Consider the following 57,671-nt stretch of genomic DNA (forward strand, 5'->3'; position numbering starts at 1 on the left):
ACAAGCTGACATTACGGCGATGCTTCAATGAATCGGGGCAATAATCCCGATAAAGCTGATGACAAATTTTGGATAATTGCTTCATATTCCATTGTAAATGATGGGATTTAGCGGTATACTGTAAGTGTCTCATTGGGACAACCTCCTGTTAGTATAGTTCAAATGGGCTTTTTATAGTGTTTTGAGTTTAACTAGCACCACGGGTGGTATATATTTTAACCTAGCTAATACAAACCTATATAAAAATGTATTAGAACACGAATAATAACTTTTTCATTGCTTCATATAGACAGTTTGATTTGTAACAATAAATAGCAATCTCTTAGTGATATGATTAATTACGTCTGTGAAATGATGTACTGGAAACGTAAAAGATGAGATGATTAGAAAGTAGGAATATATGACTTATTTAAAGAAACTACAACTATGGATTTTAGGTGGCTTAATAGGAACCTTGCTTTTAGACTATTGGTCACACGATTTAAAGCAGCTTTATGCTATTGTTGCGACTTATGTGATGAGTTCAGTCTATACATTTATCTGCATAAAAATATTGAAGTTTAATGAGAGGCTCACATTGCTGTCGGCTGTTATGTTGTCGGTTGTAGTGATGATTGTTTGCTTATATTTTTTACCTCAATTTATCCTATAAAAATGGAAGACTTTTATTAAGGTAAGAATAAATCAAAAAGTGGAGAATACCATGAAAGCAATATATAAAAATCAAGTAGCTGATGTTTGGAAAATTGGCAAAGAAACTGAACAGCCTGATTGGGTGAAAGAAGCTTTTGCTAAAAATTATTTATATTGGTTGGATGATCATCTTCGGATTTTAATGGCAGGACTAAATCCTTCTACGCTAGAAAATTTAAAAATTGGCGCACTTGGAACAGTAGGCGGTGGATTTGCTGGTTATGGCATGTATGTGCTAGGGTATATTGATGATTATTTGGATGTAACCAATCACCGAGTCGTCTCTCAAAAAACATTTGAAAAAGAGTATCATGTTCAAGAAAATTTTAAAATAAATTGATTTTTTATCACTTTTTAGCAGACTAGCTGAGATAGTTTTACCATTCAAGGGATCAGAGCTATCATTTAGGATTTTTTTAAATGAACTAGAATTATTAGTTTATACTGTATATATACAATAAAGGAAGTTGAAAATAGTTAATGATTCTGTTTATCATATCTTGTTATTTTTTTATTCTTCCTATATAATGAGGTATATAAGTTAGGAGAAGTGCGTGAGTAAAAAGACAATAATTCTTTGTTTGATTGGTTGCTTTATGATATGTGGTGTGTTGGTGTTAAGTGCTGTGCACTTTGGGCAAGCTAGAAAGCCACATCATACGAAGGTAGCTAAAAGTTACACAGTTAGTCAAGAAAAGAAAAAAAGTCCGTCAAAAGAGTCGAAACCAGCAACTACTCGTGTTCCAACAAAAAGTATGGAAGAAAAGCAGAAAGTCATGGAAGTTGATTTGCCGGTAATGGGAGCTTATGGTTTGTATTATGATTATGCCAATCTAAATTTGGTTCAAGTCGTACAGGCGTATCTAGATGAGATGGGAATTGATCATTCACAAGTTGCATTTTCTTATAAGGATTTAACGAGTGGGCAAACCTATGCTATGAATGAGACACAGCCGATGACAGCAGGATCAACTTACAAATTGCCATTAAATATGTTGGTCGTTGATGAGGTAGAAAAGGGAAATTTATCACTAACCGAGCGGTTTGATATTACACATACTCGCTATGAATATATCGGTGAACACAATAATTACGTAGCGGCATTTAATGGGGAAATGAACATTCCTGAGATGCAGGAATACTCTCTTCTCTATTCTGAAAATACACCTGCTTATGCTTTAGCGGAACGCTTAGGTGGCTTGGATAAAGCCTATACGATGTATCAGCGCTATGGAAAAGGAAGGGGCGAGATTAAGACAATCAACCAACAGAATCAAACAACGACGGATTATTATATTCAGGTATTGGATTATCTTTGGAAACATCAGGAAAAATATAAAGATATTTTGTATTATATCGGTGAGTCTTTTCCAAATGAATACTATAAACGATATGTAAGAGACATTCCAATCTACCAAAAGCCAGGTTATGTTGCAGAGGCATTAAATGTAGACGCAGTTGTGTGTGAGGGAAAGCCTTATTTGATTGCCCTTTATACAGCAGGACTGGGAGGAACGACTTCAGAGAGTGATGAAATCAGCGGTGTTGGTATTACGCAAGTTGGGCAATTGGCCTATGTCATCAATGAATGGCATCGAGTGAATATGAATTAAGATACGTATATTTATAGGGCGAAGGACACGTTGTAAAAAGAACAAATTTCAGAAAAATGTAAGGGCTCTCTTTAAGATTGAAGCCCTTTTGTGTTATAATAAGAGCAGAATGTAAAAAAAGGACCACAAGGATATCATGATTAACAAAGAGCATTATCGCTACATTAGGGAACATCCTGCTTTTGAAAATTTACCAGTTGAATATTTTGATAAAATAGCGGTTGAGATTCAATTTCGTAAAGTACCAAAAGGACAAATTATTTTCTTTTCTGGAGACAAACGAGAGCGACTTTTTTTGATTTATAAAGGCTATGTTCGGATTGAACAGTACGACCAGACAGATTCATTTAATTACATTGATTATGTGAAAGAAAATACCATGTTTCCTTATGGTGGTATGTTTGAAGATAAAGATTATCATTATTCTGGGATTTCTGTGACAGATTTGGAATATTTTTCAATTCCTGTTGACTTGTATGAATATTATTCTAAGCAAACTATAAAGCAAACGTTATTCATCACACATAAGTTATCGAATATTTTGCGTTTCCATGAATTACGCTTGCGAAACTCTGTTTTGGCTAGTGCGACAGAGCGAGTTATTCAAGCGATTTCAATTTTATGTATTGATTTTTGCCAAGATAGAGATGATATTCCTTTTGCACTTAGTATGAAAGAACTAGCTAAACTAGGTGCAACTACTCGTGAAACAGTTAATCAAGTGTTGAAAAAATTAACAGAAGAAAACATTATTCAATATAAACGAAAGAAACTTGTCTTTTTGAATAAAGAATACTTTTTAAAATATTTTGAAGATATGTAATGCAAAAGAGGGCGAAATTGCAGTCGAAAATGCAATTTCTTGTCCTCTTTTTCATTTAGACAAATATGAGCTTAAGAATTTGATTTATTTCTAAAAAATAATTATTCATAAAACCAATAAAATGCATAAAATATTTATAGAAAGCGTTTTATTTTGAAATAATATTAGAATTTCTTTTAAAAAAAGCAAAGGATTTGGCACTTTGAATGTACAATTGATTGTGAAAACGCAAACAAAAGATATTACAATATAACATGTAAATAGAACTTAAGGAAACTTAAGTCACAAAGAAAAAGAGGAGGACATAAGATGTCTACACATCCTATTCATGTTTTCTCAGAAATAGGAAAACTGAAAAAAGTTATGCTACATCGTCCTGGTAAAGAGTTGGAAAACTTGATGCCGGATCACTTGGAACGTCTGCTTTTTGACGATATTCCATTTTTGGAAGACGCTCAAAAAGAACATGATGCTTTTGCAGACGCTCTTCGTAAAGAAGGTATTGAAGTTCTTTACCTTGAAAAGTTGGCCGCTGAATCATTGACTTCTCCAGAAATTCGTAACGAATTTATTGAAGAATATCTTGACGAAGCAAATATTCGCGGAGCACAAACAAAAGTTGCTATTCGCGACATTCTTCATAGTATAGAAGACAACCTTGAATTGGTTGAAAAGACAATGGCAGGTTTCCAAAAAGCAGAATTGCCAGAAATTCCTGAAGAAGCTAAAGGCTTGACAGACTTGGTAGAATCCGACTATCCATTTGCTATTGACCCAATGCCAAACTTGTACTTCACACGTGACCCATTTGCTACAATTGGTAATGCTGTGTCATTGAACCACATGTACTCAGATACACGTAATCGTGAAACACTTTATGGTAAATACATTTTCAAATACCATCCAGTATATGGTGGCAATGTTGACTTGGTTTATAACCGTGAAGAAACAACTCGTATCGAAGGTGGAGATGAACTCGTTCTTTCTAAAGATGTCCTTGCAGTAGGTATTTCACAACGTACAGACGCAGCATCTATTGAAAAACTTTTGGTTAATATCTTCAAGAAGAATGTTGGCTTCAAGAAAGTGATTGCATTTGAATTCGCTAATAATCGTAAATTCATGCACTTAGATACAGTCTTCACAATGGTTGACTATGACAAGTTCACGATTCACCCAGAAATTGAAGGCGACCTTCGCGTTTACTCTGTTACTTATGAAAATGAAAAACTTCATATTGCAGAAGAAAAAGGTGATTTGGCTGAATTGTTAGCTAAGAATCTTGGTATTGACAAAGTTCATTTGATTCGTTGTGGTGGTGGAAATACTGTTGCTGCTGCTCGTGAACAATGGAACGACGGTTCAAATACCCTTACAATTGCACCAGGCGTGGTAGTGGTATATGACCGTAACGTTGTTACAAATAAGATTCTTGAAGAATACGGACTTCGTTTGATTAAGATTCGCGGAAGTGAATTGGTTCGCGGTCGTGGTGGACCTCGTTGTATGTCAATGCCATTTGAACGTGAAGAACTTTAAGATTAGAAAGAGGAATAATTAGAATGACAAACTCAGTGTTCCAAGGACGCAGCTTCTTGGCAGAAAAAGATTTTACACGTGCAGAATTAGAATATCTTATCGGTTTAGCAGCTCATTTGAAAGATTTGAAAAAGCGCAATATTGAACATCATTACTTAGCAGGTAAAAATATTGCTCTCTTGTTTGAAAAAACTTCAACTCGTACTCGTGCAGCTTTCACAACAGCAGCGATTGACCTTGGTGCTCATCCAGAATACCTAGGAGCTAACGACATCCAACTTGGCAAGAAAGAATCTACTGAAGATACTGCTAAAGTATTGGGACGTATGTTTGATGGAATTGAATTCCGCGGATTCAGCCAACGCATGGTAGAAGAATTAGCAGAATTCTCAGGTGTTCCTGTATGGAATGGTTTGACAGACGAATGGCATCCAACTCAAATGTTAGCTGACTATTTGACAGTTCAAGAAAACTTTGGTCGTTTGGAAGGCTTGACTCTTGTCTACTGTGGTGACGGACGCAATAACGTTGCAAACAGCCTTCTTGTAACAGGTGCTATCCTCGGTGTGAATGTGCACATCTTCTCTCCAAAAGAACTCTTCCCAGCTGAAGATATCGTGAAATTGGCAGAAGGATATGCGAAAGAAAGTGGCGCACATGTCTTAATTACTGACAATGCAGATGAAGCTGTTAAAGGTGCAGATGTCCTTTACACAGACGTTTGGGTATCTATGGGTGAAGAAGACAAATTCGCAGAACGTGTAGCCCTTTTGAAACCTTACCAAGTAAATATGGACTTGATTAAGAAAGCTGACAATGAAGATTTGATCTTCTTGCACTGCTTACCAGCTTTCCATGATACAAATACTGTCTATGGTAAAGACGTTGCTGAAAAATTCGGCGTGAAAGAAATGGAAGTAACTGACGAAGTATTCCGCAGCAAATACGCTCGCCAATTTGACCAAGCTGAAAACCGTATGCATACTATTAAAGCAGTTATGGCAGCAACTCTTGGTAACCTTTATATTCCAAAAGTATAATTTAAAACCAAAACCGTTTACCAACAGCTATGAGGGCTGCGACTAATAGCTTTAGTCCAGTCCTCATTTTTGATAGTGCTCGTTTCCATTGTTATTACTAAATACTAAAATAGAAACATAATACAAGAAAAACTCTAAGGAGGCTCATTATTTATGGCAAATCGTAAAATCGTTGTGGCTTTGGGAGGAAATGCCATCCTTTCATCTGATCCATCAGCTAAAGCACAACAAGAAGCATTAGCAGAAACAGCAAGTCATCTTGTAAAATTGATTAAAAATGGTGATGACTTGATTATCACTCATGGAAATGGACCGCAAGTTGGAAATCTTTTATTGCAACATTTAGCGGCAGATTCTGAAAAAAATCCAGCGTTCCCGCTTGATTCGCTCGTTGCAATGACAGAAGGAAGTATCGGCTACTGGTTGCAAAATGCTCTTCAAAATGCTTTACGTGAAGAAGGGATTGAAAAAGAAGTTGCTTCTGTTGTGACACAAGTCGTGGTTGACAAAAACGACCCAGCTTTCACAAATTTGAGCAAACCAATCGGACCATTCTACACAGAAGAAGAAGCAAAAGCAGAAGCCGAAAAGAGTGGAGCTACTTTCAAAGAAGATGCTGGACGTGGCTGGAGAAAAGTGGTTGCTTCACCAAAACCAGTTGGAATCAAAGAAATTGAAACTATTCGTACACTCATCAATGCAGGACATGTCGTTGTGGCTGCTGGTGGTGGCGGCATTCCTGTTATCAAGGAAGACAATGGTCATCTTGCCGGCGTAGAAGCAGTAATTGACAAAGACTTTGCTTCACAATGTCTGGCTGAATTGGTCGAAGCAGATCTTTTCATTGTCTTGACAGGTGTTGACTATGTTTATGTGAACTACAATAAACCAGATCAAGCTAAGTTAGAGCGTGTTAATGTAGCTCAGCTTGAAGAATACATCAAGCAAGAACAGTTTGCACCAGGAAGTATGTTACCTAAAGTGCAAGCAGCTATTGCCTTTGTAAATGATCGACCAGAAGGTGAAGCTGTCATTACTTCTCTTGAAAACTTAGGTGCTTTAATTGAGTCTGAAAGCGGAACGATTATTGAAAAAGGATAACAGAGTGTTATCATTTATAAGTTTAAGACTGTAATAAAACTTTTTAAAACAATGTCGGTGTTTCCTATTTTTAGATTTGCTTTCTTTAAGTCTATTTTACTGTTGTAAAATGATAATTTTTTTGAAAATGACTAGTATTTTTTATTTGAATATGTTAAAATATAGTCAAAGGAAGCGCTTTCTGAAAATGGGATTCGGTTAAATTTTTACAATTTGTTACATTTAGGAGGAAAACAAATGAGTGAAAAAGCAAAAAAAGGGTTTAAGATGCCGTCATCTTATACCGTTTTGATGATTATCATTGCCATTATGGCAGTATTGACCTGGATTATTCCAGCTGGTCAATATGATGCTGATAAGTCTGGTAATCTAATTACAGGAACCTATAAGACTGTTGCTCAAAATCCACAAGGGATTTGGGATGTCTTAATGGCTCCGATTCGTGCTATGCTTGGGAAAGAACCAACATCAGCAGCAATTGATGTTGCCTTCTTTATTCTGATGGTTGGTGGTTTCCTTGGTGTTGTCAATGAAACAGGTGCCCTTGATGTAGGGATTGCTTCTATCGTGAAGAAGTACAAAGGCCGCGAAAAGATGTTGATTTTAGTCTTGATGCCTCTGTTTGCTCTTGGCGGATCCACTTATGGTATGGGTGAAGAAACCATGGCTTTCTATCCACTTCTTGTGCCAGTTATGATGGCAGTAGGATTTGATAGTTTGACCGCGGTAGCTATTATCCTTCTTGGTTCTCAAATTGGATGTTTGGCTTCTACTCTGAATCCATTTGCTACAGGTATAGCTTCTGCGACAGCAGGTGTAGGTACTGGTGACGGTATCGTTCTTCGGTTAATCTTCTTTGTTGTGATGACAGCTTTGGGTACTTATTTCGTATATCGTTATGCAGATAAGATTCAAAAAGATCCTACAAAATCTTTGGTTTACAGTCATCGTGAAGAAGATTTGAAGCACTTTAATGTAGATGCAGTTGCTAATGTAGAATCCACTCTTAGCAAGAAACAAAAACAAGTGTTGGTACTCTTTGTCTTGACCTTTGTTCTCATGATTATGAGTTTCATTCCATGGACAGACTTGAAGGTAACTATTTTTGAAAGTTTCAATAAATGGTTGGTTGGACTTCCGTTCATTGGTAAGATTGTTGGTAGTTCAACATCTGCTTTGGGTACCTGGTACTTCCCAGAAGGGGCAATGCTCTTTATGGTAATGGGTATCATCATTGGTTTTGTTTACCGCATGAAAGAAAGCCGCTTTATCACTGTCTTTATCAATGGTGCGGCTGATCTTCTAAGTGTTGCGCTTATCGTAGCTGTTGCGCGTGGTATTCAAGTTATCATGAACGACGGTATGATTACTGCTACAATCCTTCACTGGGGTGAAGTAGGACTGAAAGGTCTATCATCTCAAGTGTTTATCGTATTGACTTACATTTTCTATCTGCCAATGTCATTCCTTATCCCATCAACATCTGGTCTTGCCAGTGCAACAATGGGTATCATGGCACCTCTTGGAAAATTCGTCAACGTTCCAGCAAGCTTGATTATCACTGCTTACCAATCTGCTTCTGGTCTTTTGAACCTTGTTACTCCAACATCTGGTATCGTTATGGGGGCACTTGCTCTTGGACGTATTGATTTGGGTACTTGGTGGAAATTCGTTGCAAAATTGGTTGCAGGAATCTTTGTAGTAAGTATTCTACTTCTTATTTTAGGAACGTTCTTATAATAGGAAAATAACGAGGTGTTCTTTATGAAACAATTTTTAACCGAAAAAATTAAGTCTGATTATTTAGAATCGCTGAAAACAATCGTTTCCTACCCGTCAGTTCTTAATGAAGGGGAAAATGGGACACCTTTCGGACAATCTATTCAAAACGTCTTAGAAAAAATGCTAGAGATCACTAGGAGTTTAGGTTTTAAAACTTACATTGATCCTAAAGGCTATTATGGATATGCAGAAATCGGTCAGGGAGAAGAACTCCTGGCCGTTCTCTGCCATTTAGACGTTGTTCCAGCGGGAGATTTGTCCGATTGGGAAACTCCTCCATTTGAAGCAACTATAAAAGATGGTTGGATACATGGACGTGGGGTGCAAGATGATAAAGGTCCGTCCCTAGCTGCACTTTATGCTGTTAAAGCATTGATGGATGCAGGTGTGACATTTAACAAGCGGATTCGTTTCATCTATGGTACAGACGAAGAAACTCTGTGGCGCTGTATGGCTCGTTACAATGAGCTGGAGGAAACAGCGACGCTTGGTTTTGCACCGGATTCTTCTTTCCCGCTGACTTATGCTGAAAAAGGTTTACTGCAGATTAAGTTACATGGTTCAGGCTCGCAAGAACTTGCTATTGAAGCAGGAGAAGCCTTTAATGTTGTACCTGCAAAAGCAAGCTATACGGGAAATTTAGCAGATTCATTAGAAGTTGAATTGAAAACACAGGCTTTTGAATACGAACGAACTGCAGATACAGTAACAGTCATTGGTGTCCCTAAGCATTCAAAAGATGCAGCTGAGGGCGTGAATGCTATTGTACGTTTGGCAACAGGACTAAATCCGCTTATTCAACACTCTGCCATTCAATTTATCGCTGAAGCAGTTAGGGAAGATGCTACAGGCAGCCGCTTGTTTGGTGAAATTTCAGATGAGCCTTCAGGAACTTTGTCATTCAATGTTTCTGGATTAAGCTTAGATCAGGACAAGTCTGAAATTCGGATTGACATGCGGATTCCAGTTCTTGCAGACAAAGATAAATTAGTACAGGAATTAAGCCAAATTGCTGAAGAATATCAATTGCGTTATGAAGAATTTGACTATCTTGCACCATTATATGTGCCGCTTGATAGTGAATTGGTCAGCACGTTAATGGCTGTCTATAAAGAAAAAACAAATGATAATAGTCCTGCTGTGTCCTCTGGTGGTGCTACATTTGCTCGCACCATGCCAAATTGCGTGGCCTTTGGCGCACTTTTCCCTGGTGCTTTGCAAACAGAACATCAAGCGAATGAACGAACTGTGATTGAGGATTTGTATAAAGCCATGGACATCTATGCTGAAACGATTTATCGCTTAGCTGGAAAATAGTTAGAAGAAAGTAGAAGTGAGAATGAACTTGTAAATTGTACAAGAATTCATTTTTTGCCCTGCTAGCAGTCAATCATTAAGACAATACGGTATTACTAACTAAAATAAAGCTACGACTGGATAAAAATCCAGCCATAGCTTTTTAATCTTTACTAAAAAAGAACGGAGGTGCAAATTGTTTTAATTTGTTAAAACAATCTTGCGCTTTTTGATTGTCCTCGCAGATAATCAAGCAGACATCATCACCGCAGACTGTCGCAACAATTTCGGAAAATTCTAAAGCATCTAAGATAGAGCCGAATGATTGTGCCAAACCAGGGAGTGTTTTCATGACGACTTGGTTTTGAACAGGACGCAGCATAATCAAGGCATCTTCCATATAGAGACGCAGCCGTTTTTCCCAGCGTGAAGGTGCCATGCTATTGATAATGTAATAAGAAATATCTGCTTCGTGTACTTTTACTAAGTTCAAAGCTTTAATGTCTCGAGAAAGTGTGGATTGCGTCACTGTAACGCCATTTGCTGAAAGCAAATCTTGTAATTCCTGTTGTGTGTGAATTTTTTTCTCTAGGACAAGCGAGCGAATGAGTCGATGACGACTTTCAATTTTATTCATATTTCACCTATTATTTTATAAACATGGCATCGCCAAAACTGAAAAAGCGATATTTTTCATCAATGGCATGCTGATAAGCAGAGAGCACTAATTCTCTGCCCGCAAATGCTGAGACGAGCATGACAAGAGTGGACTTTGGTAAGTGGAAATTGGTAGAAAAGGCATCTACTATTTTCCAATCGTAGCCAGGTTTGATAAAGATATTGGTCCAGCCGGAGTCAGCTTTGATTTCCCCATTAAATTTTGAGCCAATTGTCTCCAGCGTACGGATAGAAGTTGTTCCAACAGCTATGACACGTTTTCCGCTAGCTTTGACTTGTCGAAGCGTGTTAGCTGCCTCTTCAGACAATGTATAGAATTCTGAGTGCATCTCGTGTTCGTCTACATTATCTACAGAGACAGGACGAAAGGTTCCTAGCCCGACATGAAGCGTCAGATAGACTAATTTCACACCTTTGGCTTCAATCTGAGCCAGCAGCTCTTTGGTAAAATGAAGCCCGGCAGTAGGAGCAGCAGCTGAGCCATTTTCTTTAGCATAAACAGTCTGATAGCGCTCACGGTCTTTTAGCTTTTCATGAATATAAGGCGGTAATGGCATTTCGCCCAGACTTTCAAGCACTTCCAAGAAAATCCCTTGGTAATGGAAACGTACAGTTCGTCCACCGTGTTCTAATTCTTCTAAGACAGTTGCAGTCAATCGTCCATCGCCAAAAGAAATAGCAGCTCCGACTTTTAAGCGCTTGGCTGGCTTCGCTAGCACTTCCCAATCATCCCCTGCGATGTTTTTCAACAGTAGTAATTCAACATGTCCGCCTGTTTCAGGTTTTTCACCATGAAGGCGTGCTGGTAAGACGCGCGTATCATTCATAACCAAAGCGTCTCCGGGATTTAATTGGTCGATAATGGCATCAAAGTGAGTATCTTCCATTTGACCAGTTTCGTGATTGACTACTAAAAGGCGGGAAGCATCTCGCTTTTCTAAAGGTGTTTGTGCGATTAACTCTTCTGGTAAATGAAAGTCAAAATCAGCAGTATTCATACATTCTCCTTAAGCTGTAAATAAAATCCATAATGAATAACAAGAAGCAACAAGTGGCAGGCACATGAGTAAAATACCTAAAATCAGTAAGGTATAATGCCACATTCGCTTGGTTTTGAGAAGGAGTGCAGTTATGACAAAAGCAACTCCTAACAAAAATAAACAGAATAAATAGACTAACATTCTTCTATTATAACACGATTTTTTTTGCAAACAAGCTCGTATTCTTTAAAAAGGAATAAATTCTCTTGACAAAAATTGGTCTATACCATATAATGTAATTAAGTAAAGAAAAGGAGTTTAGCGATGAGAATTATTCAAGTGGAAAATCAAGTAGACGGTGGTAGAGTAGCTTTTGAATTATTAAAAGAAAAATTAGCGAAAGGAGCTAAAACGTTAGGCTTAGCGACAGGTAGCAGTCCTTTGAGTTTTTACGAGCAAATTGTTGAAAGTGATCTTGACTTGACAGATTTAACAAGTGTGAATTTGGACGAGTACATCGGGCTAAGTGGAGAAAATCCTCAGTCATATCGCTATTTCATGCAGGAGTATTTGTTTGATAAAAAACCATTTAAGGAAAGCTTCTTGCCAAATGGTGTTGCAGAAAATGCGGAAGCAGAAATCAAACGCTACAATCACGTTCTGGCAGAGAATCCTGTTGATTTGCAAATTTTAGGAATTGGCACAAATGGTCACATTGGGTTTAATGAACCAGGGACGAGTTTTGACAGTACGGTTCATGTAGTGGATTTGGAGCAATCAACCATTGAAGCCAATGCTCGTTTCTTTGACAAGATAGAAGATGTGCCAACTCAAGCTTACTCAATGGGCATTCAAAATATTCTCAATGCAAAGTCCATTATTTTATTTGCTTATGGTGCTTCAAAAGCAAAAGCGATTGCAGGAACCGTGGAAGGACCGATTACAGAAGAACTACCAGGAAGCGTCCTTCAAAAACATGAAGATGTTGTCATTATCGCAGATAAAGAAGCTTTAAGCATTTTGAAAAAATAAGCATCTATTTCCTATCTAATTTTTAGGTAGGTTTTTTGACATTTTGGAAAAAGTTCGTTATCTTATGAATAAAGTGTGTTATACTAGAAGATAAGTGAAAACTTAGGAGGATTCTAGTGAAAAAGCTGTTAGCTATTATTTGTCTTTTTGTGTTGTATGTGGGAGTAATTGCTGCTCGCGCAGATGAGTTGGTTGATATGGCACAAAAAATGTATCCAAACGAGAAGATCAATCCAATCAATCGACCTAAATCGTCCTTGATTGTAGATGCTAATACGGGAAACATTCTTTGGCAAGACAATATTGATGAAGTTCGTGATCCTGCCAGTATGAGCAAATTGATGACCTTGTATTTAGTTTTTGAAGCAATTCAGCAAGGAAAGTTGAGCGAAAATACAGTTATCAAAGCAACACCACGTGATGAAGCAATTGCCAAAATTTACGAAATTTCCAACAATAAAATTGTGGCAGGAGTAGATTATACTGTTTCTGAATTGATTACGATGACAGCTGTTCCATCTTCAAATGCGACAACTGTCATGTTAGCCAATTATTTATCTAACAATGATCCAGATACATTTTTGGATATGATGAATGCCAAGGCAAAAGAATTGGGTATGACCAATACAAAATGGTTCAATGCTAGCGGAGCTGCAGCTGTTTCTTTCAAAGGCTTGTATACTCCACAACGGTATGATAACAACGCAGCTAATCAGACAACAGCGCGCGATTTAGCCATTTTAGGATACCATTTCGTCAAGAATTATCCAAATATTTTAAATTACACCAATAAACCAGTCGTAACGGTGAAAAAGGGAACGCCGTATGAAGAAACCTTTGAAACCTATAATTACTCACTTCCCGGTGCCAAATATGGCATCGAAGGCGTCGAAGGTTTAAAGACGGGGTCAAGTCCACGAGGAGCTTTTAATTACATCGCAACGATTAAGCGAGGGGAACAACGTTTGATTAGTGTCATCATGGGTGTTGGTGATTGGGCTGATCAAAACGGAGAGTATTATCGTCATCCGTTTGGCAATGCCTTGATTGAAAAGGCTTATGCTGACTATGAGTATAAAAAAGTTTTCAATGCTGGTGAGCAAGAAATCAATGGAAAGACCTATAAATTATCAAAAGATTTCTATGCGACAGTGAAAAAAGGCACAGCAGCAAAAGCAGTTGTGGAAAATGACGTATTGAAAAATGATAATGGTTTGGAGCAACTTTCTTCGCTCATTTCAGATGGAGAAAGTGTCACAGAAGTAAAGAATACTGCAACTAAAAACAGTACAACTAAGTCAACTGTAAAAACTACAACAGCAAAATCTGGCGGAAAAAGTTTGAAGCAACTCTTTTTAGATTATCACATTCTGATCGCAGTTCCGTTGCTTATTCTTTTGCTCATTGTCGTTTTTGAAGCAACGAAACGTAAGCAAAGAAGAAAACAGCGTACAACTAACGATACACAGCTATCTCGTCGTCAGAAACGTTAATCACTCATTGCAGAATAGAAAGCTCGATTGATTTATCCAATCGGGCTTTGTCACCTTTTTAGGGAGAAGGAAAAATCATGTTTAGGAAATTTCAAAATAGCTATTTTGCTTATTTTTTGATGTATAATTTTTATTTTTTATCGTATTCGCTTTTTTCGACTTTAATTTCAGTTTATATGCTGGATAAGGGCTATTCAGCTAGCCAGGTTTCGCTGGTTGTTTCCGCCTCGTTCTTTTCTTCAATGATTGTGCAGCCTATTATAGGTGTTTTAAATGATATGATTGGTATTAAAAAAGTAACCATTTATAGTTTCCTTCTGATTATTGTGGGGGCAATCTTTTTTATGCAAGCCAATAATCTTTTACTGCTGACGATTTGGTATAGTGCTGTTTTAATGTTGGTAAATGGTGTTAACCCTGTTATGGATGTGCTGGCGGCTCAAAGTCCTTATACTTATGGGAAAATCCGTATCTGGGGTACTTTTGGTTATGCAATGGGTTCGCAATTGGCAGGCTTGATTTATAAATTCATCTCTCCTCAAGCGATTTTCATTGTGTTTATCGGCATGATGTGTGTGAGCATTCTTGGAGTGCTAGGGATTGATCCGAAACACGATCAACCTCGCAAAAAGACTAAACAAACGAAAAATGATTCCTATATTGGACAGATTTTTAAAAATAAAACATATTTGTTTTACCTCGTTATTGTAGCGCTCTATTCTGGAGTGGGAAATACAGGGCATACTTATATTCCTTCTATGTTAGAGCACAGCGGTTTAAGTGTCAATATGGCAACAACTGTGGTAGCTATTTCTGTGATTTGTGAGTCGCCCTTGATTTTCTTTTCTTATCTTTTTATGGATAAGATTCCAATTAAAAAATTGCTCTACATTCCTTTGGGAATTTTGCTTTTACAGTATGCAATTTATGGGTTGGATTTGGGGCTTACCTCCAAGATTCTCTTGACTTTGATGTCCAAGCACGCCACAGGCATGTTGCTGATTATGGTGACTTTGAAGATTGTTGCTAACTTAGTAGATGAGAAATATCTGGTGACAGCCATTGCACTTGTTCAAACAGCGCGAAATTTGGGAACCATTCTGATTCAGAATATTGCAGGCGATTTGATAGACCAGTCTGGCTATGAAATGATGAGCTTTTTCTTAGCTGGTGTAATGTTTCTAGTGTTTGTTTTAGCTTTCTTTTTGAAAGTACCAAACAAGTCAAATCAGAAATTATTCGGCTAAGACAAGAGGAGTATAAAAAAGCCAGACGAAAACCTCCAGTTTCATAGCATATTGTATAATAAAGCAATGACGAATTAGTTGCCGGATAAGGCTCATGAAGCGAGTCTTAACGTTGTTTGCGTCATTCCCCACCTTGACAGTCTGAGAGATTAATAAGTAACTTTACGGGTGAGACAGAATTAAAAATTTTCAAATTTTAGTTCTGTTTTACTCTTTTTATTTTACTCGTTTGTTTTTTTCCTAAATAGAAAGAGGCACACACAGGCAATCAGGCTGATACATCCATAAACGGCTAAAAACGAAAGTGCAATATTAAAAGGCTTAATACCAAGTAGAAAAAGTCCTGTTTTTAAAACACCGTCTATAAAACCAGCAAAGATAAAAGTAGAAACTTTCTTTTTCTGAAAGAAAAGAGGTAAGCTAAAAGGAAAAGTAAAGAGGGAGAGAGAAAGCGGGCGTGAATCAATGGGCAAAAAGTATACTAAAAAGGCTATTATCGAACAAGTTATAGCAATAATAGGTATATAACTCAAAGATTTTTTGTAAACATTGAAGAAATTTGTAATCATAGCTGAATGAGACGCCCTTTCTTGGATAGAGAAACATGATGTAGATTTTATATTCTTTTTCTTCATTATAGAAATAAATGAGTAGAAAAGCAGGCACTTTCACAAACTTTGAATCTATTTCTATCATTTTTCCGCATTGCTGTGGCAAAAATATGAATTTTAAAAGCGTTTTCTTAGGAGTATAATAAAAATATCAAAATCAGGAGGATTTTAGACATGTCAACATTTAAAGACGGATTTCTCTGGGGCGGAGCAGTTGCAGCTCATCAACTGGAAGGTGGTTGGCAAGAAGGTGGCAAGGGCATTAGTGTGGCTGATGTGATGACAGCAGCTCGCCACGGGGTTCCGCGTGAAATTACGGCAGGAGTGTTGCCGGGCAAATATTACCCAAATCATGAAGCAATTGATTTTTATCATCGTTATAAGGGGGACATTGCTCTGTTTGCGGAAATGGGCTTCAAGTGCTTCCGAACTTCTATCGCTTGGACGCGGATTTTTCCTAAGGGAGACGAAGGAGAGCCCAACGAAGCCGGTCTGCAGTTCTACGATGATCTTTTTGATGAATGCCTCAAATATGGGATTGAACCGGTCATTACTCTATCTCACTTTGAAATGCCTTATCATTTGGTAACCGAGTATGGTGGTTGGAAGAACCGCAAGGTTATTGATTTCTTCGTCCGCTTTGCAGAAGTCGTCTTCAAGCGCTATAAGGACAAGGTCAAATACTGGATGACCTTCAATGAAATCAACAATCAAGCTAACTACCAAGAAGATTTTGCTCCTTTCACCAATTCCGGGATTGTCTACAAAGAAGGAGATGACCGGGAGGCCATCATGTATCAGGCAGCTCACTACGAATTGGTGGCTTCTGCACGAGCAGTTAAAATCGGTCATGAAATCAATCCCGACTTCCAAATTGGCTGTATGATTGCCATGTGTCCGATTTATCCAGCTACTTGCAATCCTAAGGATGTCCTCATGGCTATGAAAGCCATGCAAAAGCGTTATTATTTTGCAGATGTCCATGTTTTCGGTCTCTATCCAGAACATATTCTTAAATATTGGGAAAGAAAAGGTATAAAGGTTGATTTTACCGAGCAGGATCAGGAAGATTTGCTGGCTGGAACTGTTGATTACATCGGCTTTAGCTACTATATGTCCTTTGCTATTGATTCCCACCGGGAAAACAATCCCTACTTTGACTATGTGGAAACCGAGGACCTGGTCAAGAATACTTATGTTCAGGCTTCAGAATGGGACTGGCAGATTGACCCAGAAGGTCTGCGCTATGCTCTCAACTGGTTCACCGATCATTATCACCTGCCGCTCTTTATCGTAGAAAATGGTTTTGGTGCCATTGACAAAGTGGAAGCAGACGGTATGGTGCATGATGATTACCGGATTGACTATTTGGACGCCCATATACGGGAAATGAAAAAGGCTGTGGTAGAAGACGGGGTTGACCTCATGGGTTATACACCTTGGGGCTGTATCGACTTGGTGTCTGCAGGTACCGGTGAAATGCGCAAACGTTACGGTTTCATCTATGTAGACAAGGACGATGAGGAAAATGGAACCTATGAGCGTTCGCCTAAGAAATCTTTTGCTTGGTATAAGGAAGTGATAGCTTCAAATGGAGCAGCAGTAGACTAAATCGGAGATTATCATGAGTAAAAGAATAACCTATGTCATCAAATTTTCTAAAGGAGTCGCTGTGCCAGACTTGGCTGCCAATCCAGCTATCACCCAGCATTTAACCATTAAGTTGAAAAATGCAGACGGTTTTGTCGTAGACAGTGACATCAATGATGTGAAGATTCAAGAGTTGATAATGTCTGCTTACGGTTTGGAAAAGAAAGATATTCTGGTTTTATCCAAATTTCCGGGGCTGACAAATCTTTTTTAGACTGCGTAGATAATAAAAGAGCGAGGTTAGATTTTCCTAGCCTCGTTTTTATGAAAGGGGAACATATATGATTGGAAGTATAGCAGCGATATTAACTACTTTTGCCTTTTTACCGCAGGTCATTAAAGTCATCAAAACCAAAGACACAGAGTCTATTGCGCTTTGCATGTATCTGATGCAAGTTGTTGGTATTGCTTTGTGGCTGTTCCATGGTCTGGTGATTGACGATCTGCCTTTGATTATGGCAAATGGTGTTTCCTTAGTCTTATCAGGGACTATTCTCTACTATAAACTGAAATACAAGTAAAAGCAAAAGGGAAATTTTTCCGTTTCACTACGGAAAAAAATGAGATGGATATTGTAATCGTTTTCATCTATAATGAGTTTATAAAATAAATTTTATTTATAAGGAGAAAATCTTATGGCTAAAGCATTGATTATCTGTGCAGCAGGTATGTCATCTTCTTTGATGGCAAAGAAAACAACGGAATTTTTAAAGGGTAAGGGGCATGATATTGAAGTAGATGCTGTTAGTGCGACAGAAGGCGGCAAAGCGATTGCTGCTGCCGAATATGACCTCTATCTCATCAGCCCGCAAACAAAGATGTATTTTAAACAATTTGAAGAAGCAGGTGCAAAGGTTGGAAAGCCTATTGTACAAATTCCACCACAAGCTTATATTCCAATTCCAATGGGAATTGAAAAAATGGCAAATCTCATCTTGGAAAAGATTTAAAGTTTCAGCGCAAAAAAGGATAAAATAGTTCTTACAGACAGATGTGGAAGGAGAACTGTATTGCTACATCAGAAAGAAAAATTGATTCTGCAATCCTTATTGGAGAACAAAAATCACTATATGACGAGTAAGGAGTTAGCCAGTCAGCTGTCTTGCTCTGATCGTACGATAAGAACTTATCTGAAATCCTTGATGGACTGGAATCCTCATGAAACAGGCTGGAAAATTATTGCTAAGCAAGGTTATGGCTATAAATTAGAATTGCAAGATAAAGCCCTTTGTCAAGATTTTATACAGGCTGAACTATTGACCGAGGTAAATGCTGCTAAGACTGAAAATATAGAAGATCGTTACAATTACATTTTAAACAAATTGCTTTTTGAGCAAGAGAAGCTTTATTTTGACAACTTGGCAGAAGAATTATTTGTCAGTCGGTCAACTTTGTCAGCGGATTTTAAGAAAATCAGAAAAGACTTGGCAAAGTATGACTTACAAATCGAAAGTAAAGCCAATCGAGGTGTTTATGTAAAGGGAAGTGAGCGCAACAAGCGTCGATTTATCATGGATTATTTTTTCCGTGATAATTTCTTTCAAAGTTTGCATAATTACATCACGATTGAAGTTCCTGGTCGGCAAATCAGTTTAGAAGAATTGACGATTATTGTGCTAGATGAATGCCGCGAAAGTTACTTAAAGTTGTCAGATTTTGTCATTCAAAACTTGGTGATTCACATCGCTCTTTCTTTTAAACGAATTGCAGAAGGTTTTCAAATCAATCAAATTGAAAATTGGAATCAAGAAAATTATCTGGCAGAGCGAAAAATTGCGGAGAAAATTTTATATAGAGTGTATCTGGCAACAGGACTGGAATTTCCAAAGGAGGAAGTGGACTATATCACCTTGCACTTGATTTCTAAAGCTTCTTGCCAAGATAATCAATATGCAAAGAAGGATATAAACCAAGAAATCCGCAGGCAGTTACTAGAAGCATTAGAGCAGGTCGAGCATGTCAAGGATTATCAATTTCAACATGACTTCCAGTTAGTTGAGGGAGTTGTCACGCATTTAGTTACCTTACTTGTACGTTTGCAAAATCATGTAGTGCTGGAAAATCCTCTTTTAAAGGACATTCAGCAGCAGTACTCATCTGTTTTAGCGATGACAAGAGAGCTCTTGCAGGCCATGCCAATTTTTTCTAAGGAAAACTTGTCTGATGATGAAGTTTCCTACATCGCCCTGCATTTCATGGCTGCCTTGGAGCGGTTAAAGGAAAAGCAAAAGTTTAATATCTTGGTGATTTGTGCAACGGGCTACGGATCAGCACAAATGCTGAAAAATCGCATTGATAATGAGCTGGGTAACTTAGTCCACATTGTGGATGTAATTGGCTATTATGAGTTGAGTGATGAACGTCTGAAAAATATTGATTTTATCATTTCATCTATTGATTTATCCAATCTGGTCTTCAGTGTTCCTGTTTTTACAGTCAGCATCTTTTTAAATTCAGAAGAGCTAAAAGAGATAAAACATAAAATGGCTCAGCTGAAACCTGTAGAAAGTTCTTTGATATCAGAAACAGCAGTAATGGTGGATCAAAATGAAGAAAAAATCTTTGATGACTATTTCTCCTCCGCTTGTTTTGTTCTTACTCAAGATGCGACAAAAGAGGTCATCTTACAAGAGTTACTGATCCAAATGGGACAAGGTGAAGAGCAGGATTTTGTTTCTTGTATGCAGGATTTAATGGAGCAGCGTGAAAAAATGAGTTCGGTTATTTTCTCAGAGCAAATCGCGGTGCCGCATCCGATTAAACCGATTGCTAAACATCATAAAATCGGTGTCGCTATTGTAAAAAACGGTCTTCAGTGGAATGAAGAAAATCCTCATATTCGGCTCATCTTTCTTCCATCGCCAGCTATCTATGGGAATGAAGGAATGGCGACGTTGACATCTAAGATTGTGGATTTGTTAGAGCAGCCTGACTTGCAAAAACAGATCTTGGATTGTCAGTCATTTGCAGAGTTTAAACAGTTATTTTTAAAAATAAAGTAAAGGAGATTGTCTATGAATCAGGAAGAATTACAGGTGGCCGCTTTTGAAATTATCTTGCACAGTGGTTCATCAAGGACAACGGTTCACGAAGCCTTCGCTGATATGCGCGAAGGGCATTATGATGAAGCTGCTGAAAAGTTAGAAGCTGCCAATGCAGAGCTATTGGAAGCACATCATGCACAAACAAACTTGCTGCAAGAATACGCAAGTGGAACAGAAATCAAAATTGAAATCATTATGGTTCATGCTCAGGACCACTTGATGACAACTATGACACTGCGTGAAGTGGCACTTGAAATGCTTAGCCTTTATCGGAAGGTTGAAAAGTAAAAGAAGAGGTGGGAGGAGTAGATATGACTGAAAAAGAAAAACAAGAATTGGAAGCTAGACGAAAAGAAGCAGCAATTAAAAATATGTACTATACACGCTACTTTTCAGTTCGTTATGCAACAGCCTTTTTCTTCTTTGCTAATCTGTATTGGATGCTCATGTTGTATCTTTCTAATGCTGGCTTAGTTTTGCTGTTGCCTTTGTTGCTAACGATTCTTGCAGCGTTAGCAATGTGGGAACAAACACGAATGTACACCGTTCATCAAAAAGAAGCGACATTAACGCAGTTCTTTTACAATGTTTCTGCTTTAGCAAATATTTTGCTACTGCTGCTTGTTTTTGCGGGACAGTATCATTTTCTCTTTCCATTTTTTTCGATTAGTACAACCACTGTAACCGTTTTAACGGTTGTACTTTCATTGGGGCTACTTTTAGCCATTCTCATGCTAAGAAAATTAAGTCGAATTCATCACCATACAGACAAGCAATATAAGCGCATTCAAGAATATATTGCAACTGTTCAACGTTAGTTTAGAAACCATATTTCAAACATCATAGGAGGATATATTATGAATAAATTGTTTGAATTTCTAGAAAAGTACCTCATGGGACCAATGGGGAAAGTCTCTACTTGGCGTCCTGTTCGTGCTATTGTTGCTGCCGGGATGGCCAGTATTCCCTTTACAATCGTAGGGTCTGCCTTCTTGGTTCTTAGTGTTATACCGCAGGCCTTTAATCTTCAATTTATTGTGGATTTGTGGGCAAATTCATTTGATAAGATTCAAGCTCTCTACTTGCTAGCTTATAAGTGTACAATGGGGATTTTGTCTCTCTACTTTGCCATTGTTATTGGATATGAATACACAAAAATTTATGTCGAAGAAGAGGGGCTCAATCTCAATCCACTCAATGGTGGTCTGTTAGCGGTATTTGCTTACTTTTTGACTATTCCTGAATTGACTTATTCAAAAGGAATGATTTCAGCCGTGACAGGAAAAACAACAATTGGTGGCTGGACTGTTGGCGGAGATAGTTTGACACGTCTGTCTACATCAGGTATGTTTACTGCGATTCTGATGTCCATTCTCGCTGTACAACTATATCGCCTTTGTGTGAAGAAGAATTGGGTCATCAAGATGCCCGAAGCTGTTCCAGAAGGAGTTGCTCGTTCATTTACAGCTCTCATTCCAGGATTTGTCATTGCATTTGCAGTACTTGTCATTAACGGTATCTTTATCCTATTTGGTACGGATATTTATAAAGTTATTGCAATTCCGTTTGCCTTTGTTAGTCATATCACTAACACATGGCTAGGTATTGTTGTGATTTACTTATTGGTTCATGCTCTTTGGATTGTCGGTATTCATGGTGCGAATATCGTTATGGGACTGGTTAATCCAATTTTGCTTGCTAATATGGCACAAAACGTTGACGGCAAATTCATTGCCTATGCAGGTGAATTTACCAACTCTTATGTAACGATCGGTGGTTCTGGTGCGACTTTACTGCTTTGCTTCTACATCGCTTTCCGTGCAAAATCAGATCAGCAGCGCATGCTGGGCAAAGCTTCAATGGGGCCAGCTATTTTCAACATCAACGAACCCCTTATCTTTGGTCTACCAATTGTGTATAATCCAATGTTAACCATTCCGTTTATTTTGGCTCCAATCGTCTCTGCTTCCATTGGTTACTGGTCTGTTCAACTTGGACTAGCTGGTAAAGCGATTGCCCAAACACCATGGCCAACACCTATTGGTATTGGAGCTTACGTTGGTTCAGGTGGTAATATTGGTGCCTTTGTAGTTGCACTTATCTGTGCTCTGGCTGCCTTTGTCATTTGGTATCCATTTATTAAGATGTATGATACTAAGTTGTACAAAGAAGAAATGAATAGTGCTGAAGCGATTCAATAAATTTGTTTCCCCTTATAAAAGATTTGAGAAACTTTTTCGGAAGTTTCTCTTTTTTGCGAATAATTTAAGTAAAAGGGGAAAATAATCTATGTTAATGGCTTGTCAGGAAAACGGAAAAATGCTAAATGCTGTGGAAGATAGGGTAAATCCGCTGGATAGATTTTTCTGTCCGGCTTGTCAGGAAGCAGTGCGATTTAAGAATGGCAAGGTGATGCGACCGCATTTTGCTCATATTTCCTTGAAAAACTGCCATTTTTCTACGGAAAATGAAAGTGCAGAACACCTAAATCTGAAAGCTGCTTTGTTTACTTGGGCTAGAAAGTCTAGTCATGCGATTCAAGTGGAAGCTTATTTACCAGAATTGCAGCAAATCGCAGATTTGTTAGTTGAAAAACAAATTGCACTTGAAGTTCAATGCAGTTCGCTTAGTCAAAAACGCTTAAAAGAGCGTACGGACAGTTATCGTCAGTATGGCTATCGCGTTCTTTGGCTCTTGGGAAAGAAACTTTGGCTGAAAAATGCCTTGACCAATTTGCAAAAGGATTTTCTCTATTTTAGTCAAAATATGGGCTTTCATCTGTGGGAATTGGACGAACAAAAACAGCTTTTGAGGCTTAAATACTTGATTCATGAAGATTTGCATGGCAAGGCGCAGTATAAGGAAAAAATTTTTACTTTTGGCAAAGGAAATCTTTTAGACATCTTTCGTCAGCCATTCTGCAAGCAGGAGATGACGAGTTTTCTGGCAAAAGAAGATAAAAATATTTGCCGTTATGTGCGTCAGCAGCTCTACTATCAGCAGCCCAAATGGATGAAATTGCAAGCAGAATTGTACCAAGCGGGTGATAATTTATTAACCAAAACAGCTAATGACTTTTATCCGCAGGTTCAACCTGTTCGTTCCAGCTCTTTCTGCCAGATTTTTCAAGATCTCACACCTTATTACCAGCAATTTTCAGCTTATTATGAAAAAAATAAAAATCTCCAAATTCTCTATCCCCCAGCTTTTTATGCAAAGATTTTTGGCAATATTTATGATAGAATAGGAAGGACGGAGGAAATTTTATGGCAAAACAAAGAAATGAAATTGAAGAAAAATACACTTGGGACCTAACAACGATTTTCCCAACAGATGAAGCTTTTGAGGCAGAGTTAAGTCAAGTTTCAAAAGAATTAAAAGAAGCCAGCAGCTTAGCAGGTCATCTTTTGGATTCGGCTGATAGCCTTTTAAAAACAACAGAAATCCAATTGGACTTAATGCGTCGCATAGAAAAGCTCTATTCCTATGCTCACATGAAAAATGACCAAGATACGCGCGTGGCAAAATACCAAGAATACCAAGCCAAGGGTATGGCTATTTATAGTGAATTCGGACAGGCATTTTCTTTCTATGAACCAGAATTTATGGCAATCACAGACGAGCAATATCAGACTTTCTTAGCTGAAAAGCCCGAATTGCAAATCTATCAGCACTTTTTTGATAAGCTACTGCAAAAGAAACCTCACATCCTTTCTCAACGTGAGGAAGAATTGTTGGCAGGAGCTAGTGAAATTTTTAGTGCTGCGGGTGATACTTTTGGAATCTTGGATAATGCCGATATTGTCTTTCCAACCGTACACGACGAAGAAGGAAATGAAGTGCAATTGACGCACGGAAATTACATCAGTCTAGTGGAGTCGAAAAATCGTACAGTCCGCAAGGAAGCTTATGAAGCGCTTTACAGCGTCTATGAGCAATACCAACACACTTATGCTAAGACACTCCAAACGAATGTTAAAGTTCATAATTACAATGCCAAAGTTCGTAGTTTTTCTTCTGCGCGTGAAGCTGCTTTGTTTGCTAACTTTATTCCAGAAAGTGTTTATGATAGCTTAGTGTCTGCGGTCAACAAACATTTGCCACTCTTACATCGCTATATTGCGCTACGTGCAAGGATTTTAGGCCTTTCTGATTTGAAAATGTACGACCTCTACACACCATTATCAGAAGCAGATTATAAATTTACTTATGAGGAAGCCTTGACGAAAGCAGAAGAAGTCTTAGCTATCCTTGGAGAAGATTATCTAGGTCGAGTAAAAGAAGCCTTTTCAGATCGTTGGATTGATGTTTATGAAAATCAAGGCAAGCGCTCTGGGGCTTATTCTGGTGGTTCTTACGATACCAATGCTTTTATGTTGCTCAACTGGCAAGATACGTTGGACAATCTTTTCACGCTGGTTCATGAAACAGGTCACAGCATGCATTCCAGCTACACTCGTGAAAATCAGCCGTACGTTTACGGAGATTATTCTATTTTCTTAGCTGAGATTGCTTCTACGACCAACGAAAATATCCTTACGGAGAAATTATTGGAAGAAGTAGATGACGATCAAACCCGCTTTGCGATTCTGAATCATTTCTTGGACGGTTTCCGTGGAACTGTTTTCCGCCAAACTCAATTTGCCGAGTTTGAACATGCCATTCACAAAGCTGACCAAGAAGGTCAAGTCTTGACGAGTGAATTTTTGAATGATTTGTACGCAGATTTGAATGAAAAATATTATGGTTTGACGAAAGAGGACAACCCACAAATTCAATACGAATGGGCACGGATTCCGCATTTCTACTATGATTACTATGTTTTCCAATACTCAACCGGTTTCTCAGCTGCTTCTGCCTTAGCTGATAAGATTGTTAACGGAACGCAAGAAGATAAAGAGAAGTATCTCAACTACTTGAAAGAAGGAAATTCTGATTATCCGCTAAATGTCATTAAAAAAGCTGGTGTAGATATGGAAAAAGAAGACTATCTCAATGCTGCCTTTGCAGTCTTTGAGCGTCGTCTTGATGAATTTGAAGCACTTGTAGAAAAGTTAGGATTGGCATAAAATGGTCGAATCCTATAGTAAAAATGCTAATCACAATATGCGTCGTCCCGTTGTCAAAAAAGAAATCCTCGATTTTATGCGGACACGGCAAAAACAAGTTTCGGGCTCTTTAAAAGAGCTCGAAACTTTTGCTCATGCAGAAAATATTCCCATTATTCCTCATGAAACAGTTGCCTATTTTCGTTTTCTATTAGAAACTTTACAGCCAGAAAAGATTTTGGAAATTGGAACAGCCATTGGCTTTTCAGCTCTTTTAATGGCAGAACATGCACCGCAGGCTCAAATTACAACGATTGATCGCAATCCAGAAATGATGGCTTTTGCTAAAGCGAACTTTGCTAAGTTTGATAAGCGCAAGCAAATTACATTGCTGGAAGGTGACGCAATGGATATTCTTCCTAGTTTGAAAGATTGCTATGACTTTGTCTTTATGGACTCTGCTAAGTCCAAATACGTTGTCTTTCTGCCGGAAGTTCTGAAGCGCCTTGCTTCAGGAGGAATTATCATCATAGATGATGTTTTTCAGGGTGGTGATATAGTGAAAGACATTAAGGAAGTGCGTCGAGGTCAACGAACGATTTATCGAGGGTTGCACCAATTATTTGATAAAACACTAGATCAACCTGACTTGACTGCAACTTTGTTGCCTCTTGGTGACGGTATTCTGATGATTAGAAAAGAATGAGATTCTTAATATTTTCCTAAACTTTCAAAGTTTTTAGGAAAATTTAAGATATTAAATCTATTTTATGGTACAATAAGAAAGTGAATTAAAAAAAGGAGTTTTCATAATGAAGAAAAAAATTCTAGCAGGAGCCATTACGCTTTTGTCAGTTGTAACATTAGCGGCGTGCTCGCAAGCTGGTGGTAAAGATATTATCACGATGAAAGGAAATACAATTACTGTCAATGATTTCTATGACAAAGTAAAAAATAATGCAGCTGCTCAACAAGTACTTCTCAATATGACCATTCAAGAAGTTTTTGAAAAGAGCTATGGTAAACATGTTACAGAAAAAGAAGTCAATGAAACGTTCAATAAGAGTAAGAGCACTTACGGAACTGCTTTCCAACAAGTATTGGCAAGAGCAGGATTGACGGAAGATACTTATCGTGAACAAATCAGAACCAATAAATTGGTCGAATATGCTGTCAAAAAAGCGGCTGAAAAAGAATTGACAGATGCAAACTATAAAAAAGCATACGAATCTTATACACCAGAAGTGACTGCTCAAATCATCAAAGTTGACAGTCAAGACAAGGCAAAGGAAGTGCTGGAGAAAGCCAAAGCTGAAGGTGCTGATTTCGGACAAATTGCTAAGGAAAATTCTACGGATACCAAGACCAAAGATAAGGGTGGCGAAGTGAAGTTTGACTCAGCTTCGACAGATATCCCAGATGCTGTTAAAAAAGCGGCTTTTGCCCTTGAAGCAAACGGTATTTCGGATGTTATCACCGTTAAATCATCAACTTATTCTTCAAGTTATTATATTGTGAAACTAAATAGTAAGTCTGAAAAATCAGCGAATTGGAAAGACTACAAGAAACAACTGAAAAATGTTATCTTGACACAAAAGCAAAATGATCGAACCTTTATCCAAAAAATTGTTGCCAAAGAATTACAAGCAGCCAATATTAAAGTGAAAGATCAAGCTTTCCAAAGTCTATTCTCACAATATGTCAAGTCAGATAGCAAATCAACATCTAGCTCGTCATCTTCATCAAAATAAGTTGACGAAAAGCTCATAAGTGAGTATAATAGGACTATTGAGAATTGATTTTTGACCTCTTAGCCCAGAGAATTGGCGGTGCTGCAAGCCATGTAAGAACGAAAATCATGCTACTCAAAGAAAAAATTGCATACATAATGAGAATGACAAGTTCATTGAATGAAGGTGGTACCGCGGTTTTTCGCCCTTCGTCTAGTGGACTTGTCTTTTTGCGAGGAACCGTTATGAAGACCTATCTTGTAAAACAAAAATTTCGCTTTGGTGGTGAGAAATTTGACATCAAAGATGATCGTGGGAATATTGATTATCAAGTGGAGGGGAGCTTTTTAAAAATCCCCAAAACTTTTACGATTTATGATGACAAGGGTGAAGTGGTCAGCCAAATTCAAAAGACTGTGCTAACAGTCTTACCTCAATTTGAAATTCAATTGCGCAATGGTTTGAGTTTTTATATCCGTAAAAAATTCAGTTTTTTACGAGATAAATATGAATTTGACAACTTAGGTCTGCGCATCGAGGGGAATATCTGGGATTTAGAATTTCGTCTGCTGGATGCGCAGGGACAAGTGATTGCAGAGATTTCAAAAGAACTCTTGCACCTGATGTCCACTTATCAAGTTGTAGTTTATGAAGATGCCTATGCGGATTTAGTGATTTCATTGTGTGTGGCTATTGACTATGTAGAAGCTCTTGAAAGTAGTTCTTAAAACTCACATGGGCAATAGAAAAATCAGTTAGAGAAATGTTTTAAGGAGAAGAAAATGAAACAATTATCAAGTGCTCAAGTACGCCAAATGTGGCTAGATTTTTGGGCTTCAAAAGGTCATGCTGTCGAACCGTCTGTTAGTCTAGTACCAGTCAATGACCCGACCCTACTCTGGATTAACTCTGGCGTAGCAACATTAAAGAAATATTTCGACGGGACCATTATTCCAGAAAATCCACGGATTACCAATGCGCAGAAAGCGATTCGGACGAATGACATTGAAAATGTCGGAAAAACAGCACGTCATCATACTATGTTTGAAATGCTGGGGAATTTTTCTATTGGTGATTATTTCCGTGATGAAGCGATTGAATGGGCTTTTGAGCTCCTGACTAGTCCTGAGTGGTTTGATTTTCCAAAAGACAAGCTCTACATGACTTACTATCCAGATGATCATGATTCTTATAATCGTTGGATTTCAGTTGGTGTCGATCCAAGTCATTTGATTCCAATTGAAGACAATTTCTGGGAAATTGGTGCAGGACCTTCTGGACCAGATACAGAAATCTTCTTTGACCGTGGGGAAGCATTTGACCCTGAACATCAAGGAATTCGTTTGCTTGCAGAAGATATTGAAAATGATCGTTATATTGAAATTTGGAATATTGTTTTGTCCCAATTCAATGCTGATCCAGCTGTTCCAAGAAGTGAATACAAGGAGCTGCCTCACAAAAATATTGATACGGGTGCAGGTCTAGAGCGTCTTGTAGCTGTTATTCAAGGGGCAAAAACTAATTTTGAAACAGACCTCTTTATGCCGATTATTCGTGAAGTAGAGAAGTTATCCGGTAAGACTTACAATCCAGACGGTGACAATATGAGCTTCAAGGTCATTGCAGACCATATCCGCTCTCTGTCATTTGCTATTGGCGATGGTGCGCTTCCAGGAAATGAAGGACGTGGTTATGTTTTGCGTCGCTTGCTCCGTCGTGCTTCTATGCATGGTCAAAAATTAGGGATCAATGAGCCTTTCCTTTATAAACTCGTTCCAACTGTTGGAAAGATTATGGAAAGCTATTATCCAGAAGTGCTTGAAAAGCAAGATTTTATCGAAAAAATCATCAAAAGTGAAGAAGAATCCTTTGCTCGCACGCTTCATTCAGGTCAACACTTTGCACAAAGCATTGTAGAAGAGTTAAAGGCAAAAGGACAGTCTGTTATTTCAGGAACGGATGTCTTTAAACTGTATGATACTTATGGTTTCCCAGTAGAGTTGACTGAAGAAATTGCCGAAGAAGCTGGTATGACAGTAGACCGCGAAGGCTTTGAAGTTGCTATGAAAGAACAGCAAGAACGCGCACGGGCTAGTGTTGTTAAAGGTGGATCTATGGGCATGCAAAATGAAACCTTGCAAAACATTACAGCTGAAAGCCACTTTAACTATGAAAAAGAGGCTTTATCTGCGAAGTTGGTTGCGATTGTGGCAGCTGACGAAGAAGTTGAAGAAGTTTCAACTGGGAAGGCTTACCTTGTTTTTTCAGAGACACCATTTTATGCTGAAATGGGGGGACAAGTGGCAGACCATGGACACATTTTTGACTCTGAAGGTCAACTCATTGCCCAAGTTGTAGATGTTCAAAAAGCCCCAAATGGACAACCGCTCCATACGGTAGAAGTGGTAGCACCACTCACGCTAAACCAAGAATATAAGCTTGAAATTGACCACAATCGTCGTCACCGTGTTATGAAAAATCACACAGCGACACACTTACTTCATGCGGCTCTTCACAATGTTTTAGGTAAACACGCAACGCAAGCAGGCTCTCTTAATGAAGTAGAATTTCTTCGCTTTGACTTCACTCATTTCCAAGCAGTTACAGCAGAAGAACTACGTCGCATTGAGCAAGAAGTCAATGAAAAAATCTGGGGAGCCATTGACATCAAAACGATTGAAACAGACATTGATACGGCTAAAGAAATGGGAGCAATGGCTCTCTTCGGTGAAAAATATGGCAAAGAAGTTCGTGTGGTGACAATTGGAGATTATTCTATTGAGCTGTGTGGTGGTACTCACATGAAGAATACTTCTGAAATTGGTCTTTTCAAGATTGTCAAGGAAGAAGGAATTGGCTCAGGAACTCGTCGTATCCTCGCTGTGACAAGCAAAGAAGCATTTGAAGCTTACCGTGAGGAAGAAGATGCTTTGAAAGATATCGCAACAACTTTGAAAGTTCCGCAAATGAAAGAAGTTTCGCGTAAAGTTGAGGCTTTGCAAGAACAACTTCGTCAATTGCAAAAAGAAAATGCTGAACTGAAAGAAAAAGCAGCAGCCGCTGCTTCAGGTGAAGTCTTCAAGAATGTTCAGAAAGCTAATGGACACAGCTTTATTGCCAGCCAAGTTTCTGTATCTGACGCAGGTGCTCTACGTACATTTGCAGACACTTGGAAACAAAAAGACTATTCAGATGTCCTTGTCCTTGTGGCAGCTATTGGTGAGAAAGTGAATGTCCTTGTAGCTAGCAAAACAAAAGATATTCACGCTGGCAATTTAATCAAGGAACTTGCTCCAATCGTAAATGGTCGTGGTGGTGGTAAACCAGATATGGCTATGGCTGGAGGAAGCAATCAAGCTGCTATTCAAGAATTACTTGCAGCTGTTCCTGAAAAATTATAATGTCATATTACTTTAAGCGAGATAGCAGCTCAGTATCTGCTCTACAAGGATTTCAAAAAATGAATTCTAAGAGAGTTGCATAAAAATCATACAAAAAACGAACAGTTTCGATATTCTGTTAGTCAGAACATCGGAATTATTCGTTTTTTTATTTGTACGATTAGGTTGTGGTGTTTTATAAAGATTTTTTGACTGAAAAAGATAGTTATTCCAATTTCCTTACGATTCACTTATATTTTTGATAGTTACAATTTTATAAAAATATGGTAAAATGGTTTTGAAGATAAAGCGCTTTCATACAGCTAATCGTGTTGCGATAAAAAGACAGATATTGCTAGTTAGCGTATGATTTTTTGTAAAAATTCACAAATTTATGACAAAGGAGATGATGTCGTTTAGTAGTACAGTTTAAGGTAGAGGAAACATGTTTTTTAAAGAGAGAAAGGAGATTCTTATGGGACTCATTAAAGCAGGAATTGGTGCCGTAGGCGGCGTATTGGCTGATCAATGGAAAGAATTCTTTTACTGTGATGCCATGGACAAGTCTGTCATGGTGGTCAAAGGACAAAAGCAAGTATCTGGACGTTCATCTAATACGAAGGGCAGCGACAACATTATTTCGAATGGTTCTGGAATTGCTGTTGCAGACGGTCAGTGTATGATGATTGTCGAGCAGGGAAAAATTGTTGAAGTCTGTGCCGAGCCTGGTCAATTCACTTATGACACGTCTAGCGAGCCTAGTATTTTTACAGGTAATTTAGGCAATTCCATTAAGGAAACTTTTAAACAAATTGGAAAACGTTTCACTTATGGTGGTGATACAGGCAAAGATCAACGTGTTTACTATTTCAATACAAAAGAGCTGATTGATAATAAGTTTGGCACACCAAACCCAATTCCATTTCGTGTGGTGGATTCAAAAATCGGCTTAGATGTAGATGTTTCTGTCCGTTGCTCTGGTGTTTATTCTTATAAGATTGCAGACCCACTTCTTTTCTATACCAATGTCTGTGGCAATGTGGAAAAAGAATATTTGCGTGAAGAGTTAGAATCACAACTGAAAACAGAATTTATCAGTGCTCTTCAACCAGCATTCGCTGCATTGTCTGATTTAGAATTGCGACCAAATCAAATTGTTAGCCATAATACAGAACTCGAAAATGCCATGAATGAAGCGCTCTCTAGCAAATGGGGAGAACTGCGTGGCTTGAAAGTCATTAGTGTAGCTCTTGGTTCAGTAACTCTTCCAGACGAAGATGCTGAAATGATTAAGCAGGCTCAACGTGTGGCTATTATGAAGGATCCAACCATGGCAGCGGCTACCTTAGTCGGTGCGCAAGCAGATGCTATGAAAGCAGCGGCTGAAAATCCAGGTGGTGCAATGACTGGCTTTATGGGAGTAGGAATGGCAGCGGGCGCAGGCGGTATGAATGCTCAAAATCTTTTTGCGATGGGACAAGAGCAGGCCGCTAGTCAGCAAACGCAAACAGCGAGTGCAGCCTCTCAAACCCAAACTACTACGGATAAATGGACTTGTCCAAATGGACATGAAGCTTCAGGTAAATTCTGTCCTGAATGCGGTTCACCAAAACCTGTGAGTGATAGCTGGACTTGTACTTGTGGGACTGTCAATAATGGTAAATTCTGTTCAAACTGTGGTCAACCGAAACCAGAAACCCGCCGTCAATACCGTTGCAGCAATTGTGGCTGGCAACCAGAAGATGCTTATAATCCACCTAAATTCTGCCCTGAATGTGGCAATGTTTTCGATGAAAATGACCTTGTTTAAAACTTTTCTAACTATCTCATAGCTCGATGACAGTAGAAAGGAGGTCATCATGGCTGATTTACAAGAATATAAATGTCCAAATTGTGGTGGTGCTCTTGAATTTAATAGTTCAATTCAGAAAATGAAGTGTCCTTATTGTGATTCTGAATTGGATATGTCAAGTTTGAAGGAATTGGATGAACAATTAAAAACCCAGACCGATGAAAATATGACTTGGAGTACGCAAGCTGGTGGTGAATGGGATACAGGCGAGATTGATCAACTGTCAGTTTATGTCTGTAAATCTTGTGGTGGTGAAATTGTTGCTGACGAGTCAACAGCAGCCACTTCCTGTCCATTCTGCGATAATCCTGTCGTTATGATGGGACGTTTTGCTGGTGATTTAAAGCCAGATTATGTGATTCCATTCAAATTAGATAAAAAGGCAGCAAAGGCGAGTCTGAATAAGCATCTCATGGGGAAACGTCTCTTGCCAAAAGTTTTTAAAGACCAAAATCATATTGATGAAGTAAAGGGGGTTTATGTTCCATTCTGGCTTTTTGACACAGAAGCAGATGCGGATGTTCATTATAAAGCAAGCAGGATTAGAACATGGAGTGATAGTGAGTATGACTATACCGAAACAAGCTATTTTTCAGTTATTCGTTCCGGTCAGTTAGCGTTTGAACATATCCCAGTAGACGGTTCAAGTAAATTGGATGATCAACTAATGGAATCCATTGAACCCTTTGATTTTTCAGAAGCTGTTGATTTTCAGACAGCTTACCTAGCAGGATACCTAGCAGATAAATATGATGTCGGAGCCGAGGAGAGCATTACTCATGCTAACAACCGTGTCAAGCAAAGCACGGAGGAAGCCTTTGAAGACACAGTTACGGGGTTTTCTACCGTTACCCCAGAATCTTCGAATATTCGCTTGATAAATGGTTCAACTAAGTATGTTCTCTATCCAGTTTGGCTCTTAAATACGACTTGGAAGGGCAAAAAATTTGTCTTTGCGATGAATGGTCAGACTGGTAAATTTGTCGGAGATTTGCCCTTAGACAAGCAAGCTTATAGACGTTGGCTAATCGGACTGGGCGTGGCGGCAAGTTTAGTTAGTTATGCGGCTGTATGGATGATTCACTTACTGTAAGAAGGGAGGATAAGATTATGTTGAAGAAATTCATAATTTTACTGACAACTCTTCTTCTCTCCTTTCTCATGATTGGGACTGTCTGTGCAGAAGAAACTAGCTATATTCGTGATGAAGTCTCAGCCTTTTCAAGCAAGGAAATAACAGAGATTAACAAAGCGGCTAAAGTTATTGAAGAACAATATCATTTTAAAGTTTACTTTTTGGCAGCAAAATCAGTAGGTGAAGGTGGTATTTTGGCCTATGCTGAAAAGGTTTATCAAGAATCTGCAGGCACAGCTGAAGGTATTCTCCTTGCTGTTGATAAAGAAAAAAATGAATGGATCCTATATTATGCTGGAAACGCTAAAGAAAAGCTAGGCGCAAAGAGTGATGACATACTTTGGCAAGCTTTTGATAGTGGGAAAAACAACTATAGTGGTGTTCGATATTATCTTAATAAGGTAGTCAAATTGCTAGATACATCAGCTAATAAATTACTTGTAGATGATGCTGATTTGCTGAAGCCAAAGCAAGAAAAAGCCCTGTTAGCAAAGCTCAAAGACATTAGTCAGCGCCAAAAATGCGATGTCGTTGTTGTGACCGTCAAGAGTCTGGAAGGAAAGAGCGCCCAAGACTTCGCAGATGACTACTTCGACTACAATGGCTACGGTCAAGGAAAAAATCACGATGGGGTGCTTTTCGTAGTCAGCATGGCAGATCGGAAGTGGCATATTTCAACGACAGGCTACGGCATTACTGCTTTTACAGATGCTGGCTTAAACTACCTGTCAAAGCAGTTCTTACCTGATTTAAAAGATGGTGACTACAATGCTGCTTTTACAACCTACGCTGAGCAGTGTGATGATTTCCTCACTCAAGCACGAAAGGGACAGCCTTATGATGTAAAAAATCTCCCTAAGGAGCCTTTAAGTTGGTACTGGATTCCTGGAGCATTGGCTATTGGCTTTGGTCTCGCCTTTCTCATCGTAACAGGAATGAAAGGTCAGCTCAAATCTGTTTATTATAAAACCGGAGCCGCTGATTATATCAAGAAAAATAGTCTCCAGATTACCAATGCTCAAGAATTCTTCCTCTACTCAAATGTAGATAAGAAAGCAAAACCGGAGCCTAGCAGCTCCAGTGATTCTGGGGGTAGTAGTACACATACATCTTCCTCAGACAGAAGTCACGGGGGTAGTGGCGGAAGTTTTTAGATGGATAATAGTGGAAGTTTAAAAAGGTCAGGATAGTTATGCTGACCTTTTTATTACACTTTATTTTACAACGGGGCGAATTTTAAAATTTTCAAACGATGTTGTCCACAATAATTTTATTTCTAGGGGAATTCAACGAGGAATGGTAAAAGCTATTAATTTGCTTTACATCATTTTCCAAGTCAGAAAGAATATCTTCATTTGACAGTTGACTTTTATACAAAAAAGTAGCAAACATCTTTCCTTTTATATTCGTATTGAAGTCTGCAATGATTTTTGCATAGAAATAGCGTTTGCCTGCCAAACCTAAGACAATCAGCATATTTCCAAGAATTCCCAATATCAATATTTGCCAGAGAATTTTTAAATTTTTCGATTGAAAACTATCAATAATCATCCGAACGAGCGTTGGGTTTAAAACTGACTCAATCCATGTCAGCACGATAAACAGAAAGTAAATCGTCAGTAGTTTTTTTGAAATAAATCGTTTAAGCATATCTGATAAATCTTTATAGAACATATGAATACTTTAAAAACTCTCAAAAAGCTGTTTGAGAGTTTTTAAGCGCGCCGTAGCAATTTTTTAATCAAACTGAGAATTTTAAATTTAAGTGGTTGTGGATAATAGCGGAAGGTACCCATTTTGCGAACAATGTAGCCATTGAAATTTTGTTTGAAACGGAGAACGCCGTCAGACCCATCGAAAATTCCTGTAATACCAAGAAAATTGTAAAAAGGAATGTTTCGCTTGAGAGCTTCTTTCATGACATATTCTTGGAGAAGTGCTGGGGCGTAGAATTTGTTAAATTCAGGATAGGAACCACTAAAGAGGTAAGTCGCTTCCTGTGGTGTATAGATAAAGAGGCTGCCTGCAAGAACTTGGTCTTCTGTTCCATATTTATCTATCAATTCTTGCGCTTCGGCTTTACGTGTTTCAAAGCTTTCAAATTGGCTGGAGAATTCACGCAGTTGATTGTGTTTTTTCTCTGACTGAGGATTTTTTTCTAAATCTGCTTTTAATTTTTGAATTTTTTGTTTTAGTTTTTCTTGATCATGTTGCAGATGTTGCAGATAATCTTGAAAATTAAGCGTTGCAATCATAAAGTCTGCTTGATTGCCAAAAGCATCGTAGAAATCTTGGTAGTAATCCAAAGGTTTGTCACTATATTCACGTCGCTCGGAAGTGGCAGAAGTGATTTCTTTGAAAATATTTAATTCATCTCGCTTCAGCTTTTTTAATTGAATTCCGAAAGTATTGGCCTTTTTGACGGTTGATTTGCCATTTTTGCTGAAGGATTTGATGAGGTCTTTTTCGGTAAGACCTGCCAGATCTTTGACATAGTGCCAGTCAGGTTCCCCGCCGGGATAGCCAGTCTGCAAGCCATCAAATTCATAACCTAAGTCTGTCAACTCTTTTATCAATTCTGTTTTTTCTGGCGAAGTAGGCTGTCCATTGCTGTCAAATGTTTGATAAGTTTCATAAGGTTTGACAATTAGCTCTAAAGCACCATTTTCTTTGGCGTAGGTCTTGAGTTCACGGTAAAAAGCTTGCAGGTCGTGAGGATTTGTTGAAACAGGACCGCAATTGATTTCCATGTGAAGTCCGCCTGTCATGGGCATACTGTAGAGCACGGCTGAAATGGTTAATTCACCGTGTTCATTTGTGTGACCGACATATTGGCAAGTAAAATCGCGTTTCGCTAAGAGCTTTTCCATTTCTACTGTTTGCATAAAAGAACGTTGATCGCAAGACGCGCTATGGTTTACAAATTCTTCCTGACTAAGTTGTCTGAATGTCATACGATTCCTTTCTTAGTGTTTGCTGCGGAATTTCTTTCTCAAAGTATAAGCAAGGTTAGAGAGATGATAGAGTGGATTGGTTGGCAAGTTAAACTCTCCGACAAACTCTTCAATAGTTGGATTGAACTTGGACTTAAAGTGATAAAGTCCGCCGTCTAAATCATTTTCAACACCGCCCATGTTTTGCCAGTCCGCTCCACGGTCGAAGGCGTGTTTTGCTGTTTCATACCAAGTGAGGAGAGCTGGCTGGTAGCGGCGGTACTCTTCATCCATTCCAGCATAGATATTTTCAGAGGTAGCTCCATATTCTAGAACCAATGTTCCAGAGAGAGGAACATTGGTTGTTCCCTGTGCTATTTTTTCTGACAAGAAATTCATTTCTTCTTGCAGTCGTTTTTGTTCTTGCTTGTTATTTTCAATTTTACCGGGCTTAGTTTTTTCAGTGAACTTGCTGGCTTCTTTTTCAGCCTTAACTTTTTGAGCTTGGAGACTTTCTAGACGCTCGTTTAAGTCAATGCTTGCAAGTGTGATATAGGAATGCTCAGGATAAGTATCCAGCAGTTTTTGATAGTAATCCTGCCCGCGTAGATGAATGCTTTTCCGATTCTCTGTTTTTTTCATCAAAGCAGAGAAATCATCCAAAAGCTCTTTGCCACCAAATTGGACTTGAATACCTTTGTTGCGTGCGGTGCGAATGGCTTGACGTGTGCTCTTCGATAAAAGTTCTTCGCTGAAATTGTCCTTGTAAATATTTGCTTGAAAACGCGGTTGAATCGTTTCGTCAAGTGATTCTGTCCGTCCCACCCAAATCGCTCCAGCTTTCTGGAGATTTTGAATCACGTCAAGTGTTTCTTGCTGTTCTTTTCTGTCTTCTCCAATTTGAGCCTGCACGATGAAAAGACTCGGATCAAACTTGATAAAAAGAGCTTTTTTAGTTTTAGCAAATTTTTTCAAGGAAGTCAGGACAAATTGCAGTAATTCTTGATTCTGATAATCCATAATAGGACCGCGAGGAATATAAAGCATAGTCATGCCGAGTGGCAAAGGCTTGATGAGAATGCTAGCAGAAGCCACTAATTGGTCATTCTTGTAAAAACCAATTCGTTCATTGTCCCAATTATCTTTGACCTTTGCCCAAGAAGCGCTTTGAAGCAAGTTGGTTTGAGAACTTGCCTTAACAAAATCATCGTGTTCTTGAGCAGAAATTCCGATTTTATAAGTGTACATTAGTTTAAAACCCACTCTCTAATAGCGTATGCAACGCCGGATTCATCGTTTGATTTGGTAATGTATTTGGCGATTTTTTTCAGTTCATCGGTTCCATTTTCCATTACAACAGGATTTCCCACGACTTCTAGCATAGAACGATCATTTTCTTCGTCACCAATCGCCATAGTTTCTTCTTTTGTCAATCCTAATTTTTCTGCCAGATGCACGACTGCAGCTCCTTTGTTGACATTTTTTTTGACAATTTCTAAGTAAAAAGGTGCAGATTTCACGAGTGTGTACTTGTCGTACAATTCTTTTGGAAGTTTGGCGATTGCTTGATCCAAAATTTCTGGTTCGTCAATATACATGATTTTGACAATTTCTTTATCTACCATTTCTTCTGGAGTGCGGTAGTAGACTGGCATATTGACCAGCCCAGCTTCATAAACGGTGTATTTTCCAATGTTACGGTTAGCAGTATAAATACCGTCCTTAGTGATAGCGTGCATGTGAACCCCTAGCTTGCGACTGAGGCATTCGATATCCAGATAATCTTCATAGGACAAAGGTTCTTTGATGTATTCTTCCCCAGTGACTGTATCTTGAACCAGCCCGCCATTGAAGGTAATGACATAATTACCTGGCTCATTTAGATGTAATTCTTCGAGCAAATTTCTCACTCCTGGAATGGGACGTCCGGTTGCAATGACAATCTTTACTCCAGCAGCTTTGGCATCTTGTACAGCAGAAAAAACTTCTGGTGTGACTTCTCTTTTGTTGTTTAATAAAGTTCCGTCAATGTCAACGGCAATTAGTTTAATGCTCATGTTCGTGTGATTCTCCATATATAAATTGATCGTTTTTGATATACGACAAGAAAGTCTTACTATTTTCACTAAAAAGTCCAGCTTCTTTTAGCATTTCTTTTGGAAAATAGAAACGGTTGTCGCCATGCCTTGTGCCTGCTAATGTTTCGACGATAGGGGATAAAGTGGATAACTCAGCGAGGCTACCATCCTTTTGGATAATTTCAATCTGAGTGCGTGGTTTTTCGACATCTGGACGATAAAAATCATAAGGCAGATCAAAATTGCGGTGAATAGCGGTGTAGTAGTCAGGGTCAAAGCCAACTTCTGCAACCAAATCCCGCATAACATTCAGATTTTTTTCATTTTCCTTTGAAAAAATAATGGATTTAAAGACTTTGCGGTTGATGAAACGCTGTGCCAAGTCAGATAAAATCGTATCAGGGCTTGTCATCCAGACCTGGAAATAAGTATTCATCACGCCGTCATCCAGTGCTAGATAATCTTTCAAGGTCACTCGCTTTTCAAAGAAAGGAATGAGGTTGGGAGAAGAGAGTGCAAAATAGTCTTTCTGTTTTGCGTAGAGAAATTTCGCTCGCTTGAGCAAGTTTTGCAAGAGCACTTCCATTGCCCGACTAGCAGGGTGAAAATAAACCTGCATATACATCTGGTAGCGACTGACGACATAGTCTTCCACGGCATGCATACCATTGCGTTTGAAAGCGATGCCATTTTCAACAGGACAAATAACGCGCAAAATCCGTGTTAAATCAAATTGCCCATAAGAAGCGCCTGTGTAGTAGGAGTCTCGCAAGAGATAGTCCATGCGATCGACATCAATCTGACTGGAAATGAGCTGCACCACCTGTTTGTTTGGATAGGTGTGATTGATAACGCTGGCTACTTTTTCCGGAAAATCAGGCGAAACTTGAATGAGAACTTGGTTAATCTCTGTTTCAGGGTTTGTGATAATATGGCGTGTAATTTCCTCGTGGTCAGTATCAAAGAGACGCTCGAAAGTATGTGAATAAGCACCGTGACCTACATCGTGCAAGAGTGCAGTTGCCATGACAAGTAAGCTTTCATGACGATCCCAAACCTCTGGATATTTTTCGTCAAATATCTTTGTGATTCGTCTTGAAATTTCATATGCTCCGAGGCAATGCGAAAAACGGCTGTGCTCGCCTCCGTGAAAAGTATAGCCGGAAGTTCCTAACTGTTTAATGCGGCGCAGTCGTTGAAATTCTTTGGTGTTTATTAAATCATAGATGACTTGGTGATCCACATGAATGTAATTGTGGACGGGATCACGAAATACTTTTTCAATCATGGCTCTATTATACCACATCTCGTCTAGCAGTCCAAATAACAAAGTAGTCTATAAACTCTTAAAATAGCGATTCAAACTTGCTGTTTTAATTCAAAAATTCTCCCATTCAGAGCTATGGTAAAATAAAAGTATAAGAAAAAATGGGAGAAATATTTTTGATTTTCTGCTAAAATGAAAAAAGAAATAGGAAGACGAGGAAATTTGAAGAGTGAAAATTAGAATCCAAAATCGAATTCAAATGGATGAGCAAGTGGAACAAATTGACCAAAGTTACGATGTAGATTGGACTCAAAAGGGCGCTTATCATTATTTATTGTTTAAAAATGAAGAAGGAGAGAAGGTTGTGCTGAAGTTTCATGATGAAGAACTAGTCATGACACGCTTCTCTACTCATAAATCTTTGATGCGGTTTATCAAAGGAGGAGAAGCCTTGATTGGAATTCCCACACCGGTCGGCATACAGCAATTTATCACGAAAACAAGCCATTACCAAGTTGATTTGAAAAAGCAGACACTTGAGCTTCATTATCAATTGAGAACGCCTGACGGCGAGCGAACTTTTGCGGATTATCAAATGGAAATTTCGTGGAGATAGAAAGATATGAAAAGAAACCTTCCTAGTTGAGTGATGACGGCTATTTTCATTCTCAGTAGATTTATTTGGTTTTTTCTAACGAGAGGCGATAGGCTCTTTGACCTAGCAGGGACAATCATCATAGCCATTATTTTATTCATCTCGTCTTATTATTTGTTTGGTAAAAAAATAGATAAAAATTGAACTTTTTTTTGCTTGAAAAAATTGAAGAATTTGGTATAATAAAAACACTCAAGGGAGTAGCTAGCGGGATATCCGTTACAAGGTCGTCAATACGAAAGCAATTTCCGGCCTTGTATGAAACAGCGAGACTTGTTGCAATAAACAGGTCTCTTTTTGTTTGTCAAAAAGGGATCAAAGGAGGAAATATTTTGTCAAAAGAACAAAAACGCCAAGCGTTTTATACGCAAGGTTCGGAGGAAGTTTTAAAAAATTTAGAAACTTCTGAGCAAGGTTTATCAAGCAATGAAGCCGCTAAGCGTTTAAATGAATACGGACGCAATGAACTGGATGAGGGAGAGAAAAAATCTCTTCTGATGAAATTTATCGAGCAATTTAAGGATTTGATGATTCTTATTTTGCTGATTGCGGCTATTCTTTCGGTTGTGACTTCAGGTGGTGAAGATATTGCGGATGCCATTATTATTTTAGCCGTTGTCATCATTAACGCTATTTTTGGAGTTTACCAAGAAGGAAAGGCAGAAGAAGCGATTGAAGCGCTCAAATCCATGTCTAGTCCAGCTGCGCGTGTGCTGCGTGACGGACATGTGACAGAAATAGACTCAAAAGAACTAGTCCCTGGAGACATCGTTATGCTTGAAGCGGGGGACGTGGTTCCTGCCGACATGCGTCTTTTAGAGGCAAATTCTTTAAAAATCGAAGAAGCAGCTCTGACTGGTGAATCCGTTCCAGTTGAAAAACATTTGACTGTTGATGTAGCTGCTGATGCAGGTATTGGCGACCGCATCAATATGGCTTTCCAAAATTCAAACGTTACATATGGACGTGGAATGGGTGTCGTTGTCAATACAGGTATGTTTACAGAAGTCGGTCATATTGCTGGTATGCTCCAAAATGCTGATGAAACAGATACCCCACTCAAGCAAAATCTAAATGGTCTTTCAAAAGTGCTGACCTATGCGATTTTAATCATTGCAGCAATCACTTTTGTGGTCGGCGTATTCGTTCAAGGAAAAGACCCGCTGGGCGAATTGATGACATCAGTCGCACTTGCTGTGGCAGCAATTCCAGAAGGACTTCCTGCTATTGTGACCATTGTCCTGGCACTCGGCACACAAGTTTTGGCGAAGAGAAATTCCATTGTCAGAAAGCTTCCTGCAGTTGAGACGCTTGGTTCGACTGAAATTATTGCTTCTGATAAGACGGGGACCTTGACCATGAACAAGATGACGGTTGAAAAAGTCTTTTATGATGGTAGTTTGCATGAAGCGAAACAAGCTATTGACCTCGGACTTGACTTGCCATTGTTACGCTCGGTTGTCCTTGCTAATGATACTAAAATCGATCAAGATGGAAAACTCATTGGAGATCCAACGGAAACAGCCTTTATCCAGTATGCTTTAGATAAAGGGTATGATGTCAAGGCCTTTTTGCAACAGTATCCTCGTGTAGCAGAGTTGCCATTTGATTCTGAACGTAAGCTCATGTCAACTATTCATCCTTTGCCAGACGGTCGATTTTTGGTTGCTGTAAAAGGTGCGCCAGATCAACTTTTAAAACGTTGTGTGGCTCGTGACAAGGCAGGCGATATTGCGCCGATTGATGAGGCAACGACTCAGTTAATTAAGGAAAATAACTCAGGTATGGCTCATCAGGCCTTGCGTGTTTTAGCTGGTGCCTACAAAATTATTGATGACATTCCAGAAAACTTAACGTCTGAAAATCTTGAAAATGATTTAATATTCACAGGTATGATTGGAATGATTGATCCTGAACGACCAGAAGCTGCTGAAGCTGTTCGAGTGGCTAAAGAAGCGGGTATCCGTCCGATTATGATTACGGGTGACCACCAAGACACAGCGGAAGCTATTGCTAAACGCCTTGGAATTATCAATGATGATAGTAAAGACCGTGTCATGACTGGTGCTGAGCTTAATGAATTGTCAGATGAAGAGTTTGAAAAAGTTGTTGGTCAATATTCTGTCTATGCGCGTGTATCTCCTGAGCATAAGGTGCGGATTGTCAAAGCATGGCAACATCAAGGCAAGGTTGTTGCTATGACAGGTGACGGTGTGAATGATGCACCAGCCTTGAAGACAGCCGACATCGGTATCGGAATGGGGATTACAGGTACAGAAGTGTCGAAAGGTGCTTCTGACATGATTTTGGCTGACGATAATTTTGCAACGATTATCGTAGCTGTGGAAGAAGGACGTAAAGTCTTCTCTAACATTCAAAAGACCATTCAATATTTGCTTTCAGCCAATACAGCAGAAGTGTTGACGATTTTCCTTGCAACCCTTTTGGGCTGGGATGTGCTGCAGCCGGTTCATCTTCTCTGGATTAACCTTGTGACAGATACTTTCCCAGCTATTGCACTAGGGGTTGAGTCAGCTGAGCCGGGTGTGATGACGCATAAACCGCGTGGTCGTAAGTCTAGCTTTTTCTCAGGTGGTGTCATGAGTTCGATTATTTATCAAGGGCTTTTGCAAGGTGCTTTGGTACTCGGTGTTTATGCTTATGCTTTGATGAATCCTGTCCATGTTGGTGACATGAGAGCCATTCATGCGGATGCGTTGACCATGTCCTTTGCAACGCTTGGACTAATCCAGCTTTTCCATGCCTTTAATGTAAAATCTGTTTATCAATCACTTCTAACAGTTGGGCCGTTCAAATCTAAAACTTTCAACTGGTCTATTCTTGTTTCATTCATTTTATTGGCTTCTACCATTTTGGTTGAGCCACTAGAAGGAATTTTCCATGTAACAAAATTAGACTTTTCACAATGGGCAGCCGTTCTCATTGGAAGTTTCTCCATGATTATCATTGTGGAAATTGTCAAATTTGTTCAACGTAAATTGGGCATGGATAAAAATGCTATTTAAGACAGAAAAGTCATCTTCGGGTGGCTTTTTTAATTGTCAAAGTATAATAAAAAATTGCCGTGAATACGACAATTTTAAGTCCTTATTACAAGCTATAAATACGGACGTCTGGATCTTATTTCCAAAGTGGTTGAAGTCCAACAAAAACATCATTTTTGAACATATCGCTTTGTAGATAATTTTGAGCGTGCTCAACAGAGTCAAAACCATGTAAAACTTGCACATCTTCTGTGCGAATAAGTAAGTTCTTGCTCACAGCCCCTTCGATAGTATCTAGAAATGGTTTGCGATAGTCATTATAAACTTTCGCTGCGGCGGGACGGTTTTCATCCGAAATATCTAGAGTGATTTGTAAATGTGCTTTAACTTGAGACATAGTATTAAGTCTCCTTGTCTCCTTTCATTTTATTTGAATTTATTATAAAATAGTGCTATTTTAAATGCAATACGTTACCAAATTAGTGAGTAACTAACTATTTTGTAAGGAGGCAGATATGTATCAACGAAAAATCGAAAGAAAACTCCGCTGTCCATTAGAGTATGGGTTAGATATCTTTTGAGGAAAATGGAATTCGCGCATTATTTGTATTCTTTTTATCAAAGGTTCATTGCGCTATAATGAACTAAAAGCAGAAATGCTAGATATTACAGATACTGTTCTCTCTAGAACTTTGAAAGAATTGATGCAAAATAATATGGTAGAAAGACGACAATATAATAAAATCCCTATGCGCGTTACTTATTAGTTGACAGAAAAAGCAGAGTCTGTGATACCAATTTTTGAAATGATATGTCAATGGTCAAAAAAGTATTTAGCGCCTGATGATATTAATAATAGTATTTGTGGACAGTTTCCTAAACAGGATGGTGAGTTCTTCATCTTAGCCGAGGAATAAAATGGTAAGAATAAAAGATAGTTTACAGCAGAAGTTACTTGATAATCAAGTGCGTTATGAAAGGGAAGAAATTCTTTGGATGTTAGATTATATCGGTCATCCTGATTATAAAATACGAGATGAGTTGATTTTCGTTACTCTAGCTAGAGCCATACAAGAACAACTATTTACAAAGGGACAGTTTGATTTTGTAGCGATTGAGGCTCTAAAACGACAAGGACTCTTGTATAAAAAAGAAGAGGTTGGTCAAGCGACTCTGACTCGATCTTTTACGGCTTTATTATTAGCTAATTTGCTAAATGCGGATGCTAAGAAAAATTCACTTTATTTTAAAAGACTTTCTAGTCAGCAAAGAATGGCTCTATTTGAACAAGGAATGTCTTATTTGCTGTATGAAAATGATAGGACTGGCTATTCTGAAGAATATGGTTGGGTGCATGCCTTTGCTCATGGCGCAGATCTTTTAGTTGAGATTATTTGTCACCCAGATTTTCCTATAATACGAGTAAATGAAGTTCTTCAAGTATTAGAAAAGATTTTTAAAAGAGTGAATTGGCGTTTTATCAGTGATGAGGACTGGCGTTTGGCACGAGTCATCTATCAGGCTGTTTTAAATGATAGACTCTCACAAACCAGAGTTGCAGCTTGGTTAACTTCACTTGACTTTCCACTAGAAAATTCAACAGACTTCTTACAATTTTCTAATGCTCGTTCATGCTTGTTAGAAGTTTATCTTCAGTTAGACAAAGAAAAAGCTCTCTCAGACGAGCTAAGAGAAGCTATTCAGTCATTTTCGTACTAAATATCAAAAATGATAAGGGCATCTTCTAGTTCTTCTCAGAGGTGCTTTTTCTTACATGATTGGAAAAGAGATAAGTCTTTTACTGCATTATAGCGTTTATGGAGACGGTACATTTGAGGGATTTTGTATTGAGGATGATCTTTGAAAAATTGTTGGGTCAACTGCCATTCGCGGATGTAACCAAGAGGTCTTGTATGATAGCAGACACTGTCAATCATTCGAGCGGAGTGGCGGTGGTGAAGATGACCAAAGGCAACATCTTTCACACCATATTTGACAAAGAGATTATGAAAGGCTTGACTGCCCAGAAAAGCATTAAAGCGCTGAAAATAAGGGTGATTGTAAAGAAAATCTTTGTGAGGAACAAAATGCATAGCTAGGATAATAGGATCATTCAGAGAAGTCAAAATTCTCTCAAGTTGTTCTAGGGTCTGTTGAGTGAGTATAGGGTCATCAGTGTTGCGGTTCAATCGTCTATCAAACCAGAAAAATTGCTTGGTTCGTTTGTGTTCTTCAGGTGTTTTTTCGGGAACGAAGCCATAGTCATACCAACCTGCTAGGCTAATAAACTGAGTCTGTCCAAATGATTGTACATTGAAATTGTGCTGTTGAATGTCGTCTTCAGTCATTCCTAGCATGTCATGATTGCCTAAATTGTAAGAAACGGAGAAGGATTTTTTGAGCTTTTGTAAAAAAGGCAAACTAATGTGTTCAAAATCATTAGACAGATTCCCTGCAAAGTGAATGTGGTCAACTTTTTTCTTTTTTAGTAAATCAATCAAAATGGTGATGTCTTCATCGGTAAATTGGTTTGAATCCAAATGAAGATCGCTCATAAATGCTAAATTTGTCATGCTCCTAGTGTAGCATATTTGAGGGACGATGAAAGAAATAAATTTTTCGCCAAAAATCATAGGAAGGTTTAAGTCTTTTGGTGTAAAATAGAAGCAAGAGGAGGCCTACGAATGATAAAATTAGTAGCATTTGACATGGACGGTACATTTCTGCGCTCAGACAATACCTACGGTGTGAAGCGCTTTAAGAAAATTTATCGAGCATTACAAGAAAAAGATATAAAAGTAGTCGTCATTTCAGGCAATCAGTATGCCTAACTGGCTTCATTTTTTCCAAAATATCAGGAGGAGTTGATCATTGTTTCAGAAAATGGAGCACTAATTTTTGAGGGTGATAAGCTATTACGAGAAGCAAAAATTGCTAGAACAGAGATTGAAAAAGTTTTAGATGTGCTTGTGTCAGAAGACTTAGAAAATGCAACAACTCTTTGCGGACTTCATTCTGCTTATTTGCTCAAGTCAGCACCCAAACAGTACAAAGAAGAAATTGCAATTTATTACCATGCATTGAAAGGAATCTCTAATTTTCAGGATTTGCCAGAAGATGATTTTGTCAAATTAGCCTTATTGGTACCAGAAGAAAAAACAAACCAACTCCTTGAAAAGCTAAATCAAGCTACTGGTCAACTCGTTCAGGCAGTTTCAAGCGGACATGGTTCGATTGATATCATCCAAAGAGGTGTTCATAAAGGCTCTGCTCTTGAATTCCTTAGTCAGCATTTTGGTATTGCACCACAGGAGATGATGGCTTTTGGGGACGGTGGAAATGACCTAGAAATGCTAGCTTATGTGGGTCACAGCTATGCGATGGCAAATGCTTCTGAAAGGGTCAAGAAAACAGCAAAGTATCAAGCACCAAGCAATCAAGAATCAGGCGTTTTAGAAATTCTCGAGCGAAAGGTTGTAAAGAGGTGACTATCATGAATGTCATTTTGACGTATCTAACCTCTTAATATTTTTAGCCAGACGGCAACCTATCTAACAATCATGTAACAAAGAACGAAATTTCTTGATTCAGAATTAGAAATTTTATACAATAACTATTATTGGACTCTGTCAGAAATTAGAAAAAAATACTGACTTGTGATATAATAAAATGATATGTGAAAAGAGGTAAGTATGGATATTTCAGAAATTCGTCAAAAAATTGACGCAAATCGTGAAAAATTAGCTTCTTTCAGGGGGTCTCTTTGACTTAGAAGGCCTGGAAGAAGAAATTGCAATCTTAGAAAATAAGATGACAGAACCTGATTTTTGGGATGATAATATTGCGGCGCAAAAAACATCTCAAGAATTAAACGAACTTAAGCAAACCTATGATAACTTCCAGCAAATGGCTGATTTATTTGACGAATCAGAGATTTTGCTTGATTTTTTAGCGGAGGATGATTCTGTACAGGAAGAGTTGGAAGAAAAATTAGCAGAGTTGGAAACAAAAATGACCAGCTATGAAATGACACTCCTCTTGTCGGAACCTTATGATAATAACAATGCTATCCTTGAAATTCATCCAGGCTCTGGTGGAACAGAAGCTCAAGACTGGGGGGATATGTTGCTGCGGATGTATACACGCTTTGGCAATGCTCATGGTTTCAAGGTTGAAGTATTGGACTATCAAGCGGGAGATGAAGCGGGGATTAAGTCTGTTACCTTGTCTTTTGAGGGTCCTCATGCCTATGGTTTGTTGAAGTCTGAAATGGGAGTTCATCGATTGGTACGCATTTCGCCATTTGACTCAGCTAAACGTCGTCACACTTCTTTTACTTCAGTGGAAGTCATGCCGGAGTTGGATGACACGATTGAAATTGAGGTGCGAGACGAAGACATCAAGATGGATACTTTCCGTTCCGGTGGTGCCGGCGGACAAAATGTCAACAAAGTTTCAACTGGTGTTCGTTTAACCCACATACCAACGGGAATTGTGACACAATCCACTGTTGACCGCACACAATATGGAAACCGTGATCGGGCAATGAAATTGCTTCAAGCGAAACTCTACCAAATGGAGCAAGAAAAGAAAGCAGCTGAAGTGGATTCCTTAAAGGGAGACAAAAAAGAAATTTCTTGGGGAAGTCAAATTCGCTCTTATGTCTTTACTCCTTACACGATGGTCAAAGATCATCGGACAGGCTTTGAAGTCGCACAGGTCGACAAAGTCATGGACGGAGATATTGATGGCTTCATCGATGCCTACTTGAAATGGCGGTTAAACTAAATATTAAATTTACGAGAGTGGCATAGACAACTATAATTGCAATGCAATCATGGTCACTTCTCCCACTCCCTCAACTATCTTACGAAAGGAACTCTTAACAATAAATGTCAATTATTGAAATGAGAGATGTTGTCAAAAAATATGACAACGGGACAACAGCCCTGCGTGGTGTGTCCATTGAAGTAGAGCCAGGAGAATTCACCTATATTGTAGGTCCTTCTGGAGCTGGGAAATCAACTTTTATTCGATTATTGTATCGTGAAGTGAAAGTTGATAAGGGAAGTCTGCAAGTTGCTGGCTTTAATCTTGCTAAAATTAAAAAACGTGATATTCCAATGTTGCGTCGTAATGTTGGCGTCGTTTTCCAAGATTATAAATTGCTACCCAAAAAGACGGTGTATGAAAATATCGCTTACGCCATGGAAGTTATCGGTGAGCGTCGTCGCAATATTAAAAAGCGTGTTATGGAAGTGCTGGATTTGGTTGGTTTGAAACATAAAGTTCGCTCTTTTCCAAATGAGTTATCAGGTGGTGAGCAACAACGGATTGCCATTGCACGTGCGATTGTGAACAATCCTAAAGTTTTGATTGCCGATGAACCGACAGGGAATTTGGATCCAGATAATTCGTGGGAAATCATGAATCTACTGGAGCGAATTAACCTGCAAGGGACGACTGTTCTAATGGCGACCCACAATAGCCAAATTGTAAATACTTTGCGTCACCGCGTTATTGCCATCGAAAATGGTCGTGTGGTGCGTGATGAAGCAAAAGGAGAATACGGATACGATGAATAGTAGATTTTTAAGTCACCTGCTTGAATCGCTCAAAAGTTTGAAGCGAAATGGTTGGATGACAGTTGCTGCAGTCAGCTCCGTGATGATTACACTAGGGTTAGTCGCAATCTTTGTGTCAGTCATTTTAAACACGGCGAAGCTAGCAACAGATATTGAAAATAATGTGCGAGTTATGGTCTATATGCGACCAGATACAGCAGACAATGAAGAGACCATTACAAAAGAAGGTCAAACAGTCAAAAATGAGGACTACCATAAGGTATATGATGCCCTCAACAAAATGTCAAATGTGAAATCAGTAACATTTTCTAGCAAGCAAGAACAATTAAAGAAACTAACAGAAGTCATGGGTAAAGATTGGAAACTCTTTGAAGGAGATGCCAATCCCCTGCATGACGCTTATATTGTCGATACAACTGACCCCAAATACGTTACCTCTGTAGCAAACAATGCGAAGAAAGTGGAAGGGGTCTCTGAAGTAGAGTACGGTGGAGCCAATACAAAACGTATTTTTGCGTTAGCTAATTTTATCCGTACGTGGGGAATTGTAGGAGCGCTCCTCTTAGTCTTTATTGCTGTTTTCTTGATTTCAAATACTATTCGGATTACGATTATTTCGCGCAGTCGTGAAATTCAAATCATGCGTTTGGTGGGAGCAAAAAACAGTTACATTCGAGGTCCGTTCTTGTTAGAAGGAGCTTGGATTGGCTTGCTTGGGGCAGTTGTTCCAGCTGGCTTGGTCTATTTTATTTACGAAATGGCCTATAAGTCATTTAATCCATCTCTTGCTAGTCAAAATCTTTCAATGATTGTACCCAAAACCTTTATTCCATTGATGATTTCCTTCCTTTTTGTAGTAGGAATTATCATCGGAGCATTTGGCTCGGTTCTCTCAATGAGACGATTCTTGAAAATTTAAAAAAAGAAGTGATAATAAAAACCCTATTGAACTCTGATCCGAAAGTTAGATAGAAAAACCTAACTTTTGAGACGCAGTTCATTTAGGGCTTTTTTAATGCAAAAATGGATTAAACATTTTTTCATGAACAATGGTGGTTTGAGGACCATGACCAGGATAAACATCATAATCAGGCAAGGTCAGTAATTCGTTTTTGATGCTAGAAATGAGTTGTTCTATATTTCCAGTATAGAGGTCCGTTCGACCAATTGATTCGCAGAATAAAGCATCGCCAGTTAAAACAAAGTGCTCGTTAGGAAAGATGATTGAAACACCACCGATTGAATGTCCTGGTGTTGGTGCGACGTAAAAATAAAAATCATCTAGACTGTAAGGACTATGATAGTCAAAAAAGACATCGGCAGGCTGGAGAATGATGTTATCAATATCTTGGTGGCGAGCTAGTCCAGATAGATTATACTCCGGAGTGTAAAGCCAAGTTGCTTCACTTTCAGCGACATAGACAGGTGGATGTCCAAAATGTTGACGAACTAAATCAACATTCATAATATGATCGTAATGAGTATGGGTCAGCAAAATAGCTGTAATTGGCTTATTGATTTCTTGGATTTTTGTTGCAATTTTATCCCAGTCACTACCTGGATCAACTACGATAAGGTGATGCTCATTTTCTAAATAATAAGTATTTTCATATGCTTGAGCGTTTAAAGTTTTATGAATTGTTATCATGAGAACTCCTTTCACTTCATAGTTTAGCAAAAAATATGAAAAATGACATAAAAGAAATATCAAGCTATTTATCAAGGGAAAATAAGGCATAAAACGTGATACGAAATAGTTGGATTTATGGTATAATTTTTCTAATATGACACAAGAAAAAAGAAAATATGCTGTGGTGGATTTAGAGGCAACGAGTGCCAGCAGCAACGCAAAAATTATTCAAGTCGGGATTGTGCTGATTGAAAATGGTCAGATTGTCAAAACTTATGAAACCGATGTGAATCCTCATGAAAAGTTAGATCCTCATATTCGCCAATTGACAGGATTGACAGATAAGCGATTGAGAAAGGCGCCAGACTTTTCTCAAGTGGCTCGTAAGATTTATGAGTTGATTGAAGATGCCATTTTTGTGGCGCATAATGTGAAATTTGATGCTAATTTATTAGCAGAAGCTCTCTTTTGGGAAGGATTTGAATTGGTGACTCCGAGGGTAGATACGGTAGAGCTTGCACAAGTCTTTTTCCCAACGTTTGAAAAATACAATCTAGGAATATTATGTGAGCAGTTAGATATTCCTTTGAAACATGCGCATACAGCACTTGCGGATGCCTCAGCAACGGCTACATTATTTTTAAAAATACAAGAAAAAATTCAAAAACTTCCAAAAGAATTGGTAGAGTATTTGTTGAAATTTTCGGATAGTTTGATTTACGAATCACGCTTAGCGATAGAAGATGCTTTTAACCAAATGTCGGACATAACTTGCCGTGATTTGATGAAGTGGCAGGGAATTTTTCTTCGAAAAAGTCAAAAAATCCAAAAAGCGAGGAAATTGTCTAAAAATTTCACTCACAACATCAATTTGCTGGATTTAGAGGAGCGAAAAGAACAAGATGAGTTTGCACATGATGTGGAACAGGCTTTGAAAAGTCAGCAACCAAGTTTTTTACAAGCTCAGACAGGTTTAGGCAAGACCTATGGTTACTTGCTTCCTGCTTTGGCTCAAACGAGCAAGCAAATTCTGGTAACAGTTCCTACGAAAGTGTTGCAGGACCAGATTGTGGCAAATGAAGGACAAAAGTTAGAAGAAATCTTTCATCTTTCTGTTCATAGCTTGAAAAGTCCTGCCAATTATTTGAAGCTTGACTTCTTTTATGACAGCTTGCAGCGGGTAGATGACAATCGTTTGGTCAATCGTTGCAAGATGTTGCTTTTAGTTTGGCTTACAGAAACGAAATCTGGTGATTTGGATGAAATTGGTCAACGGCATCGCTATCAGACCTATTTTCAACAGGTGCTTCATGATGGAAAATTGAGCAAAAAATCCCTCTTTTATGGTGCAGATTTTTGGCAAAAAGGTCAAGAAAAGTCCAAACGCAGTCGTGTATTAGTGACCAATCATGCTTATTTTTTGACGCGGTTAGAAGATGATAAATCCATTGTGGAGAATCGGCTTTTGATTGTGGATGAAGCTCAGAAGTTGTTTTTGGCTTTGGAAAATCTCTCTCGAAAATCCCTCAATATGACAAAATGCTTGCAACAAATTCAATCGGAACTTGAAACAACAGATACCATTTTGCAACGTCGGTTAGTAGAGGATATTCAATTTGAATTGACTCATGCGATGGAACAATTCCAACGTTACAAGAAAAATGAGCTAACGAAAGAAACCTGTTCCAAACTTCGACAAGATTTATCAGAGTTAGATCAAAGCTCTCTTGCTGATTTACGCACTATTTTTGCCACAAAATACGACCAGTTCTGGTTAAAAGAAGAGCAGTTCGATGATTATCGAGTGACGATGTTGGAAGCCGCTTGCCTAGAAGTGCTAGATTTTCGAGCTTTGCTGCCTGAAGAGGTTCAAGTCTTATTCGTTTCAGCCACGCTTGAAATCAGTAAAAAAGTGCATTTAGCGCATTTACTTGGTTTTGAAAATGCACCATTTTATCAGTTACCACAAAAGCAGAAACATCAGCAGAAAATATGGTTGGATAAGAATTTTCCAAATGTTGTAGACTTGGATGTGGACATTTATGCAGAATTGATTGTCAAATGGGTTCATAAATTAGCTACTCAAGAAGTTCCACTTCTCGTTTTATTCACATCGAAAGCGTTGTTGTTAGCTGTTTCGGAACGTTTGCGCTTGCCACACTTAGCCCAGTATAAGAATGGTGAAGCGGCTAATATTAAACGACGTTTTGACAGAGGGGAAAGCAGTATTTTATTGGGGTCGGGCAGTTTTTGGGAGGGAACAGATTTCTCCAGTCAGAAGCAAATGATTGAAGTCATTACACGGATTCCATTTGATAATCCGAGCGATTTCTTTACGCAAAAACTCAACCGCAAATTGCGGCAAGAAGGCAAGAATCCTTTTTATGATTATAGCTTGCCTGTTGCGATTTTACGCCTAAAACAGGCTTTAGGACGTACAATCCGACACCAAGAGCAGCAGTCAGCAGTCGTTATTTTAGACAATCGCATGTTAACCAAACGTTATGGTCGCCAAATTCAAACAGCCTTGGAAAAAATTGCTCCAATATCCGTCACAAGTATGAAAAAAATTCCAACAGAAATTGAGCAATTTTTGAAGAAGAAGGAAACGGTGTAATTTTACCCCATTAGAAAACTCAGTTCACTTTTTAACTGAGTTTTTTGCTAAAAATGGTAATTTCCTCTGCTGCTAGTTTTAAATTTTGTTATAATAGAAACACAAAGAAAGAAGGTTCAATATGTATCAAAAATATCTTCCAGGGATTGGTTTTGCTTTTGTATTAGCGGCAGTAGCAACCGTCTTGGGAAATTTATTCCCCTTGATTGGCTCTAGTGTTTTTGCCATTCTTTTGGGAATTCTAGCTAATAATCTTTTTCATATAAAGAAGACTTATCATGCTGGTCTAGCTTATTCAGGTAAGAAATTACTGCAATATTCCATTATTTTGCTGGGGTTCAGCATGTCCATTGGCCGTGTCTCTGCTACAGGCATCTCCTCTTTAAAAATTAGCATTTTAACTATACTGATTGCTTTTATTTCAGCTTATGTGGTAGGACGTCTGCTGGGAATGGGTAAAGTTCTAACCACTTTAATTGGATTTGGAACGGCTATTTGTGGTGGTTCTGCCATTGCAGCAGCTTCACCGATTTTAGAAGCAAAAGATGAAGAGATTGCTTTATCTATTTCCACAATTTTCTTTTTTAACATTTTAGCGGTCTTTATTTTCCCTTTTTTGGGACATCTCATGCACATGAATGATGTAACATTTGGAACGTGGGCAGGAACAGCTATCAATGATACATCATCTGTTGTAGCAGCGGGTTATACTTACAGTCAGTCAGCAGGAGATTTAGCAACGATTGTGAAGCTTAGCCGTGCTTTAATGATTGTACCAGCCTGTCTTATCTTTGCAGGAGTCCGATATTTACGCTCAAAAAGCAGTCATCAAAAAGTTAATTTAAAGAAAATTTTTCCTTGGTTTATTTTGTGGTTTGTCATGGCGTCTATTGTTACTAGTGTTGGGATTTTTCCAAGTTCGTTCGTTCCTGCAACGAAGTTCTTGTCACAATGGCTCATGGCAATGGCTCTTGCTGGAATTGGTGCGAGAGTATCCTTTGGGCAATTTAGAAAAGCAGGTGCAGCGCCACTATTGACAGGAGCCTTTGCTTGGTTCGCGGTTGCTGTATCTAGCTTAATCATTCAATACTTTTTCTCATAAAAGTGCTTTAAAAGTGACTGACATTTATTACGTATGTTGGAGGAGATATGCCTTATCAAAAACGCTCGATTGATTCGCGAGTGGATTATAGTTTAATATTACCAGTATTTTGTTTGCTTTTCATTGGCGTTATGGCCATTTATATTGCTGTTAGTCATGATTATCCAAAAAACGTTTGGCCAATTGTAGGGCAGCAGATTGCTTGGATTGCTCTAGGGACAGTTATCAGTCTGGTTATCATGCTATTCAAAATAAAATTTCTTTGGCAAATAACGCCATACTTATATGTATTTGGCTTAGCGTTGATGCTGCTTCCGCTCATTTTTTATAGTTCAGAATTAGTCGCTTCAACAGGAGCAAAAAACTGGGTGACTATAGGGCGTGTGACCTTGTTTCAACCGTCTGAATTTATGAAAATTTCTTATATTCTGATGTTATCACGAGTTGTTGTTAATTTTTTACAGCGTTATAAAGATAGAGAGCGAACGGTTCAATTGGACTTCTTACTGATTTTTGAGTTAGCCCTTTATACCTTACCCGTTCTGATTTTATTGGCATTGCAGAGTGACCTAGGGACAGCATTAGTCTTTATCGCAATCTTTTCAGGAATTGTCCTCTTATCAGGTGTGTCTTGGAAAATCATTGTACCAGTTGTTTTGACCGTTCTGGTTGTAGGCGGTGGCTTTTTACTTATCTTCATTTCAAAAGACGGGCGAGCTTTTTTGCACCAAATTGGGATGCCAACTTATCAGATCAACCGTATTTTGGCTTGGCTGAACCCATTTGACTATGCCCAAACAACCACTTATCAACAGGCACAAGGTCAAATAGCAATTGGTAGTGGTGGTCTCTGGGGACAAGGGTTTAATGTATCCAATCTATTGGTGCCTGTACGTGAAAGTGATATGATTTTTACTGTCATTGCAGAAGATTTTGGTTTTGTCGGTGCAACGATTGTGATTGCCTTGTATCTGCTCTTGATTTATCGCATGCTAAAAATTACGCTGAAATCAAATAATCAATTTTACACATATATTTCAACCGGTTTCATCATGATGCTGCTCTTTCATATTTTTGAAAATATCGGAGCAGTAACAGGGATTTTGCCTCTAACAGGGATTCCACTTCCATTCATCTCCCAAGGTGGCTCTTCCATTATTAGTAATTTAATCGGGGTCGGGCTCTTGCTTTCGATGAGCTATCAGAATAATCTCACAGATGAAAAAAAGATACGCTATCCTCAAAGACGTAAAAAAGTGGTTTTAAAACGATTAAAATAAAGGAGAAGAAAAATGACAAAAGTAGCTGTTATGTTAGCCAATGGATTTGAAGAAATTGAAGCATTGACGGTTGTGGATGTTCTTCGCCGTGCAGGAATCCTATGTGACATGATTGGATTTGAAAAAGCGGTAACAGGTTCTCATGGTATTTCAGTTCAAGCAGATAAGGTTTGGGCTGGAAAGTTAGAGGATTATGACTTAGTGGTACTGCCGGGAGGAATGCCTGGTGCGACAAATTTGCGAGATGATGATCGTTTGATGTCAGCTCTACAAAATATGCAAAAAGAAGGCAAGTGGATAGCTGCTATTTGCGCAGCACCGATTGCACTCAATCGTGCAGGTATTTTAAAGGATAAACAGTTTACCTGTTACGATGGTATCGAGTCAGATATTGATTCTGGCATTTATATCAAGCAAACCGTCGTTGTTGACGGGAAAGTGATTACTAGCCGAGGACCTGCAACTGCTCTAGCTTTTGCTTATGAGTTGGTTCATCAGTTAGGCGGAGACAGTGAGCAGCTTGCAACGGCGATGCTTTACAATGACGTTTACGGTGATTGATTGTCTATGATACTAAAACTTATTTGGAATTATCCAAGTAAGTTTTTTTATGAAAATTCATGTCTAAAATAGGCTTTCCTATCTGTTTTAACAGCAATTTTTTACAAAAATATGTTATAATAAAAAGTATGGATTATCAAGATTATATTTGGGATTTAGGAGGGACTCTCCTCAATAATTACGAGACGTCAACGGCTGCATTTGTAGAAACGTTAGCTGGTTTTGGGATTCAAGCTAATCATGATGATGTTTATAAAGCGCTGAAGATTTCCACTCCCTATGCAGTTGCTCAATTTGCGCCCAACATTCCTGCATTTTTACAAACTTATAAAGTGAATGAAGCAAGAGAGTTAGCTCATCCAGTATTATTTGAAGGTGCTGCAGATTTGCTCAAGAATATCGTTGCACAAGGAGGGCGTAATTTTCTGATTTCTCATCGGAATGATCAGGTTTTAGAGATTCTTGATAAAACAGGGATTTCAGGCTACTTTACAGAAGTGGTGACTTCTAATCGTAGTTTTAAGAGAAAGCCAAATCCTGAGTCAATGCTTTATTTAAAAGATAAGTATCAGATTGAGAATGGGTTAGTCATCGGAGATCGTTCAATTGACACAGAAGCGGGTCAATCAGCTGGCTTTGCAACTTATCTCTTTGATGATATGGAAAATCTCAAGAAATTTATAAAAATATAGAAAAGGAATCGTATGTCAGAAGAAAATAAAGAACTGCAAGCAGAAGATTATGATGCCAGTCAAATTCAGGTTTTAGAAGGTTTGGAAGCTGTCCGAATGCGTCCAGGGATGTATATTGGCTCAACTTCAAAAGAAGGACTGCATCATCTTGTTTGGGAAATTGTAGATAACTCAATTGATGAGGCATTAGCTGGTTTTGCAACACATATTCAAGTGTTTATTGAGAAAGACAATTCGATTACCGTTGTTGATGACGGTCGTGGAATCCCTGTAGATATTCAAGAAAAAACAGGTCGTCCTGCGGTAGAAACTGTCTTTACCATTCTTCATGCTGGAGGAAAATTCGGCGGTGGCGGGTACAAGGTATCTGGAGGATTGCATGGTGTCGGATCTTCCGTGGTTAATGCTCTTTCTACTCAACTTGATGTTCGGGTTTACAAGAACGGTCAGATTCATTTTCAAGAATACCGTCGCGGGCACGTCGTAGCGGATCTGGAGA

Annotated in this window: 51 protein-coding genes and 3 pseudogenes (1 of these 54 running past the window's edge); 42 read left to right on the plus strand and 12 right to left on the minus strand. The window is 38.5% G+C overall.

Annotation, left to right across the window (positions count from 1 at the left end; all coding sequences use genetic code 11):
• Nucleotides 1–133 (minus strand): annotated as a pseudogene (locus tag ACOMA9_RS00005) (IS982 family transposase); the annotation flags it as partial.
• A gap of 570 nt (nucleotides 134–703) precedes the next feature.
• Here ACOMA9_RS00005 and ACOMA9_RS00010 point away from each other — a divergent pair.
• The 8 genes from ACOMA9_RS00010 (at nucleotide 704) to ACOMA9_RS00045 (ending at nucleotide 9,908) form a co-directional block, all read left to right on the plus strand.
• A complete protein-coding gene (locus ACOMA9_RS00010; protein WP_003028191.1) occupies nucleotides 704–1,033 on the plus strand; it encodes a hypothetical protein in 330 nt (109 codons plus the stop codon).
• Nucleotides 1,034–1,247: 214 nt separating this feature from the next.
• Complete coding sequence (locus ACOMA9_RS00015) at nucleotides 1,248–2,306, plus strand: serine hydrolase (RefSeq protein ID WP_247905674.1); 1,059 nt, start codon at nucleotides 1,248–1,250, stop codon at nucleotides 2,304–2,306.
• A gap of 136 nt (nucleotides 2,307–2,442) precedes the next feature.
• Nucleotides 2,443–3,129 carry a Crp/Fnr family transcriptional regulator gene (locus ACOMA9_RS00020; protein ID WP_247906344.1) on the plus strand — a complete coding sequence of 229 codons (687 nt, stop codon included), beginning with the start codon at nucleotides 2,443–2,445 and terminating at the stop codon, nucleotides 3,127–3,129.
• Between the two features lie 309 nt (nucleotides 3,130–3,438).
• A complete protein-coding gene (gene arcA, locus ACOMA9_RS00025) occupies nucleotides 3,439–4,668 on the plus strand; it encodes an arginine deiminase (RefSeq protein ID WP_151380580.1) in 1,230 nt (409 codons plus the stop codon).
• A 23-nt stretch (nucleotides 4,669–4,691) separates the two neighbouring features.
• Nucleotides 4,692–5,708, plus strand: coding sequence for an ornithine carbamoyltransferase (argF, locus tag ACOMA9_RS00030; protein WP_151380581.1), 1,017 nt, complete (start codon nucleotides 4,692–4,694; stop codon nucleotides 5,706–5,708).
• 153 nt (nucleotides 5,709–5,861) lie between these two features.
• Nucleotides 5,862–6,809: a carbamate kinase gene (gene arcC, locus ACOMA9_RS00035; protein ID WP_003025409.1), complete on the plus strand. Its 948-nt coding sequence runs from the start codon at nucleotides 5,862–5,864 to the stop codon at nucleotides 6,807–6,809.
• A gap of 237 nt (nucleotides 6,810–7,046) precedes the next feature.
• Nucleotides 7,047–8,549 carry a YfcC family protein gene (locus ACOMA9_RS00040; protein WP_021001459.1) on the plus strand — a complete coding sequence of 501 codons (1,503 nt, stop codon included), beginning with the start codon at nucleotides 7,047–7,049 and terminating at the stop codon, nucleotides 8,547–8,549.
• Nucleotides 8,550–8,573: 24 nt separating this feature from the next.
• Entirely contained in the window at nucleotides 8,574–9,908 is a 1,335-nt protein-coding gene (locus tag ACOMA9_RS00045) for a dipeptidase (RefSeq protein ID WP_151379855.1), read from the plus strand.
• Between the two features lie 142 nt (nucleotides 9,909–10,050).
• On the opposite strand, the gene ACOMA9_RS00050 is transcribed toward ACOMA9_RS00045, so the two are convergent.
• Nucleotides 10,051–10,524, minus strand: coding sequence for an arginine repressor (locus ACOMA9_RS00050; protein WP_003028172.1), 474 nt, complete (start codon nucleotides 10,522–10,524; stop codon nucleotides 10,051–10,053).
• A 10-nt stretch (nucleotides 10,525–10,534) separates the two neighbouring features.
• Nucleotides 10,535–11,563, minus strand: a complete 1,029-nt coding sequence (gene queA, locus ACOMA9_RS00055) for a tRNA preQ1(34) S-adenosylmethionine ribosyltransferase-isomerase QueA (protein WP_151379856.1) — start codon at nucleotides 11,561–11,563, stop codon at nucleotides 10,535–10,537.
• A 306-nt stretch (nucleotides 11,564–11,869) separates the two neighbouring features.
• Between queA and ACOMA9_RS00060 the strand changes: the two genes are divergently transcribed.
• The 3 genes from ACOMA9_RS00060 to ACOMA9_RS00070 all read left to right on the plus strand — a co-directional run bounded on the left by ACOMA9_RS00060 (nucleotide 11,870) and on the right by ACOMA9_RS00070 (nucleotide 15,317).
• Nucleotides 11,870–12,577, plus strand: a complete 708-nt coding sequence (locus tag ACOMA9_RS00060) for a glucosamine-6-phosphate deaminase (RefSeq protein ID WP_330944998.1) — start codon at nucleotides 11,870–11,872, stop codon at nucleotides 12,575–12,577.
• Between the two features lie 116 nt (nucleotides 12,578–12,693).
• Nucleotides 12,694–14,070, plus strand: a complete 1,377-nt coding sequence (locus tag ACOMA9_RS00065; protein ID WP_330944999.1) for a DUF1958 domain-containing protein — start codon at nucleotides 12,694–12,696, stop codon at nucleotides 14,068–14,070.
• Nucleotides 14,071–14,147: 77 nt separating this feature from the next.
• Nucleotides 14,148–15,317, plus strand: a complete 1,170-nt coding sequence (locus ACOMA9_RS00070) for an MFS transporter (protein WP_330945000.1) — start codon at nucleotides 14,148–14,150, stop codon at nucleotides 15,315–15,317.
• Nucleotides 15,318–15,538: 221 nt separating this feature from the next.
• Here ACOMA9_RS00070 and ACOMA9_RS00075 read toward each other — a convergent pair whose 3' ends face one another.
• Entirely contained in the window at nucleotides 15,539–15,952 is a 414-nt protein-coding gene (locus tag ACOMA9_RS00075) for a hypothetical protein (RefSeq protein WP_330945001.1), read from the minus strand.
• A 150-nt stretch (nucleotides 15,953–16,102) separates the two neighbouring features.
• Between ACOMA9_RS00075 and ACOMA9_RS00080 the strand changes: the two genes are divergently transcribed.
• The 17 genes from ACOMA9_RS00080 to ACOMA9_RS00160 all read left to right on the plus strand — a co-directional run bounded on the left by ACOMA9_RS00080 (nucleotide 16,103) and on the right by ACOMA9_RS00160 (nucleotide 34,921).
• Nucleotides 16,103–17,539, plus strand: a complete 1,437-nt coding sequence (locus ACOMA9_RS00080; RefSeq protein ID WP_247905687.1) for a 6-phospho-beta-glucosidase — start codon at nucleotides 16,103–16,105, stop codon at nucleotides 17,537–17,539.
• 13 nt (nucleotides 17,540–17,552) lie between these two features.
• Nucleotides 17,553–17,792 carry a hypothetical protein gene (locus tag ACOMA9_RS00085; protein WP_151379860.1) on the plus strand — a complete coding sequence of 80 codons (240 nt, stop codon included), beginning with the start codon at nucleotides 17,553–17,555 and terminating at the stop codon, nucleotides 17,790–17,792.
• 67 nt (nucleotides 17,793–17,859) lie between these two features.
• Entirely contained in the window at nucleotides 17,860–18,099 is a 240-nt protein-coding gene (locus ACOMA9_RS00090; RefSeq protein WP_151379861.1) for a SemiSWEET transporter, read from the plus strand.
• Between the two features lie 114 nt (nucleotides 18,100–18,213).
• A complete protein-coding gene (locus ACOMA9_RS00095; RefSeq protein WP_049513735.1) occupies nucleotides 18,214–18,528 on the plus strand; it encodes a PTS cellobiose transporter subunit IIB in 315 nt (104 codons plus the stop codon).
• A 60-nt stretch (nucleotides 18,529–18,588) separates the two neighbouring features.
• Nucleotides 18,589–20,580, plus strand: coding sequence for a BglG family transcription antiterminator (locus ACOMA9_RS00100; RefSeq protein ID WP_151379862.1), 1,992 nt, complete (start codon nucleotides 18,589–18,591; stop codon nucleotides 20,578–20,580).
• 12 nt (nucleotides 20,581–20,592) lie between these two features.
• Nucleotides 20,593–20,910 (plus strand): PTS cellobiose transporter subunit IIA, encoded by a 318-nt coding sequence (locus ACOMA9_RS00105; RefSeq protein ID WP_151379863.1) that lies wholly within the window; start codon nucleotides 20,593–20,595, stop codon nucleotides 20,908–20,910.
• Nucleotides 20,911–20,933: 23 nt separating this feature from the next.
• Nucleotides 20,934–21,440, plus strand: a complete 507-nt coding sequence (locus ACOMA9_RS00110; RefSeq protein ID WP_151379864.1) for a hypothetical protein — start codon at nucleotides 20,934–20,936, stop codon at nucleotides 21,438–21,440.
• Nucleotides 21,441–21,479: 39 nt separating this feature from the next.
• On the plus strand, nucleotides 21,480–22,823 hold the full coding sequence (celB, locus tag ACOMA9_RS00115) for a PTS cellobiose transporter subunit IIC (RefSeq protein ID WP_421424293.1): 1,344 nt from the start codon (nucleotides 21,480–21,482) through the stop codon (nucleotides 22,821–22,823).
• An 88-nt stretch (nucleotides 22,824–22,911) separates the two neighbouring features.
• Nucleotides 22,912–23,937 (plus strand): competence protein CoiA, encoded by a 1,026-nt coding sequence (locus ACOMA9_RS00120; protein WP_421424295.1) that lies wholly within the window; start codon nucleotides 22,912–22,914, stop codon nucleotides 23,935–23,937.
• A complete protein-coding gene (gene pepF / locus ACOMA9_RS00125) occupies nucleotides 23,889–25,691 on the plus strand; it encodes an oligoendopeptidase F (protein WP_330945005.1) in 1,803 nt (600 codons plus the stop codon). The genes ACOMA9_RS00120 and pepF overlap by 49 nt, the downstream gene beginning before the upstream one ends.
• Before the next feature lies 1 nt (nucleotide 25,692).
• Nucleotides 25,693–26,376, plus strand: a complete 684-nt coding sequence (locus tag ACOMA9_RS00130; RefSeq protein WP_330945006.1) for an O-methyltransferase — start codon at nucleotides 25,693–25,695, stop codon at nucleotides 26,374–26,376.
• 106 nt (nucleotides 26,377–26,482) lie between these two features.
• Nucleotides 26,483–27,421 (plus strand): peptidylprolyl isomerase PrsA, encoded by a 939-nt coding sequence (gene prsA / locus ACOMA9_RS00135; protein WP_270736327.1) that lies wholly within the window; start codon nucleotides 26,483–26,485, stop codon nucleotides 27,419–27,421.
• 137 nt (nucleotides 27,422–27,558) lie between these two features.
• Nucleotides 27,559–28,128 (plus strand): LURP-one-related/scramblase family protein, encoded by a 570-nt coding sequence (locus ACOMA9_RS00140; protein ID WP_330945007.1) that lies wholly within the window; start codon nucleotides 27,559–27,561, stop codon nucleotides 28,126–28,128.
• Between the two features lie 54 nt (nucleotides 28,129–28,182).
• Entirely contained in the window at nucleotides 28,183–30,801 is a 2,619-nt protein-coding gene (gene alaS / locus ACOMA9_RS00145) for an alanine--tRNA ligase (protein ID WP_421424298.1), read from the plus strand.
• A 454-nt stretch (nucleotides 30,802–31,255) separates the two neighbouring features.
• On the plus strand, nucleotides 31,256–32,590 hold the full coding sequence (locus ACOMA9_RS00150; RefSeq protein ID WP_151379867.1) for an SPFH domain-containing protein: 1,335 nt from the start codon (nucleotides 31,256–31,258) through the stop codon (nucleotides 32,588–32,590).
• A gap of 49 nt (nucleotides 32,591–32,639) precedes the next feature.
• Entirely contained in the window at nucleotides 32,640–33,725 is a 1,086-nt protein-coding gene (locus ACOMA9_RS00155) for a TFIIB-type zinc ribbon-containing protein (protein ID WP_059220544.1), read from the plus strand.
• Nucleotides 33,726–33,742: 17 nt separating this feature from the next.
• Entirely contained in the window at nucleotides 33,743–34,921 is a 1,179-nt protein-coding gene (locus ACOMA9_RS00160) for a TPM domain-containing protein (protein WP_151379868.1), read from the plus strand.
• 91 nt (nucleotides 34,922–35,012) lie between these two features.
• Here ACOMA9_RS00160 and ACOMA9_RS00165 read toward each other — a convergent pair whose 3' ends face one another.
• From ACOMA9_RS00165 to ACOMA9_RS00185, 5 genes are read right to left on the minus strand one after another with little or no spacing between them, the layout of a single operon-like run.
• The gene (locus ACOMA9_RS00165; RefSeq protein ID WP_247906351.1) at nucleotides 35,013–35,441 is read right to left on the minus strand and encodes an ABC transporter ATP-binding protein; all 429 of its coding nucleotides are present in this window, start codon (nucleotides 35,439–35,441) and stop codon (nucleotides 35,013–35,015) included.
• 41 nt (nucleotides 35,442–35,482) lie between these two features.
• The gene (locus ACOMA9_RS00170; protein WP_330945009.1) at nucleotides 35,483–36,721 is read right to left on the minus strand and encodes an aminoacyltransferase; all 1,239 of its coding nucleotides are present in this window, start codon (nucleotides 36,719–36,721) and stop codon (nucleotides 35,483–35,485) included.
• 12 nt (nucleotides 36,722–36,733) lie between these two features.
• Complete coding sequence (locus tag ACOMA9_RS00175) at nucleotides 36,734–37,948, minus strand: aminoacyltransferase (RefSeq protein WP_330945010.1); 1,215 nt, start codon at nucleotides 37,946–37,948, stop codon at nucleotides 36,734–36,736.
• Nucleotides 37,948–38,757 (minus strand): sugar-phosphatase, encoded by an 810-nt coding sequence (yidA, locus tag ACOMA9_RS00180; protein WP_151379871.1) that lies wholly within the window; start codon nucleotides 38,755–38,757, stop codon nucleotides 37,948–37,950. Before yidA ends, ACOMA9_RS00175 begins: the two co-directional genes overlap by 1 nt.
• Complete coding sequence (locus ACOMA9_RS00185) at nucleotides 38,747–40,066, minus strand: HD domain-containing protein (protein WP_247906352.1); 1,320 nt, start codon at nucleotides 40,064–40,066, stop codon at nucleotides 38,747–38,749. Before ACOMA9_RS00185 ends, yidA begins: the two co-directional genes overlap by 11 nt.
• A gap of 208 nt (nucleotides 40,067–40,274) precedes the next feature.
• Here ACOMA9_RS00185 and ACOMA9_RS00190 point away from each other — a divergent pair, with 208 nt between their 5' ends.
• Together ACOMA9_RS00190 and ACOMA9_RS00195 are read left to right on the plus strand one after the other, a co-directional pair.
• Nucleotides 40,275–40,661: a YwiB family protein gene (locus tag ACOMA9_RS00190; protein WP_270206808.1), complete on the plus strand. Its 387-nt coding sequence runs from the start codon at nucleotides 40,275–40,277 to the stop codon at nucleotides 40,659–40,661.
• Between the two features lie 371 nt (nucleotides 40,662–41,032).
• Nucleotides 41,033–43,726 (plus strand): cation-translocating P-type ATPase, encoded by a 2,694-nt coding sequence (locus tag ACOMA9_RS00195; protein WP_421424302.1) that lies wholly within the window; start codon nucleotides 41,033–41,035, stop codon nucleotides 43,724–43,726.
• A gap of 115 nt (nucleotides 43,727–43,841) precedes the next feature.
• Here the strand turns inward: ACOMA9_RS00195 and ACOMA9_RS00200 are convergent, their stop codons facing one another.
• The gene (locus ACOMA9_RS00200; RefSeq protein WP_330945011.1) at nucleotides 43,842–44,102 is read right to left on the minus strand and encodes a hypothetical protein; all 261 of its coding nucleotides are present in this window, start codon (nucleotides 44,100–44,102) and stop codon (nucleotides 43,842–43,844) included.
• Nucleotides 44,103–44,298: 196 nt separating this feature from the next.
• On the opposite strand from ACOMA9_RS00200, the pseudogene ACOMA9_RS00205 reads away from it, so the two are divergent.
• Together ACOMA9_RS00205 and ACOMA9_RS00210 are read left to right on the plus strand one after the other, a co-directional pair.
• Nucleotides 44,299–44,472 (plus strand): annotated as a pseudogene (locus ACOMA9_RS00205) (winged helix-turn-helix transcriptional regulator); the annotation flags it as partial.
• A gap of 151 nt (nucleotides 44,473–44,623) precedes the next feature.
• Complete coding sequence (locus ACOMA9_RS00210; protein ID WP_414079126.1) at nucleotides 44,624–45,424, plus strand: DUF2785 domain-containing protein; 801 nt, start codon at nucleotides 44,624–44,626, stop codon at nucleotides 45,422–45,424.
• Nucleotides 45,425–45,459: 35 nt separating this feature from the next.
• On the opposite strand, the gene ACOMA9_RS00215 is transcribed toward ACOMA9_RS00210, so the two are convergent.
• The gene (locus ACOMA9_RS00215) at nucleotides 45,460–46,278 is read right to left on the minus strand and encodes a metallophosphoesterase (protein WP_106082997.1); all 819 of its coding nucleotides are present in this window, start codon (nucleotides 46,276–46,278) and stop codon (nucleotides 45,460–45,462) included.
• A gap of 135 nt (nucleotides 46,279–46,413) precedes the next feature.
• Between ACOMA9_RS00215 and ACOMA9_RS00220 the strand changes: the two are divergent.
• The 4 genes and pseudogenes from ACOMA9_RS00220 (at nucleotide 46,414) to ftsX (ending at nucleotide 50,209) form a co-directional block, all read left to right on the plus strand.
• Nucleotides 46,414–47,193 (plus strand): annotated as a pseudogene (locus ACOMA9_RS00220) (Cof-type HAD-IIB family hydrolase).
• Nucleotides 47,194–47,397: 204 nt separating this feature from the next.
• Nucleotides 47,398–48,493 (plus strand): peptide chain release factor 2 gene (gene prfB, locus ACOMA9_RS00225; protein ID WP_100069422.1). Its coding sequence is split into 2 segments (ribosomal slippage): nucleotides 47,398–47,469 and nucleotides 47,471–48,493, totalling 1,095 coding nucleotides; the frame shifts between segments, so codons are not numbered across the junction.
• 104 nt (nucleotides 48,494–48,597) lie between these two features.
• Nucleotides 48,598–49,290: a cell division ATP-binding protein FtsE gene (gene ftsE / locus ACOMA9_RS00230; protein WP_003025346.1), complete on the plus strand. Its 693-nt coding sequence runs from the start codon at nucleotides 48,598–48,600 to the stop codon at nucleotides 49,288–49,290.
• A complete protein-coding gene (gene ftsX, locus ACOMA9_RS00235; RefSeq protein ID WP_003037328.1) occupies nucleotides 49,283–50,209 on the plus strand; it encodes a permease-like cell division protein FtsX in 927 nt (308 codons plus the stop codon). The genes ftsE and ftsX overlap by 8 nt, the downstream gene beginning before the upstream one ends.
• Before the next feature lie 93 nt (nucleotides 50,210–50,302).
• Here ftsX and ACOMA9_RS00240 read toward each other — a convergent pair whose 3' ends face one another.
• Entirely contained in the window at nucleotides 50,303–50,938 is a 636-nt protein-coding gene (locus ACOMA9_RS00240) for an MBL fold metallo-hydrolase (protein ID WP_151379876.1), read from the minus strand.
• 136 nt (nucleotides 50,939–51,074) lie between these two features.
• Here ACOMA9_RS00240 and ACOMA9_RS00245 point away from each other — a divergent pair, with 136 nt between their 5' ends.
• From ACOMA9_RS00245 to gyrB, 6 genes are all read left to right on the plus strand, one after another.
• Nucleotides 51,075–53,537 carry a bifunctional DnaQ family exonuclease/ATP-dependent helicase gene (locus tag ACOMA9_RS00245; RefSeq protein WP_421424306.1) on the plus strand — a complete coding sequence of 821 codons (2,463 nt, stop codon included), beginning with the start codon at nucleotides 51,075–51,077 and terminating at the stop codon, nucleotides 53,535–53,537.
• A 121-nt stretch (nucleotides 53,538–53,658) separates the two neighbouring features.
• Entirely contained in the window at nucleotides 53,659–54,639 is a 981-nt protein-coding gene (locus ACOMA9_RS00250) for a YeiH family protein (protein ID WP_247905719.1), read from the plus strand.
• 47 nt (nucleotides 54,640–54,686) lie between these two features.
• A complete protein-coding gene (locus ACOMA9_RS00255) occupies nucleotides 54,687–55,919 on the plus strand; it encodes an FtsW/RodA/SpoVE family cell cycle protein (RefSeq protein ID WP_247905720.1) in 1,233 nt (410 codons plus the stop codon).
• Between the two features lie 12 nt (nucleotides 55,920–55,931).
• On the plus strand, nucleotides 55,932–56,480 hold the full coding sequence (locus ACOMA9_RS00260; RefSeq protein ID WP_221736381.1) for a DJ-1 family glyoxalase III: 549 nt from the start codon (nucleotides 55,932–55,934) through the stop codon (nucleotides 56,478–56,480).
• A gap of 128 nt (nucleotides 56,481–56,608) precedes the next feature.
• Entirely contained in the window at nucleotides 56,609–57,172 is a 564-nt protein-coding gene (locus ACOMA9_RS00265; protein ID WP_037582581.1) for an HAD-IA family hydrolase, read from the plus strand.
• 12 nt (nucleotides 57,173–57,184) lie between these two features.
• A protein-coding gene (gene gyrB / locus ACOMA9_RS00270) for a DNA topoisomerase (ATP-hydrolyzing) subunit B (protein ID WP_003028091.1) crosses the window boundary here: on the plus strand, nucleotides 57,185–57,671 show its 5' portion. The gene runs 1,460 nt beyond the window's last position; only the first 487 of its 1,947 coding nucleotides appear in the window; the start codon lies at nucleotides 57,185–57,187; the stop codon falls past the right edge of the window.

Origin of the sequence: Streptococcus atopicus (assembly GCF_049166725.1) — a bacterium.
GTDB classification, from domain to species: domain Bacteria; phylum Bacillota; class Bacilli; order Lactobacillales; family Streptococcaceae; genus Streptococcus; species Streptococcus hominis.

What these genes read in the sequence shown, in the direction of transcription:
- ACOMA9_RS00010 (WP_003028191.1), top strand. Translation starts at nt 704, where the DNA reads ATGAAAGCAATATATAAAAATCAAGTAGCTGATGTTTGGAAAATTGGC.
- ACOMA9_RS00020 (WP_247906344.1), top strand. Translation starts at nt 2,443, where the DNA reads ATGATTAACAAAGAGCATTATCGCTACATTAGGGAACATCCTGCTTTT.
- arcA (WP_151380580.1), top strand. Translation starts at nt 3,439, where the DNA reads ATGTCTACACATCCTATTCATGTTTTCTCAGAAATAGGAAAACTGAAA.
- argF (WP_151380581.1), top strand. Translation starts at nt 4,692, where the DNA reads ATGACAAACTCAGTGTTCCAAGGACGCAGCTTCTTGGCAGAAAAAGAT.
- arcC (WP_003025409.1), top strand. Translation starts at nt 5,862, where the DNA reads ATGGCAAATCGTAAAATCGTTGTGGCTTTGGGAGGAAATGCCATCCTT.
- ACOMA9_RS00040 (WP_021001459.1), top strand. Translation starts at nt 7,047, where the DNA reads ATGAGTGAAAAAGCAAAAAAAGGGTTTAAGATGCCGTCATCTTATACC.
- ACOMA9_RS00045 (WP_151379855.1), top strand. Translation starts at nt 8,574, where the DNA reads ATGAAACAATTTTTAACCGAAAAAATTAAGTCTGATTATTTAGAATCG.
- ACOMA9_RS00050 (WP_003028172.1), bottom strand. Translation starts at nt 10,524, where the DNA reads ATGAATAAAATTGAAAGTCGTCATCGACTCATTCGCTCGCTTGTCCTA.
- queA (WP_151379856.1), bottom strand. Translation starts at nt 11,563, where the DNA reads ATGAATACTGCTGATTTTGACTTTCATTTACCAGAAGAGTTAATCGCA.
- ACOMA9_RS00060 (WP_330944998.1), top strand. Translation starts at nt 11,870, where the DNA reads ATGAGAATTATTCAAGTGGAAAATCAAGTAGACGGTGGTAGAGTAGCT.
- ACOMA9_RS00070 (WP_330945000.1), top strand. Translation starts at nt 14,148, where the DNA reads ATGTTTAGGAAATTTCAAAATAGCTATTTTGCTTATTTTTTGATGTAT.
- ACOMA9_RS00075 (WP_330945001.1), bottom strand. Translation starts at nt 15,952, where the DNA reads ATGAAGAAAAAGAATATAAAATCTACATCATGTTTCTCTATCCAAGAA.
- ACOMA9_RS00080 (WP_247905687.1), top strand. Translation starts at nt 16,103, where the DNA reads ATGTCAACATTTAAAGACGGATTTCTCTGGGGCGGAGCAGTTGCAGCT.
- ACOMA9_RS00085 (WP_151379860.1), top strand. Translation starts at nt 17,553, where the DNA reads ATGAGTAAAAGAATAACCTATGTCATCAAATTTTCTAAAGGAGTCGCT.
- ACOMA9_RS00090 (WP_151379861.1), top strand. Translation starts at nt 17,860, where the DNA reads ATGATTGGAAGTATAGCAGCGATATTAACTACTTTTGCCTTTTTACCG.
- ACOMA9_RS00095 (WP_049513735.1), top strand. Translation starts at nt 18,214, where the DNA reads ATGGCTAAAGCATTGATTATCTGTGCAGCAGGTATGTCATCTTCTTTG.
- ACOMA9_RS00105 (WP_151379863.1), top strand. Translation starts at nt 20,593, where the DNA reads ATGAATCAGGAAGAATTACAGGTGGCCGCTTTTGAAATTATCTTGCAC.
- ACOMA9_RS00110 (WP_151379864.1), top strand. Translation starts at nt 20,934, where the DNA reads ATGACTGAAAAAGAAAAACAAGAATTGGAAGCTAGACGAAAAGAAGCA.
- celB (WP_421424293.1), top strand. Translation starts at nt 21,480, where the DNA reads ATGAATAAATTGTTTGAATTTCTAGAAAAGTACCTCATGGGACCAATG.
- ACOMA9_RS00120 (WP_421424295.1), top strand. Translation starts at nt 22,912, where the DNA reads ATGTTAATGGCTTGTCAGGAAAACGGAAAAATGCTAAATGCTGTGGAA.
- pepF (WP_330945005.1), top strand. Translation starts at nt 23,889, where the DNA reads ATGGCAAAACAAAGAAATGAAATTGAAGAAAAATACACTTGGGACCTA.
- ACOMA9_RS00130 (WP_330945006.1), top strand. Translation starts at nt 25,693, where the DNA reads ATGGTCGAATCCTATAGTAAAAATGCTAATCACAATATGCGTCGTCCC.
- prsA (WP_270736327.1), top strand. Translation starts at nt 26,483, where the DNA reads ATGAAGAAAAAAATTCTAGCAGGAGCCATTACGCTTTTGTCAGTTGTA.
- ACOMA9_RS00140 (WP_330945007.1), top strand. Translation starts at nt 27,559, where the DNA reads ATGAGAATGACAAGTTCATTGAATGAAGGTGGTACCGCGGTTTTTCGC.
- alaS (WP_421424298.1), top strand. Translation starts at nt 28,183, where the DNA reads ATGAAACAATTATCAAGTGCTCAAGTACGCCAAATGTGGCTAGATTTT.
- ACOMA9_RS00150 (WP_151379867.1), top strand. Translation starts at nt 31,256, where the DNA reads ATGGGACTCATTAAAGCAGGAATTGGTGCCGTAGGCGGCGTATTGGCT.
- ACOMA9_RS00155 (WP_059220544.1), top strand. Translation starts at nt 32,640, where the DNA reads ATGGCTGATTTACAAGAATATAAATGTCCAAATTGTGGTGGTGCTCTT.
- ACOMA9_RS00160 (WP_151379868.1), top strand. Translation starts at nt 33,743, where the DNA reads ATGTTGAAGAAATTCATAATTTTACTGACAACTCTTCTTCTCTCCTTT.
- ACOMA9_RS00165 (WP_247906351.1), bottom strand. Translation starts at nt 35,441, where the DNA reads ATGTTCTATAAAGATTTATCAGATATGCTTAAACGATTTATTTCAAAA.
- ACOMA9_RS00170 (WP_330945009.1), bottom strand. Translation starts at nt 36,721, where the DNA reads ATGACATTCAGACAACTTAGTCAGGAAGAATTTGTAAACCATAGCGCG.
- ACOMA9_RS00175 (WP_330945010.1), bottom strand. Translation starts at nt 37,948, where the DNA reads ATGTACACTTATAAAATCGGAATTTCTGCTCAAGAACACGATGATTTT.
- yidA (WP_151379871.1), bottom strand. Translation starts at nt 38,757, where the DNA reads ATGAGCATTAAACTAATTGCCGTTGACATTGACGGAACTTTATTAAAC.
- ACOMA9_RS00185 (WP_247906352.1), bottom strand. Translation starts at nt 40,066, where the DNA reads ATGATTGAAAAAGTATTTCGTGATCCCGTCCACAATTACATTCATGTG.
- ACOMA9_RS00200 (WP_330945011.1), bottom strand. Translation starts at nt 44,102, where the DNA reads ATGTCTCAAGTTAAAGCACATTTACAAATCACTCTAGATATTTCGGAT.
- ACOMA9_RS00210 (WP_414079126.1), top strand. Translation starts at nt 44,624, where the DNA reads ATGGTAAGAATAAAAGATAGTTTACAGCAGAAGTTACTTGATAATCAA.
- ACOMA9_RS00215 (WP_106082997.1), bottom strand. Translation starts at nt 46,278, where the DNA reads ATGACAAATTTAGCATTTATGAGCGATCTTCATTTGGATTCAAACCAA.
- ftsE (WP_003025346.1), top strand. Translation starts at nt 48,598, where the DNA reads ATGTCAATTATTGAAATGAGAGATGTTGTCAAAAAATATGACAACGGG.
- ftsX (WP_003037328.1), top strand. Translation starts at nt 49,283, where the DNA reads ATGAATAGTAGATTTTTAAGTCACCTGCTTGAATCGCTCAAAAGTTTG.
- ACOMA9_RS00240 (WP_151379876.1), bottom strand. Translation starts at nt 50,938, where the DNA reads ATGATAACAATTCATAAAACTTTAAACGCTCAAGCATATGAAAATACT.
- ACOMA9_RS00245 (WP_421424306.1), top strand. Translation starts at nt 51,075, where the DNA reads ATGACACAAGAAAAAAGAAAATATGCTGTGGTGGATTTAGAGGCAACG.
- ACOMA9_RS00250 (WP_247905719.1), top strand. Translation starts at nt 53,659, where the DNA reads ATGTATCAAAAATATCTTCCAGGGATTGGTTTTGCTTTTGTATTAGCG.
- ACOMA9_RS00255 (WP_247905720.1), top strand. Translation starts at nt 54,687, where the DNA reads ATGCCTTATCAAAAACGCTCGATTGATTCGCGAGTGGATTATAGTTTA.
- ACOMA9_RS00260 (WP_221736381.1), top strand. Translation starts at nt 55,932, where the DNA reads ATGACAAAAGTAGCTGTTATGTTAGCCAATGGATTTGAAGAAATTGAA.
- ACOMA9_RS00265 (WP_037582581.1), top strand. Translation starts at nt 56,609, where the DNA reads ATGGATTATCAAGATTATATTTGGGATTTAGGAGGGACTCTCCTCAAT.